The 57,671-nt window shown below is 53.3% G+C and carries 44 protein-coding genes and 1 tRNA gene (1 of these 45 running past the window's edge); 24 read left to right on the top strand and 21 right to left on the bottom strand.

Annotated features, from left to right (window positions below):
- Window positions 1-1,010, top strand: the 3' portion of a protein-coding gene (locus IE092_RS16510; protein ID WP_189358415.1) for a branched-chain amino acid ABC transporter substrate-binding protein. The gene continues 136 nt to the left of window position 1, outside the view; the window shows 1,010 of its 1,146 coding nt (coding positions 137-1,146); the start codon falls outside the window, past its left edge; it ends in the stop codon at window positions 1,008-1,010.
- 72 nt (window positions 1,011-1,082) lie between these two features.
- On the opposite strand, the gene IE092_RS16505 is transcribed toward IE092_RS16510, so the two are convergent.
- Window positions 1,083-1,391 (bottom strand): c-type cytochrome, encoded by a 309-nt coding sequence (locus IE092_RS16505; protein WP_189358413.1) that lies wholly within the window; start codon window positions 1,389-1,391, stop codon window positions 1,083-1,085.
- A 183-nt stretch (window positions 1,392-1,574) separates the two neighbouring features.
- Here IE092_RS16505 and IE092_RS16500 point away from each other — a divergent pair, with 183 nt between their 5' ends.
- Genes IE092_RS16500 through lgt form a run of 3 tightly spaced genes read left to right on the top strand, consistent with a single transcriptional unit; the run spans window position 1,575 to window position 3,516 of the window.
- Complete coding sequence (locus IE092_RS16500) at window positions 1,575-1,811, top strand: hypothetical protein (protein ID WP_189358412.1); 237 nt, start codon at window positions 1,575-1,577, stop codon at window positions 1,809-1,811.
- A gap of 8 nt (window positions 1,812-1,819) precedes the next feature.
- Window positions 1,820-2,725: a LysR family transcriptional regulator gene (locus IE092_RS16495; protein WP_189358410.1), complete on the top strand. Its 906-nt coding sequence runs from the start codon at window positions 1,820-1,822 to the stop codon at window positions 2,723-2,725.
- Entirely contained in the window at window positions 2,719-3,516 is a 798-nt protein-coding gene (gene lgt, locus IE092_RS16490) for a prolipoprotein diacylglyceryl transferase (RefSeq protein ID WP_189358408.1), read from the top strand. Before IE092_RS16495 ends, lgt begins: the two co-directional genes overlap by 7 nt.
- A gap of 305 nt (window positions 3,517-3,821) precedes the next feature.
- Here the strand turns inward: lgt and IE092_RS16485 are convergent, their stop codons facing one another.
- Window positions 3,822-5,234 carry an IgA Peptidase M64 gene (locus IE092_RS16485; protein ID WP_189358406.1) on the bottom strand — a complete coding sequence of 471 codons (1,413 nt, stop codon included), beginning with the start codon at window positions 5,232-5,234 and terminating at the stop codon, window positions 3,822-3,824.
- Between the two features lie 313 nt (window positions 5,235-5,547).
- On the opposite strand from IE092_RS16485, the gene IE092_RS16480 reads away from it, so the two are divergent.
- Entirely contained in the window at window positions 5,548-7,614 is a 2,067-nt protein-coding gene (locus IE092_RS16480) for a M13 family metallopeptidase (protein ID WP_189358404.1), read from the top strand.
- Window positions 7,615-7,726: 112 nt separating this feature from the next.
- On the opposite strand, the gene aptA is transcribed toward IE092_RS16480, so the two are convergent.
- Entirely contained in the window at window positions 7,727-9,040 is a 1,314-nt protein-coding gene (aptA, locus tag IE092_RS16475) for an omega-aminotransferase AptA (RefSeq protein WP_229793223.1), read from the bottom strand.
- A gap of 173 nt (window positions 9,041-9,213) precedes the next feature.
- Between aptA and IE092_RS16470 the strand changes: the two genes are divergently transcribed.
- From IE092_RS16470 to tsaD, 3 genes are all read left to right on the top strand, one after another.
- On the top strand, window positions 9,214-10,635 hold the full coding sequence (locus tag IE092_RS16470; RefSeq protein ID WP_189358402.1) for an aminotransferase-like domain-containing protein: 1,422 nt from the start codon (window positions 9,214-9,216) through the stop codon (window positions 10,633-10,635).
- 135 nt (window positions 10,636-10,770) lie between these two features.
- Complete coding sequence (locus tag IE092_RS16465; protein ID WP_189358400.1) at window positions 10,771-14,136, top strand: PAS domain S-box protein; 3,366 nt, start codon at window positions 10,771-10,773, stop codon at window positions 14,134-14,136.
- A gap of 166 nt (window positions 14,137-14,302) precedes the next feature.
- Window positions 14,303-15,337 carry a tRNA (adenosine(37)-N6)-threonylcarbamoyltransferase complex transferase subunit TsaD gene (gene tsaD / locus IE092_RS16460; RefSeq protein WP_189358398.1) on the top strand — a complete coding sequence of 345 codons (1,035 nt, stop codon included), beginning with the start codon at window positions 14,303-14,305 and terminating at the stop codon, window positions 15,335-15,337.
- A gap of 301 nt (window positions 15,338-15,638) precedes the next feature.
- Here the strand turns inward: tsaD and plsY are convergent, their stop codons facing one another.
- Entirely contained in the window at window positions 15,639-16,247 is a 609-nt protein-coding gene (gene plsY, locus IE092_RS16455) for a glycerol-3-phosphate 1-O-acyltransferase PlsY (protein ID WP_189358396.1), read from the bottom strand.
- 127 nt (window positions 16,248-16,374) lie between these two features.
- On the bottom strand, window positions 16,375-16,863 hold the full coding sequence (gene ybaK / locus IE092_RS16450) for a Cys-tRNA(Pro) deacylase (protein ID WP_189358394.1): 489 nt from the start codon (window positions 16,861-16,863) through the stop codon (window positions 16,375-16,377).
- Window positions 16,864-17,180: 317 nt separating this feature from the next.
- Between ybaK and IE092_RS16445 the strand changes: the two genes are divergently transcribed.
- A complete protein-coding gene (locus IE092_RS16445; RefSeq protein ID WP_189358392.1) occupies window positions 17,181-19,907 on the top strand; it encodes a TonB-dependent receptor plug domain-containing protein in 2,727 nt (908 codons plus the stop codon).
- Between the two features lie 68 nt (window positions 19,908-19,975).
- On the opposite strand, the gene IE092_RS16440 is transcribed toward IE092_RS16445, so the two are convergent.
- The 5 genes from IE092_RS16440 to IE092_RS16420 form a co-directional block, all read right to left on the bottom strand.
- The gene (locus IE092_RS16440; protein ID WP_189358390.1) at window positions 19,976-21,961 is read right to left on the bottom strand and encodes a S9 family peptidase; all 1,986 of its coding nucleotides are present in this window, start codon (window positions 21,959-21,961) and stop codon (window positions 19,976-19,978) included.
- 155 nt (window positions 21,962-22,116) lie between these two features.
- Window positions 22,117-24,870, bottom strand: a complete 2,754-nt coding sequence (locus IE092_RS16435) for a TonB-dependent receptor (RefSeq protein WP_189358388.1) — start codon at window positions 24,868-24,870, stop codon at window positions 22,117-22,119.
- A 414-nt stretch (window positions 24,871-25,284) separates the two neighbouring features.
- Window positions 25,285-26,136: a site-specific tyrosine recombinase XerD gene (xerD, locus tag IE092_RS16430; RefSeq protein WP_189358516.1), complete on the bottom strand. Its 852-nt coding sequence runs from the start codon at window positions 26,134-26,136 to the stop codon at window positions 25,285-25,287.
- Window positions 26,137-26,204: 68 nt separating this feature from the next.
- Window positions 26,205-26,687 carry a methylated-DNA--[protein]-cysteine S-methyltransferase gene (locus tag IE092_RS16425; protein ID WP_189358386.1) on the bottom strand — a complete coding sequence of 161 codons (483 nt, stop codon included), beginning with the start codon at window positions 26,685-26,687 and terminating at the stop codon, window positions 26,205-26,207.
- A gap of 304 nt (window positions 26,688-26,991) precedes the next feature.
- Entirely contained in the window at window positions 26,992-28,008 is a 1,017-nt protein-coding gene (locus IE092_RS16420; RefSeq protein ID WP_189358385.1) for a DctP family TRAP transporter solute-binding subunit, read from the bottom strand.
- Window positions 28,009-28,430: 422 nt separating this feature from the next.
- Here IE092_RS16420 and IE092_RS16415 point away from each other — a divergent pair, with 422 nt between their 5' ends.
- The 3 genes from IE092_RS16415 (at window position 28,431) to IE092_RS16405 (ending at window position 31,951) form a co-directional block, all read left to right on the top strand.
- The gene (locus tag IE092_RS16415) at window positions 28,431-30,356 is read left to right on the top strand and encodes a sensor histidine kinase (RefSeq protein ID WP_229793222.1); all 1,926 of its coding nucleotides are present in this window, start codon (window positions 28,431-28,433) and stop codon (window positions 30,354-30,356) included.
- A 39-nt stretch (window positions 30,357-30,395) separates the two neighbouring features.
- Window positions 30,396-30,986, top strand: coding sequence for a response regulator transcription factor (locus tag IE092_RS16410; RefSeq protein ID WP_189358381.1), 591 nt, complete (start codon window positions 30,396-30,398; stop codon window positions 30,984-30,986).
- Window positions 30,987-31,057: 71 nt separating this feature from the next.
- Window positions 31,058-31,951, top strand: coding sequence for an AEC family transporter (locus IE092_RS16405; RefSeq protein WP_189358379.1), 894 nt, complete (start codon window positions 31,058-31,060; stop codon window positions 31,949-31,951).
- Here the strand turns inward: IE092_RS16405 and queG are convergent.
- On the bottom strand, window positions 31,948-33,036 hold the full coding sequence (gene queG / locus IE092_RS16400) for a tRNA epoxyqueuosine(34) reductase QueG (protein WP_189358377.1): 1,089 nt from the start codon (window positions 33,034-33,036) through the stop codon (window positions 31,948-31,950). The two genes, IE092_RS16405 and queG, sit on opposite strands and share 4 nt — an antisense overlap.
- A gap of 80 nt (window positions 33,037-33,116) precedes the next feature.
- Here queG and tsaE point away from each other — a divergent pair, with 80 nt between their 5' ends.
- On the top strand, window positions 33,117-33,602 hold the full coding sequence (gene tsaE, locus IE092_RS16395; protein WP_189358375.1) for a tRNA (adenosine(37)-N6)-threonylcarbamoyltransferase complex ATPase subunit type 1 TsaE: 486 nt from the start codon (window positions 33,117-33,119) through the stop codon (window positions 33,600-33,602).
- A complete protein-coding gene (locus tag IE092_RS16390; RefSeq protein WP_189358373.1) occupies window positions 33,566-34,984 on the top strand; it encodes an N-acetylmuramoyl-L-alanine amidase in 1,419 nt (472 codons plus the stop codon). Before tsaE ends, IE092_RS16390 begins: the two co-directional genes overlap by 37 nt.
- Before the next feature lie 18 nt (window positions 34,985-35,002).
- Here IE092_RS16390 and IE092_RS16385 read toward each other — a convergent pair whose 3' ends face one another.
- Window positions 35,003-35,338 (bottom strand): hypothetical protein, encoded by a 336-nt coding sequence (locus tag IE092_RS16385; RefSeq protein ID WP_189358371.1) that lies wholly within the window; start codon window positions 35,336-35,338, stop codon window positions 35,003-35,005.
- A 1-nt stretch (window position 35,339) separates the two neighbouring features.
- The gene (locus tag IE092_RS16380) at window positions 35,340-35,987 is read right to left on the bottom strand and encodes a VTT domain-containing protein (RefSeq protein ID WP_189358369.1); all 648 of its coding nucleotides are present in this window, start codon (window positions 35,985-35,987) and stop codon (window positions 35,340-35,342) included.
- A gap of 108 nt (window positions 35,988-36,095) precedes the next feature.
- On the opposite strand from IE092_RS16380, the gene mutL reads away from it, so the two are divergent.
- The 5 genes from mutL (at window position 36,096) to IE092_RS16355 (ending at window position 41,288) form a co-directional block, all read left to right on the top strand.
- The gene (gene mutL, locus IE092_RS16375; protein ID WP_189358366.1) at window positions 36,096-37,997 is read left to right on the top strand and encodes a DNA mismatch repair endonuclease MutL; all 1,902 of its coding nucleotides are present in this window, start codon (window positions 36,096-36,098) and stop codon (window positions 37,995-37,997) included.
- Window positions 37,998-38,053: 56 nt separating this feature from the next.
- On the top strand, window positions 38,054-39,031 hold the full coding sequence (gene miaA / locus IE092_RS16370; RefSeq protein ID WP_189358364.1) for a tRNA (adenosine(37)-N6)-dimethylallyltransferase MiaA: 978 nt from the start codon (window positions 38,054-38,056) through the stop codon (window positions 39,029-39,031).
- A 4-nt stretch (window positions 39,032-39,035) separates the two neighbouring features.
- Window positions 39,036-39,845 (top strand): DUF6671 family protein, encoded by an 810-nt coding sequence (locus tag IE092_RS16365; RefSeq protein ID WP_189358362.1) that lies wholly within the window; start codon window positions 39,036-39,038, stop codon window positions 39,843-39,845.
- An 89-nt stretch (window positions 39,846-39,934) separates the two neighbouring features.
- Window positions 39,935-40,011 (top strand) — tRNA-Met (locus IE092_RS16360).
- Between the two features lie 584 nt (window positions 40,012-40,595).
- Window positions 40,596-41,288, top strand: coding sequence for a DUF3334 family protein (locus IE092_RS16355; protein WP_189358360.1), 693 nt, complete (start codon window positions 40,596-40,598; stop codon window positions 41,286-41,288).
- Window positions 41,289-41,406: 118 nt separating this feature from the next.
- Here the strand turns inward: IE092_RS16355 and IE092_RS16350 are convergent, their stop codons facing one another.
- The 4 genes from IE092_RS16350 to IE092_RS16335 form a co-directional block, all read right to left on the bottom strand.
- Window positions 41,407-43,092 carry a lactate permease LctP family transporter gene (locus IE092_RS16350; protein ID WP_189358358.1) on the bottom strand — a complete coding sequence of 562 codons (1,686 nt, stop codon included), beginning with the start codon at window positions 43,090-43,092 and terminating at the stop codon, window positions 41,407-41,409.
- A gap of 88 nt (window positions 43,093-43,180) precedes the next feature.
- A complete protein-coding gene (locus tag IE092_RS16345) occupies window positions 43,181-44,626 on the bottom strand; it encodes a LutB/LldF family L-lactate oxidation iron-sulfur protein (RefSeq protein ID WP_189358356.1) in 1,446 nt (481 codons plus the stop codon).
- A complete protein-coding gene (locus IE092_RS16340; RefSeq protein ID WP_189358354.1) occupies window positions 44,623-45,354 on the bottom strand; it encodes a LutC/YkgG family protein in 732 nt (243 codons plus the stop codon). Before IE092_RS16340 ends, IE092_RS16345 begins: the two co-directional genes overlap by 4 nt.
- A gap of 3 nt (window positions 45,355-45,357) precedes the next feature.
- Window positions 45,358-46,146 (bottom strand): (Fe-S)-binding protein, encoded by a 789-nt coding sequence (locus IE092_RS16335; RefSeq protein ID WP_189358514.1) that lies wholly within the window; start codon window positions 46,144-46,146, stop codon window positions 45,358-45,360.
- 120 nt (window positions 46,147-46,266) lie between these two features.
- Between IE092_RS16335 and IE092_RS16330 the strand changes: the two genes are divergently transcribed.
- Both IE092_RS16330 and IE092_RS16325 read left to right on the top strand, forming a co-directional pair.
- Window positions 46,267-46,989, top strand: coding sequence for a FadR/GntR family transcriptional regulator (locus tag IE092_RS16330; protein ID WP_229793221.1), 723 nt, complete (start codon window positions 46,267-46,269; stop codon window positions 46,987-46,989).
- 772 nt (window positions 46,990-47,761) lie between these two features.
- The gene (locus tag IE092_RS16325) at window positions 47,762-48,349 is read left to right on the top strand and encodes a TetR/AcrR family transcriptional regulator (RefSeq protein WP_189358352.1); all 588 of its coding nucleotides are present in this window, start codon (window positions 47,762-47,764) and stop codon (window positions 48,347-48,349) included.
- 115 nt (window positions 48,350-48,464) lie between these two features.
- Here the strand turns inward: IE092_RS16325 and IE092_RS16320 are convergent, their stop codons facing one another.
- Window positions 48,465-48,881, bottom strand: a complete 417-nt coding sequence (locus IE092_RS16320; protein WP_189358350.1) for a rhodanese-like domain-containing protein — start codon at window positions 48,879-48,881, stop codon at window positions 48,465-48,467.
- Window positions 48,882-48,981: 100 nt separating this feature from the next.
- On the opposite strand from IE092_RS16320, the gene ftrA reads away from it, so the two are divergent.
- Window positions 48,982-49,962, top strand: coding sequence for a transcriptional regulator FtrA (gene ftrA, locus IE092_RS16315; RefSeq protein WP_189358348.1), 981 nt, complete (start codon window positions 48,982-48,984; stop codon window positions 49,960-49,962).
- Between the two features lie 78 nt (window positions 49,963-50,040).
- The gene (locus IE092_RS16310; RefSeq protein ID WP_189358347.1) at window positions 50,041-50,700 is read left to right on the top strand and encodes an energy-coupling factor ABC transporter permease; all 660 of its coding nucleotides are present in this window, start codon (window positions 50,041-50,043) and stop codon (window positions 50,698-50,700) included.
- Between the two features lie 22 nt (window positions 50,701-50,722).
- Here the strand turns inward: IE092_RS16310 and IE092_RS16305 are convergent, their stop codons facing one another.
- From IE092_RS16305 to IE092_RS16295, 3 genes are read right to left on the bottom strand one after another with little or no spacing between them, the layout of a single operon-like run.
- Window positions 50,723-51,628: an alpha/beta hydrolase gene (locus IE092_RS16305; RefSeq protein ID WP_189358345.1), complete on the bottom strand. Its 906-nt coding sequence runs from the start codon at window positions 51,626-51,628 to the stop codon at window positions 50,723-50,725.
- 21 nt (window positions 51,629-51,649) lie between these two features.
- Entirely contained in the window at window positions 51,650-53,278 is a 1,629-nt protein-coding gene (locus IE092_RS16300) for an alpha-glucosidase family protein (RefSeq protein ID WP_189358343.1), read from the bottom strand.
- Window positions 53,279-53,303: 25 nt separating this feature from the next.
- Window positions 53,304-54,329 carry a glucokinase gene (locus IE092_RS16295; protein ID WP_229793220.1) on the bottom strand — a complete coding sequence of 342 codons (1,026 nt, stop codon included), beginning with the start codon at window positions 54,327-54,329 and terminating at the stop codon, window positions 53,304-53,306.
- 214 nt (window positions 54,330-54,543) lie between these two features.
- On the opposite strand from IE092_RS16295, the gene IE092_RS16290 reads away from it, so the two are divergent.
- Complete coding sequence (locus tag IE092_RS16290) at window positions 54,544-57,279, top strand: alpha-1,6-glucosidase domain-containing protein (protein WP_189358338.1); 2,736 nt, start codon at window positions 54,544-54,546, stop codon at window positions 57,277-57,279.
- Window positions 57,280-57,671: the final 392 nt, after the last annotated feature.

Genomic DNA, 57,671 nt, shown 5'->3' with positions numbered 1-57,671 from the left:
AAGACAACGAACTCGGCGCTAAAATGGCGATCGAAGATCTGAATGCCAAAGGCGTGACCATCGGTGGTAAAAAAGTAAAATTCGAACTGCTGGCTGAAGATGACGGCGGTGATCCGAAACAAGGTACAACCGTTGCGCAAAAACTGGTGGACGCGAAAGTTAACGGCGTTATCGGCCATCTGAACTCCGGCACAACCATCCCTGCTTCCAAAATTTACAACGATGCAGGTATTCCACAGATTTCCCCTTCCGCAACTGCTGTTCCTTACACCAATCAGGGCTTTAAAGGCGCATTCCGCGTTGTAGCGAATGACGGTCAGCTGGGCGGTACACTGGGTCGCTTTGCTGTGCAAATCTCCAAAGCGAAGAAAATTGCTGTGATCGACGACAAAACAGCATACGGTGAAGGCGTTGCCAAAGAATTTATCAAGGGCGCAAAAGGTAAAGGCGCAGAAGTTGTTGCAACTGAGCATACAACTGACAAGTCCAATGACTTCGCAGCGATTCTGACGACCATCAAAGCAAAACAACCAGACCTGATTTTCTTCGGCGGTATGGATGCAGTTGCCGGTCCTATGCTGAAGCAAATGAAAGCACTGGGCATCAATGCTAAGTTCATGGGTGGTGACGGTATCTGTACCGCTGACTTGCCTAAACTGGCTGGTGACGGCATCGGCGAAGGCCAGGTAGTTTGTGCTGAAGCAGGCGGTGTTCTGGAAGCACAGAAGAAAATCAGCGATGACTGGAAAGCCGCATTCAAGAAAAAATATGGTGTTCAGGTTCAGATCTACGCACCGTATGTTTATGACTCCGTCATGGTCATGGTTGAAGCGATGAAACAAGCCGGTTCCGCAGAACCAGCGAAATACCTGCCAGTACTGAAGAAAATTAAATACCGTGGTGTTACCGGTGACATCGCATTCGATGACAAAGGCGACATCAAAGACGGTACTCTGACTCTGTACACCTACAAAGGTGGTCAGCGTGAAATCCTGAGCGTGACAAAATAATCGTCCGCATCCGGTAAAACAAAAAGCCCTGCAGTTGCAGGGCTTTTTTTATGGCTTCATGTGCTGAACAGATTATTTCAGCGACAGTACCCATTTCACCAGTGTTTTGGCTTCTGCTTCAGATACTTGCGGATTAGCCGGCATAGGAACCGGACCCCATGTTCCGCTGCCGCCCTTCATAACTTTCTGTACCAGCATTGCTTCGGCTTTTTTATCTGCCGCATATTTCTTTGCGACTTCTTTATATGCAGGGCCAACGACTTTGGCATCCACAGAGTGGCATGTCATGCAGTTTTTCGCTTTAGCGAGGTCTGCATTTGCAAAAGCAGAACCGGAAGCCAGTGCAGCCATCATCGCTGCCAGCATCAGTTTGTATTTCATTACATTCTCCTGGTTAAGATAAAGCGCAATCATTTTAGCGCGATTGTGAGTGTGCGGCAGATACGGGGTTTGCTGATTGACCTGCTGCAAATTCCGCTTTAATCTCTGCTGTCTTGTTTTGCAATTTTTTGCTAATTACTGCGGTGAAAATACGAGAACTCACTGCTTCATTCCGGGACGGATATGATTCTGATTATTCCTTTGGTGTTGTTTCTGATACTCAAACTGGCCGGCATCTGGATTTTTGCAGAAGCTTCGTGGTGGTGGCTGATCGGCGGCGCAGTATTTGCGTTTATCTGGTTTGAATTTCTGGAGCGTCTGTTTGGTCTGGATGCAAAAAAACAGGATCTGCACTACGACACCATCCGCAAAGAACGGGTTAAGCGTGCGTTCAATCAAAAGAATGAACGCAAACGCTGATTGTCCTTATGCGTGAACCTCATCTCCCCGAGCTGCGGCAGTTAAAGCAATTCATTGCGGTTGCAGAAGAATTGCATTTCGGCCGTGCGGCGCAGAGGCTGAACATGACACAGCCGCCGCTGTCGCAATCGGTGCAGAACCTGGAAGCCACGCTCGGTGTTGCCCTGTTTGTCCGTACCACGCGCCAGATTGCGCTGACCGAAGCCGGACAAGCCTTGTTGCCGGAAGCGCGCCGCATTCTGGCACAAGCCGAAAATTTAGCGCCGATGCTGCAGGAGGTTGTTGCAGGAACCGCCGGTACGCTGCGGCTCGCATTCATTTCGATTGCGGACTACAGCATCCTGCCGCGTACCCTGAAAGCCTACCGCGAAGCCTTTCCCGGCATCCGCATCGAATTGCACGAAGCTACCACGGACCGCCAGCTCAGTATGCTGCAGGAAGGTGAAATTGATGCAGGTTTGCTGATTCCGCCGGTTCCCGCCCATCTGCAATCCATGATCTCGTATCAGACGGTACGCACGGAACCGCTGATCGTGGCGGCACCCGATAGTATGACCTTGCCAGCCGGCGGCGTCAGTCTGCAGGACATTGCCGGCGCACCGCTGATTCTGTTTCCGCGTAAAATTGCCGCCGCGCTGCATGACACCATACTCTCGTTCTACCGCGAACACGGGCTGACACCAGTGATTGCGCAGGAAGCGATACAGATGCAAACCATTATCGGACTGGTAGCTGCCGGTATGGGCGTGGCACTGGTTCCGCAAGCAGTGGCGAACTTACAGCGGCCCGGCGTTGTCTACCACCGGCTGCGTATTGCCGCACCGCTGGTGGAAACCGGCGTTGCGTGGCGCAAGGATATGCCTGCACCGGCGCTGCAACACTTTTTACCGTTTTTACTGTCTTCCTCATGCTGATACACCCGAATCCTGATCCGGTTGCTTTCCGGATCTTTGACTGGCCAGTGCACTGGTACGGTCTGATGTACCTCGTCGCCTTTACGCAGTTCGTGCTGCTGGGTCGCTTACGACTGCGTTTGCCACACATTGCTGCCAAAGGCTGGAATGCAGAACACATCGACGACATGCTGTTTTACGGCGTGCTCGGCGTGGTGCTTGGCGGCCGTCTTGGTGAAGTGTTTTTCTACGGGTTTTCTTATTACATGAGCCACCCTGCGGAAATTTTCATGGTCTGGAAAGGCGGCATGTCTTTCCACGGCGGCTTTATCGGTGTGGTGATTGCGATGGCGTTGTGGGCGCGGAAAGCAAAGATGCATCTGGCCGATGTGTATGACTTCATCGCGCCGCTGGTACCGCTGGGGTATGCGGCCGGACGTATCGGTAACTTTATCAACCATGAATTACCGGGCCGCGTGGCGTCTGCGGATTTGCCGTGGGCAATGATGTGGCCGGGACAGGCAACACCGGTGCATCCTTCGCCGATTTATCAGGCGCTGGTAGATGGGGTGCTGGTGTTTATCATTCTGTGGTGGTTTGCGCGCAAACCGCGTCCGCGACTGGCGGTGGCATCGCTGTACGCCCTGCTGTACGGCTGCGCCCGCTTCCTGACCGAATATTTCCGTACACCGGACTACATGGTCGATTTCGCCGGCATCAGCATTTCTGCCGGTCAGATGTTGTCGGTGCCGATGGTGCTGATTGGCGGCGGCTTACTGATCTGGTCTTACCGCTCAGCGAAATCTGCCTGATCCGCGACACAGCAACACCCGCTGCAAGCCCGTTCTCCTTTACCGGAAACGGGCTTTTTGCTGGCCTGCATACGCCTTCATTGTGCAAAGATCGTCATCAGCCAATTCCAAAGGCCCGGACTTTCTGCCGACGACCGCCGGGGTGCTGTGCAGAACACCGCATTTAAGGCATTTTCAGCCAGAAAACGGCTCCCGGACTGGCCAGCCAGCCGGCTCAGACCCGACTCATCCCGTTATAGCGAACGACGTAAAAAAAACCGCCTCCGGTGACGAAGGCGGTTTTCTGTGAGTGCAAATGACAACAATCAGCGCGAATACAAATCGATGATGTTGATGATTGCATCGTGGCAGACGTGGCAGAACTTCTCGCTGCGGTCGAACATAATGCACTGCATTTCGGGACGGAAGTAACCGGTGGATTCATAGTTCGCACCTTCAAACGCACCGACATCATGGCGATGTTTGGCGCTGTTCAGTAAGGCCGTAGAGCGCGCCAGATCTTTCGTGAACAGTTCATTCATTTCAGATTCGGGGCGATTCTGCGCACGCAGCTCTGCGCGTTTCTTCTGATAAGCACGGGATGCATCGTCGTACACTTGCTTAGGCCAAGGCGTTGGCAGTGGCGTGGACGCATTCACATACTTTTTCCATTTCAGTCTGGACGGATCTTTCAGCGCCGTCGCATTCGGTTCCCACGGCTCTTTGAATTCGCCTGTGCTCTGATAAGCCACCGGTGAGGTGTAATACTCGTCGGCCAAACCAGCGAAGTGATGGCCGAACTCATGCACAAACAGATAATTCGACCAGTCGCTGCCAGCTGCTGCGGTACTGAATTGTCCGAAAATACCGCCGCCGCCATAGGTTTTATTATTGACCAGAATCTCAATAAACTCATACGGTGCATTCTGCGCAATGCCACGCAGCGCCGCATTATCCAGCGTCAGCACATAACGTTCGCTGCCGAAAATATCGTAGCTGCTGCCCAGCGCCGAAGCGTGATACACGCCGGTGGATGGGCGCGAAATACCGGATTCCGGTGTCGGCACCGCCAGCGCCCACACGTTGAAATCATTCGCACGTTGTTTAAACGGCGCTACCGAGAATAAGTGTTCCGTCAGGCGTTTTGCATCCGCTTCAAATTTTTGCATTTCTGCGGCAGTGTAACCATCGCCCAGAATCAGCAAATCCACCTTCTCTTCGGAAGGCCCGGAATAATGCACTTTGATCGGTTTCAGACCGCTATCCGGCTGCTTGCGGATTACGCCCTGCGCATCGGTATCGACCTGCACACTCCAGACCGGTACAAAACGGTTTTCCGCATCACGTTTCAGCACGCTGACTTTGACCGGTTTTTCCGGCTTTGGAAAACGCAGGCTTTCCTGAAAGCTGCGGTCTAACTGCGCCGCTTCATCGGTACTCTGCCATTCTGCAAAGACGGTTGAAAAACCGCGCGAATACAGCAAGGCTCCGGTGGCAGCGTCGCGCACTTCAAACTTATTATTGCCGCGATCCGTGTCATCAATCGCTTTTTTCGGATTGCCCGGCCATGGCAAAGGCTCAATCACCACGCGCTCCATTGCATAGTGTTCGGATTTGGCATTGCCGCCGTGCTGGTAATCCAGCCTGACCGTAGCGCTGGCAGCCATCGCCAGACCACTGCACATGCCCAGCGCAGCCAGCATGGCAGCGACTATACGGCGTCCTGTAATTTTGATCATGATTTCTGTCCTTGATACGCATTGAGATTCAGTCTGAGCATTGTAATCGCGCCATCCCCGACAGTATGCCGCTCTCTGCATCGTCATCACGGGTTTTGCAGGCCACTGAATTTTGCAAAATATCTTTTTTGATAAGATTTTTTCGATACTGATGCCACAGTATTTCCATACCGCAAACGAAAATTCGTTTTTTACCGCCTTACATGAACTTTCATAGGCTTTCATCGTCCAAGTCTGCGTGATGCGGATATGCAACGTCGAAGAGAAAAACAACCGCATTCCATCCAACAACTGATCTGAACGAGGAAATCTTATGCGTCATTCTATGATTGCACTTGCGCTGCTGGCGGCATTTGGCAGCATGACACAAGCAAGTATCGCAGCACCTGCGACTAAAACTCCCGCTGCTGCTTCCACGGCTGCCACTTCTCAGAAATCCGGCGTTGATCTGCAATGGATCGATCAGAGCGTGCGTCCGCAGGATGATTTTTACCGCTTTGTTTCCGGCAAATGGCTGAACAGCGCTGAAATTCCGGCCGACCGTTCGCGCTTCGGCTCGTTTGATGAATTGCGTGATCTGTCTGAAAAGCGTTCATTTGAAATCATTGAAGGCCTGGCGAAGGAAAAGCACTTAAAAGCAGGCAGCAACGAACAGAAGATCGCTGATCTGTACAACAGCTTCATGGATGAAGCGACGATTGAGAAAAAAGACATTCAGCCTTTGCTGCCCGTCTTCAAAAAAATCGAAGCCCTGAAAGACAAACAGCATCTGGCTGGCCTGATGGCAAATCTGGCGAAACTGGGTGTCGGCCTGCCGGTACAGATGGGGATTGGTCAGGATGGTAAAGATTCCACCAAATACGCGGTGTACCTGAGTCAGGGCGGTCTGGGTCTGCCGGACCGTGATTACTATCTGGACGATAAATACAAAGATTCACGCGACGCCTATGTCAGCCATATCACCAATATGCTGACCATGCGCGGCGATAAAAAAGCGGCAGAACACGCTCAAGCAATCTTTGCACTGGAAACCGAAATCGCCCGCGTGCAGTGGGATAAGGTCGCCAACCGTAATCCGGTAAAAACGTATAACAAAACCGAGATGAGCAAACTGGCAGAAGTCATGCCTGGCTTTGACTGGAAAGCGTTTTTCACCGAAAACGGCGTTGGCAATAAAGTCGATTACGTGATCATCCGTCAGCCGGACTTCCTGACAAAATTGTCCGGCGTGATTGCCGCCACACCGGAAGAAACGCTGAAATCCTATCTGGAATGGCGCGTTCTGAGTGCATATGCACCGCTGCTGTCCAAACGATTTGTGGATGAGGACTTCCAGTTCTACGGCGCGAAACTGCGCGGCGTACCGGAAAATCAGCCACGCTGGAAACGTGGTGTAGGCCGTGTGGAAGAAAGCCTGTCGGAAGCGGTTGGCAAACTGTACGTGGAAAAACACTTCCCGCCGGAATACAAAGCCCGTATGGAAAAACTGGTTGGCAACCTGATTACAGCGTATAAAGAAAGTATTGAGACGCTGGACTGGATGAGCCCGGAAACCAAAAAAGAAGCGCTGACCAAGCTGTCTAAATTCACACCAAAAATCGGCTATCCGGAAGTCTGGCGTGACTACAGCAAACTGGAGATCAAAAAAGGCGACCTGATCGGCAACGTACTGCGTGGTCGTGAAGCCGGTTATCAGCGTCAGCTGGCAAAACTCGGCAAGCCGATTGATCGTAAAGAATGGGGCATGAGCCCGCAAACCGTGAATGCGTATTACAACTCGCGCATGAATGAAATCGTGTTCCCAGCAGCCATTCTGCAGGCACCGTTCTTCAATCCGGATGCGGACGACGCAGTCAACTACGGTGGTATCGGCGCGGTCATCGGCCATGAAATCAGCCACGGTTTCGATGATTCCGGCAGCCAGTCTGACGGCGACGGCAATCTGCGTGACTGGTGGACTGCCAAAGATAAAGAAAACTTTGGTCGCCTGACTTCTGCGCTGGTTGCACAGTACGAAGGCTACAGCCCGCTGCCTGGCTACAATGTTAACGGCAAGCTGACACTGGGTGAAAACATTGCTGACAACAGTGGTTTGTCGATTGCGTATAAAGCGTATAAATTGTCGCTGGGTGGAAAACCATCCACCACCATCGACGGTTTCAGCGGTGAACAGCGTGTGTTTATCGGCTGGGCGCAGGTATGGCGCGGTAAAGCACGGGACAAAGAAACGATCCGTCTGCTGGCAACCGATCCGCACTCTCCGGCAGCAGTACGCGGCAATGCGCCACTGACCAACATTCAGGGCTTCTACGATGCGTTCGGCGTCAAAGAAAGCGACAAAATGTTTGTGGCACCGGAAAAACGCATCAAGATCTGGTAAGCCGTTACGGCGATCCCGCCGGTCTGTTCTTACATGCAGGCGGGATCTGCAGGAAACGCAAAAAAGAAAAACTGCCGGCGCTGTCAGCGACCGGCAGTTTTTTTATGCCCGTTCAGAATGCTTCCGGATGCGCCAGAATATCGTGCAGCTTGGCGAACAAGACATCAATATGCGATTTGTCCAGAATCAGCGGTGGCGACAAGGCAATGATGTCACCGGTCGTGCGGATAAGCACGCCTTCCGCAAAGGCTTTTTTGTAGACAGCCATCGCCCGCGCTCCCGGCTTGCCCGGCACCGTTTCCAGTTCAATCGCGCCGATCAGTCCCAGATTGCGGATATCCGCCACATGCGGCAATCCTTTCAGCGAATGCAGCGCTGTCTCCCAGTAAGCCGCCATACCCGCTGCGTGGTGCAGAATACCTTCTTCTTTAAATACCCGCAGTGTCGCCAGACCGGCGGCGCAGGCCAGCGGGTGGCCGGAATAGGTATAGCCGTGGAAAAATTCTATGCCTGCAGGGCTGTCTGCCAGCGTCTGATAGATTTTCGGATGACTGAACACAGCACCCATCGGCACCACGCCATTGGTTAAGCCTTTGGCGGTGGTCATCAGATCCGGCGTTACCCCGAAATAGTCACTGGCAAATGGTGTGGTTAATCGTCCGAATCCGGTAATCACCTCGTCAAAAATTAATAAGATGCCGTGCTGATCACACAACTGGCGCAATCGCTGCAGATAACCGGCGGGTGGCAGTATCACGCCGGCGGAACCGGAAACCGGTTCCACAATCACGGCGGCAATCGTCGACACATCGTGCAGCTGAATCAGGCGTTCCAGATCGTCCGCCAGTTCCGCGCCGTGTTGCGGTAAGCCTTTGCTGAAACGGTTTTCCGGCAAGGCAGTGTGACGCAGATAATCCACGCCCTGCAGCAAAGGGCCGAATTGTTTACGGTTGGCCGGTAAGCCGCCGACCGACATTCCGCCGAAACCGACACCGTGGTAAGCGCGCTCACGACCGATGAAACGGGTACGCTGCGCTTCGCCGCGCGCACGGTGATACGCCAGCACCATTTTCATCGCCGTATCCACAGCTTCGGAACCGGAGTTGGTGTAAAACACTTGCCCGAATTTGTGACCACTGTACTCAATCAGTTGTTCTGCAAATTCAAAAGCAGCCGGATGTCCCATCTGAAACGCTGGCGCGTAATCCAGCGTGGCGATTGCCTGTTGCACCGCTTCCACAATTTTCGGATGCGAGTGTCCGGCGGGAACACACCACAAGCCGGCAGTACCGTCCAGAATCGCACGTCCCTGCTCATCGTAGTAATACATGCCTTTGGCCGATGCCACGATGCGGGGTGCCTGTTTGTAATCGCGGTTTGCCGTGAATGGCATCCAGTAAGCCTGCATTTGCGCTGAAGTCGGCATAGTCTCTCCTTTAACCCGGTTGGCGGCGTTGCGTTTGCATACCTGTATCCGGTCTATGCTAACCGCCGCTGCCAGTGATCCACATATACACTGCACTGTACTGCCAACAACTGTGCAGACAAGCCGACCAGTACAGTTTATATTGTGATGGTCTTCACGTATTTTCCACTGCCATGAATGTTCAGTCTCCCCTGCCCGGCATTCCCGAACTGACGCTGCAACGCCACAGCGATATCAGTCTGGTCGATCAGATTGTGCAAGCGATACAACAGCAGATTCAAAACCGCTTACTGAAGCCGGGGGCGCGTCTGCTGTCGGTCAGGCAATTTGCTGCGCAATATCAGGTCAGTACGTTCACGGTGGTGGAAGCCTACGAAAGACTGATTAATCTGGGACTGACCGAAGCGCGGCGCGGTGCGGGTTATTTTGTAAAGAAACGTGCTGCGACCGATCTGCAGGCCAGCGTACGCGAGCCGGCGTTTGATGCGCTGAGTCCGGACTGGTACAGCGGCGTCAGCGCCTCGCTACTGACCGGTTCCGGCTGGCTGCCACCGGAATGGTATGGCGCCGATACCCTGCCCGATGCGGTACGGCAAGCGATGCGGATTCCGGCGCAGCGACTGCGTGGTTACGGCCATCCGGCCGGATTTCCGGCACTGCGCCAGCATCTGGCACAAACGCTGTCGCAGGATTTGTTCACGGTGTCGGCTGATCAGATTTTGCTGACCCACGGTGCAACCCATGCATTTGATCTGATTCTGCGCTGCCAGTGCAAACCGGGCGATACGGTCATGATAGAAACGCCGGGCTACAGCAATCTGATGGCGCTGGTTCGTGCCCACGGTTGCCAGCTGATCGGCATTCCGCGCACGGCAGACGGGCTGGATCTGCAAGCATTGCAAAGTCTGGCGGCAGAACACAAGCCGCGCCTGATGTTTGTTAACACAGTACTTCAGAATCCTATCGGCACCAGTCTCAGCCAGCCGCAGGCGCACCGCTTGCTGGCACTGGCAGAACAGCATCAGTTTTATCTGGTGGAAGATGATATCTACCGCGAACTGAGTGTGCGCAATGCACCGTCGCTGGCAGCGCTGGACGGCTTACAACGGGTTTTCCGTATCGGCAGCTACTCAAAAACCCTGTCACCGAGTCTGCGGGTAGGTTCCGTCTGCGTACCGGGAGACCTGATGCCGCAACTGCTGCAAATGAAAATGCTGAGCGGCCTGACGACATCTGAAATCAATGAGCGCGCGGTGTTACATGCGATTCAGTCCGGCCAGTACCGGCGCATGCTGGAACGTCTGCGCCGTCATCTGGATCTGGCGCAGCAGGAAGTGCAGGAACAATTTGCCACAATGGGATTGCAGTTACTGGCCAAACCGGAGGGTGGCATGTTTCTGAGTGCCGGTTTGCCCGACAGCAGGCTGGATGCGCGCGAAGTCGCTGACCGTGCCCGTGGCGACGGCATATTGCTGGCACCATCTGCCTTTTTCGAAACCGGTACCAGCCATGCATGCTGGTGGCGGTTTAATGTGGCACACGCCAATGATGCGCGGCTGTTTCAGTTTTTCCGCCAGTTGCTGCAATCGCTCTGAAATTAAGGCGCTGATCAGCCAGCGCCATATTTTCTGATGGCACACAACGCATCGCCGCTGCGCCGGAGAGTATGCAGAAAACCTGATCGCATATGCTATCCTGCTGGCATTCTCCGATACTCCTGACTCAGCACTATGCGCGTTCCGGCTATCCCTGCCAATGAAGCTCTGCGACTGAAAACTCTGCACGAGAGTGGCTTGCTGGATACGCCGCCGGAAGAACGTTTCGACCGGCTGACGCGGCTGGCACAAGCCCTGTTTCAGGTGCCGGTAGCGCTGGTGTCTCTGGTGGACAGTAACCGCCAGTGGTTTAAATCCTGCCAGGGATTAGACGCCCTTGAAACGCCGCGTGATATTTCCTTTTGCGGACATGCCATTCTGGGCGATCAGATTCTCTGCATTCCCGATGCCTTACTGGATGAGCGCTTCGCCGATAATCCGCTGGTGACCGGAGAACCGCATATCCGTTTCTATGCCGGCGCACCGCTGCGTGCACGCAACGGCGCCAAAATCGGTACGCTGTGCGTGATCGGGCGTGAAGCAATGCAGCCCACACAGCAACAACTGGCAGGTTTACGCGATCTGGCCGATTGCGTGGAAGCCGAAGTCCGCGGCATGCTGGCACAGCGCCAGCACGGTGCTTTACTGACGCTGACCCGTATTACCGCACTGTCATCGGAAGACAACCTGATGTTGCTGCGCGATATGCTGGCACTCGGTTGCGAGTATCTGCAAATGGAGCGCGCCGTGATTTCCAGAATTCAGGGCGATCAGATTGATTTACTCGCGCACTATCCGGAACAGGACCCCTTACTGAATGTGTTTCCGGTACCGCGCGGCGCATCCTATTCCGATTTACTGAACCATACCCATCAGGTTCTGTGTATTGAGCACATGGCGCTCAGCCCGTATGCCAGCCATCCCAGCTATCAGCGTTTCGGCCAGGAATGCTATGCAGGCGCACCGGTCTTTGTGAATCAGGTGCGCTACGGCACGCTGGGATTTTCATCGCGTCAGCCACGGCAGCAAGCTTTCACAGATCCAGAAATTGAATTCATCACGATTCTTTCCGACTGGATCAGCGCAACCCTGCGCCGGCTGGAACTGGACCGTTCGCTGCATCAGCAGCAGCAAATTAATGAAGCGATTGCAAAAGCGCAGAGTTATTTCATCAGCGGCGACGATTTAAATCCCGGTTTTGAATTACTGCTGGACCGCGTGACGCAACTGACCGACAGTGAATTCGGTTTTATCGGCGAAGTGCTGTACGAACACGGTCAGCCGTATCTGAAATTGTTTGCGGTGACCAACATCGCCTGGGATCAGCACAGCCACGAACATTATCGTTTAAGTAAAACCAAGGGCATCGAATTCCGCAATCTGAATTCGCTGTTCGGCAAAGTCATGACATCGCGGGAAATCGTGATTTCGAATGATCCGGCACAGGATCCGCGTTCCGGCGGCACACCGGAAGGTCATCCACCGCTGAAAGCGTTTATGGGCTTGCCTGTGCATCATCAGGGACAAATGCTGGCAGTGGTTGGTCTGGGAAACCGGGCCGGTGGCTATGAAGCCGGCAATGCGGAAATCCTGCATCCGGTGCTGATCGCGATCGGGCAACTGGTGTCTGCGTGGCGCTACCGCAAGCAGCATCAGGAAAGTGAACGCCGGCTGGCGAATATCATTGAAGGTACGCAGATCGGCACCTGGGAATGCCATATCCCAACCGGTAATACCGTGTTTAACGAACGCTGGGCGCAAATGCTGGGTTACACGCTGGAAGAATTGCAGCCGACATCTGCCGCTACCTGGCTGGATATTCTGCATCCCGACGATAAACCCGCAGTCACGGCGATGGTGGAGCGGCACTTCCGCGGCGAAATCCCGTTTTTTGATCTGGTCACCCGGCTGCGCCACAAAAACGGCCACTGGGTCTGGATACGCGACCGTGGCTGCGTCGTCAGTTGGGACAATGACGGCAATCCGCTGGTCATGTCCGGCAGTCATCAGGACATCACGCAGGAAAGGCTGGCAGAAGAAAAACTGGCACATGCCTATGCCCTGCTGGAACAGTCGAATGCCGCCGCAAGAATCGGTACTTGGGAATACGACATCGGCAGCGGCCAGTTCTTCTGGAGCCGCGTGACACGTGAAATCCATGAGGCGGGTGACAAGGAAGTCAGCTCAGCAGAACAGGTACTGGCATTTTACAAAGCCGGAAAACACCGAGACCGGCTGGCAGGCTTACTCAACAGCGCCGTGCATGAAGGCATAGGATTTGATCAGGAATTTAAATTAATCACGCCGCTGCTGAATCTGCGCTGGGTACGGGTGATTGCTGTTCCTCAGTTAAAAGATCAGCAATTATCCAGTGTCTACGGCATCGTACAGGATATCACCGCACAAAAAGAACAGGCGCAAACGCTGCAGGAACATGCCGCCCATATTCAGGCGATTCTGGATAATGTGTCGGAAGGCATCGTCACCATCAGCCATCAGGGTTTGCTGGATGCGATCAATCCGGCTGCAGCCCGCCTGTTCGGTTACGAGAAAGAAGATTTAATCGGTCAGCATGTGCGCTGCCTGTTTGCGAATCAGGATGAACAATGGAATGTGCTGTCAGAAATCCGCGCCATGTTGCCGGGGAATTTGCCAGCCGCACCGCGTGAACTGGAAGCGCGTTGTCAGGACGGCCATGTCATCACGGTGGATGTGTCGGTGTCGGTGGTGCGTCGCCAGAGCAAACCTTTATACATTGCCCTGCTGCGCGACATCACCGAGCGCAAACGTCTGGAAAACATTAAGTCGGAATTTATTTCTACGGTCAGCCATGAATTACGCACGCCGCTGACTTCGATCTCCGGCGCGCTGAGTCTGATACTCGGCGGCGCTACCGGTGACTTACCGCCATCGCTGGCACCGCTGCTGAATATCGCGGCACAAAACAGTCAGCGCCTGACCAGCCTGATCAATGATTTGCTGGATATGGAAAAATTGTCTGCAGGTCAGCTGGCACTGCATATACAGACACTGGCGCTGGAACCACTGCTGCAACAGGGAATCGACAGCAATCAGACCTTCGGCGCAAGACGCGCTGTCCGGCTGGCATTACAGGGTGATGTACCTGCAGTCAGTGTAGAAGTGGATAACCTGCGCTTTATGCAGGTGCTGTCGAATTTATTGTCCAATGCTGTGAAATATTCGCCGTCCGGCGAAACCGTTTCGGTACGGGCCAGCATGGCGGGCGAACGGGTGCGGGTGGAAGTCTGCGATCAGGGCAGCGGCATTCCGCCGGAATTCCGTCCGCGCATTTTCCAGAAATTCGCGCAGGCGGATTCTTCCGATACCCGTGAACGCGGCGGAACCGGGCTGGGGCTGGCGATTACCCGCGAACTGGTGGAACGCATGGGCGGACAAATCGGCTTTGACTCTGAACCGGGACAAGGTACCTGCTTTTACGTGGAGCTGCCGTGCAGCCCGCTGCCCGCTGAGCAGGTATAATGCCGGGTTCGCGCTGACGATGGCACAGACAGGCAGTTGCCACTCCGGCACGCGCGGCGCACATGCTGTCAGGCTGTATTGCTGACACTGCGCTTTCCATTTTCGATGTTCACCCTGCACAGATTGCACACGCAATCGCAACAGCTTTTTCAGGAATCCGACCACCATGATCGTACTCGGCGTTGAATCCTCTTGTGATGAGACAGGTCTTGCTCTTTATGACACCCAAAAGGGTTTGCTGGCGCATGCCCTGCATTCACAAATCGCCATGCATCAGGAGTACGGTGGCGTGGTGCCGGAACTGGCATCGCGCGATCACATTCGCCGCACTCTGCCCTTACTGGAGCAAGTGTTTGCGGAATCCGGTGTACAGCGTGAAGCGATTGATGCGATTGCTTTTACACAAGGGCCGGGTCTGGCCGGCGCTTTGCTGGTTGGCGCATCGTTTGCCAACGGTCTGGCGATGGCGCTGAACAAACCGGTGATCGGCGTTCACCATCTGGAAGGCCATTTACTTTCGCCGCTGCTGGCGAGCAATCCGCCGTCTTTCCCGTTTGTGGCCTTGCTGGTATCCGGCGGTCATACCCAGCTGATGCGGGTTGATGGCGTCGGTCAGTACACGCTGCTCGGCGAAACGCTGGATGATGCGGCCGGCGAAGCGTTCGACAAATCCGCCAAACTGCTGGGCTTGCCGTATCCGGGTGGTCCGGCAATTTCACAACTGGCGGAACAGGGTAATCCGGACAGCTTCCAGTTTCCGCGTCCGATGATGCATTCCAAAGATTTCCAGTTCAGTTTTTCCGGCCTGAAAACCGCCGTGCTGACCGCAGTCAAAGCCCAGCCTGAACCTTTATCCGATACCGTCAAAGCCGATATCGCACGCGGCTTTGTCGATGCGATTGTGGAAGTGCTGGTGCATAAATGCATGAAAGCGCTGAAAGAAACCGGCCTGCAGCGTCTGGTGATTGCCGGTGGTGTCGGTGCTAACCGCCAGCTGCGCAATGCGCTGAACACGGCGGCCGCCCGACGCAAATATCAGGTGTTTTATCCGGAGCTGGAATTCTGTACCGATAACGGCGCGATGATTGCGTTTGCCGGTGCGATGCGCCTGCAGTCCGATCCCACACTCGCGCGCAGTGAATACGGCTTCAACGTCAATCCGCGCTGGGCTTTACAAGGTCTGAATACCGCGCAGGGCTGATCCCTGCGCTGCTCCGCCGCCTGCCCTTCCTCAGTACGCAGATAGTCGCCCACTTGCTGTCTGCGAATAGCAAGAGAACGCCCCGGCAAGCTTCCGGGTGCCTGAAGAGCCCCGGAAACAGCCCAAATGCGGACTTTCGCACAGCGATCCGTCGGTCGTCGGCAGAAAGTCCGGCTCTCCGGAAATGCCTGATGCGGAGTTCTGCACAATCACTCACCACTTTGCAGATGCTGCAGCCATAAAAAAACGCGCTGTTCAGTAACACAGCGCGTTTCGTTTTCTTCAGCTGACAGGGTTAGCGTCAGGCTTTTTTCTTACTGCCGATTTTGCTTTCCTTGCCACTCATCAGATTCGCAATATTCTGATGGTGACGGTAAATCAGTAAGCCGCTCATGATGAAAATCGCCAGCAATACGGCATCAGAACCAAACACCATGCCGTAGATCATCGGCGCAGAAGCTGCGGCGATCAGTGCGGCCAGCGAGGAGTAACGGGTGGCAAACGCCACCAGCAGCCAGACTGCCAGCACGCCCAGCCCCAGTTCCCAGCGAATCCCGATCAGCACACCGGCAGCGGTAGCGACACCTTTACCGCCGATAAAGCGGAAAAATACGGGCCACAAATGGCCGATAAATGCCGCCAGCCCGACCAGCGCGATACCGGCTTCCGACAAATCAGCGGCATGGGCGTAACGCTGCGCCAGCCATACCGCCAGCCAACCTTTGACCGCATCGCCCAGTAAAGTCAGAATGGCCGCCGCCTTATTGCCGCTACGCAACACATTGGTCGCGCCGGGATTTTTGGAGCCATAGGTGCGCGGATCGGACAAGCCCATCAGCTTACTGACCACTACCGCAAACGATACCGAACCCAACAGATACGCCAGTACAACCGCAATCAGAGTATTCATAAACTTCCTGAAAATCGGGGAATCACGCAGATTCTCCCTTCAAAATGAGATAAAAACGCTATTTTACCGGAAGCAGACCGGATTTCCCTACTGCCGGTGTGGTAAGCCTGTGGTGTTGCCGCGATGCTTAATCGATTGCCACATCCACTGCTGTAACCGGCAATAAAGATGGTAACTGTGACGGATCAATCGACACCAGAAAACCGCGGCGGCCGCCATTGATATAAATCCGCTCCAGCGCCAGCACCGAACGTTCCACATACACCGGCATCGCTTTACGTGTACCGAACGGCGATGTGCCGCCCACCAGATAACCGGAATGGCGTTGCGCCACTTCCGGCTTGCACGGCTCTACCGATTTACAACCGGCCTGACGTGCCAGATTTTTGGTCGATACTTTTTTATCGCCGTGCATCAGCACAATCAGCGGCTGCGCTTTTTCATCCTGCATCACCAGCGTTTTAATCACCACATGCTCGTCCACACCCAGTTCACGCGATGACACCGCAGTGCCGCCGTGCTCTTCATACGGATAAGGATGCTCACCAAACGCAACCTTGCGCTGCTTCAGCCACTGGGTTGCCGGTGTCTCTGATACGTGTTCTTTCTTGGCCAATGCCTGCTCCTGTTGCACTTATGTTGAGTTTGCCATTTTACGATACGGTGGCGGCCCGAATCATATCCTTGTCATTGTAGTGTTTTGACATCAACGCCACTGTTTAATATTCACCAAAACTCATATTTTTCAAAATTTTTGCAATAGCTAAAAGAAATTCCAAGAAAACTGATTTAATGCACTGCCTTTAAATATATTTACAGCATATTTCATTGCTATAATTTCTTATTTGCAATAGCCAACCTTTTTTCTTCAGAGAGAAGGCGCAACCTTCCCTCGCTCAATATCCGGTCTTACCGGACACTTCAGGAGTATGTATGTTCACAACAAAAACTAGTGTTGCTTTGGTTCGCATGGCACTGGCCAGTCTGGCGGGCGTTGCGATTCTGCCCGCTGTTGCGCAGGAAAAAAGTACCGCCGAACCAAAGGTGCAGCGTGTTGAAATTACCGGTTCCAATATTAAACGCCTCGATAAAGAAGGCGTTTCACCGGTAACGACCATCACCAAAGAGCAAATCGCCCGCTCGGGTGCTACCTCAGTCATGGATCTGATGCGTGATCTGGCAGCAATTGGCAATAACGGCGGAGAGTACGCAGGATCAAATTCATTCCGTAATGGTGCAACCGAAGCCAGCCTGCGTGGCTTACCAACTTTGGTACTGCTGAACGGTTACCGTTTGCCGATGTCCGGTTCTGACGGCTATTCCGGCGGTACATCAGTTGACCTGAATACCCTGCCACTGGCCGCGATTGAACGCGTTGAAGTGTTAAAAGACGGTGCTTCAGCGATTTACGGCACTGATGCAGTCGGCGGCGTGATTAACTTCATTACCAAACAGTCATCGACCGGTGTCACCGTTGATGCAAGTATCGGCAGAACGACCTGGAATGACGGCGGCGTAGGTAAAGCCTCTGTTTCCGGCGGTTTCGGTGACCGCGGTCAGGATAACTTCAACCTGACTTATGCACTGTCCGCTGAAAAAACGCAGGCTATCCGCGGCAAAGACCGTGACTGGGCCAATAAAACCGACTTCACTTCCATGGGCGGTCTGTACCAGGGTTCAGTATATGGCGCAAAAGGGACTGATCCGGGCACCTTATCCTTGGGAGGTTCGCAACGTATGCCCGATCCGGCATGCGATGCCGCACACACAAAACCATATCCCGATGCACCTGAGTGGTTTGCCGCACCAAACCGCAATGCCTGTATGTACTCAACGGCCGAAGGCATAGACTTGCGCTCCCCGATGAATCGCTACAGCCTGACATCGGTACTGAATTACGACGTCAGTGAAAACACCTCACTGTTCGCACAGTTGTTCATGAATCACTACGACACCAAAATGACTGCGCCACCTTCGTGGATCCAAAATGCAGACCGTTCAGGGGCAATGCGTGTCGCAGCCAACAATCCATTCAATACCTACGGAGTTCCGGTTGTCATTCGTCGCCTGTTCCCTGCCGCTGAGGGTGGTGCAAAGTCTGATGTGAACTCTGTCTGGATGGTGGCAGGAGCAAAAACGACTCTGAAAGACTGGGAACTGTCATTCAGCGCAGGGCACAGCGAAGAGCGCGGTGATATCCGCGTGCTGGGTTCTTATATGCACGACAAAATGCAGGATTATCTGAATACCGGCAAATTCAATCCTTTTGGCGGCAACAATAACTCTGCGCAGATCATCAATGAGCTGACTGCGGATCAGTTTGTCAAAACCAAAGCCAAAACAGACTTTGTAAAACTGCTGGCTTCCACCGAACTGAGCAAGCTGCCGGGCGGTGCGATCGGACTGGCGCTGGGAACAGAAGCGAAACGTGAATCGATCAGCTATACCCCGTCCTCTGCATGGCAAAATGGTGAAATCGCGAACTACACCATTCTGCGTGGCATTAATGGCTCAGAAAACCTGAAAGCACTGTTTGGTGAAGTCAGCCTGCCATTACTGAAATCACTCGAAGTCCAGGCTGCAGTACGCTATGACAATTACCAGTATGCTGGCAGCACGACGAACCCTAAGCTGGGCATACGCTGGAAAGCAATGGATCAGCTGATGGTTCGTACCAGCTACAGTACCGGATTCCGCGCACCATCGTTGTCTCAGCGTTTCAGTGAAGGTCGCGGTGGTTTTGGTATGACCCGCGATCCGAAACGCTGCCTGACCGGCAACGTCTACTTTGAACAGTCTTGCAGTGGCAGCGTTCTGTCGCTGGTGTCCGGTACAAAAGACCTGCAACCGGAAAAATCATCACAGTTCAATCTCGGCTTTATTTTTGAACCGACCCAGAATCTGAGTTTGGGTCTGACTTACTGGAATATCCGATGGACGAACCGTATCGACTCGCTCGATAACGATATCGTCCTGGCCGGCGAAGACGGTGCATACAAAAATAATGTTACCCGTTTGCCGGTATCACAGGATGATCTGGATGCATACAATGCGCTCACTCCGGCACAACGTACCGCAATGGGTCCATTGGTTGGCCGTCTGAAGCAATTAACTGTTGGTTTTATCAACCGCAGTAAAGTCACCACCAGCGGTTTTGATCTGGACGCAAGTTACACGATCAAAACACCGGAAGCCGGTAAATTCCGCATTTACGGTGATTCAACTTATACCGTTAAATATGACACTTCTTTGCTGGAAGGCGATCCGCTGATTAATTGCCACGGCACGATGGGCTGCGAAAGCGGACAGTATCGCAATCCTTCATTTATCGGCAATCTGGGGGTTGCATGGGAAAAAGGTGCCTGGGCAACGAACACCAGCCTGAAATACACTTCGGCTTATCATGTTCCGAGAAATCCGGATGATACGATTAACCGCTATTACGACATGTACGAGCGTGGTTTCATGGTCGGTGCATCCACAGTTGTAAACGCATCCGTTACCTATACAGGTTTCAAAAATACCACTTTGCGCGTTGGTGTTAATAATCTGTTTAACCGTGATCCGTCATTCGATGTTTCCTCGTCGATCGGTTACGATCGCGAATTCGGAGACCCGCGCGGACGTTATGTCTATGTTTCCGGCAGCTATCGTTTCTAAATTCTTGTAAGTTTAGCGACAATAAAAAGCCAGTCAGAAATCTGACTGGCTTTTTTACATCAAACACCTTATTGCTTACTGGCAGGTGCCAGATGCTTCGCGAGGAATTTTTCCACTTTTTCACCCCAGGCAATCCGGTTGGCTTCGCGATACCAGTTATGTTCTTCACCGGTCATCACCACCCATTCCACTTCATTGCCTTGCGCGCGCAGCTTGTCACGCATTTTTTCACCATGAATCAGCGGAACGCGGATATCTTCACTGCCGTAACCCATCAGTACAGGGGCTTTGATACGGGCAGCGTTGCCGATAGCGGATACTTTTTCAAAGTAAGCGCCGTCTTTGTCCGGATCACCGTGCATCAGACGACCCAGATTATCCATGTAAGGACCGGACATATCTGACCACGTTACGGTGAACAGCATTTTCACGTCGGTCACACCTACCCAGTTCACACCGCAGCGATACAGATCCGGATCTTTGGCAAGGCCGTACATGGTCGCGTAACCGCCATAGCTGGCACCGATAATGCAGACGCGGGATGGATCAACCACACCCTGACTGATCAGGTTTTTCACGCCATCCGTCACGTCATCCTGCATCGCCAGACCCCATTGTTTCCAGCCTGCTGTGTGATGCTTCCAGCCAAAGCCGGTGGACATACGGAATTGCGGTTGCAACACAGCGTAACCACGTGAAGCCAGCATTTGCACCATGCCATCGTAACCGTAGCTGTCACGCGCATGTGGCCCACCGTGAACAAAGGCGATCAGCGGCAGTTTTTCTGCTTTCTTTCCTTCCGGCAGTGTCAGATACGCAGGGACAGGCAAGCCGTCACGGGCGTTGTACTGAATGACTTTGGTTTCAGACAACTTCTTGCCTTCCAGTTCCGGCTTCATCACATACAACGGTTCCAGCTTGCGCTTAGCGACATCGTAAAAATAGACTGAACCCGGATTAGCTGCACTGTAGGTATACACCACAACGCTGTCACCGCTCCACTGGAAGAAATATTCTTGTCCGGGGAAGCTGGCGCGGAAAGTCGCATCCAGACGTGCGTAATCTTCATCAAAATACACGTACTCCGGTTTCATTGCTGCTACCGGTGCGCCGACAATCTTTTTACGGCTACTGTCAAAGCGAACGTTTTCCACATCAGCCTGCGGATGATCTGCCAGCATTTCGCCGACCGTATTTTTGGCAAAATCCCACAAATAAACCGCTTTCTTATCACGGCCATTAAAGCGACCGGCGACCAGCATGGTTTTATTATCGAAGTCAAAACCGGCGATTTCCATCTCACGGCCTTCATCAATGAATGCCTGATAAATCGCTTTCCACGGTGCATTTTCTCCATCGCGGTAATACACCGTCTGGCGAATGCGTTTGCTACCCGGCTCCACATCCAGTGCAGAGCCTGCGCGCACAACACGGGCATGATCCAGTGTCCATTCGCTGACTTTGCCGGGGTTATTAAAGGTGAGCAGGGTTGCCTTGCCGGTCAGTGTGTCCAGACGGAAAACATCCGATGCACCGAGGGCAGCATCACGGCCACGCTCGTTATTTACCACAATCAGATCGGTGGAATCGTCACCGGCACGCGCCAGCACCTGATACGGCTTGTACGGAATATTGTTACCCATCGCTTCTTTCAGCGTCGGGGTCAGCTTACGGAAACGGCTGCCATCGGTATTCACCGCAAACAAGCCACCACCGCGCTGGTCTTCATAGACAGCATCTTTGCCTTTACTGAGGCTGAACACCAGACGCTCGTTATTCACCCAGATCGGATTGGCAATATCCCAGTCAGGATCGGAAGCAATCACTCTTGGTGTGCGGGAATCGAGACGTATCACCGCCAGTACATTGCGGCCATTGCGCGGCGTCAGGACCGCGAGCGTTTTACCATCCGGTGACAGGGAAGGAATACCGGAATACTGTGATGCTTTAAAAAAATCCGCGACCGGAATGGATGCATCTGCCATTGCCGGCATAGTCATGAACGGTGCTGCGAGCAATGCACCGGCCAGTATCAGACGACGTAAAGAATTCATGCCTGAGCCTTTGAAAAGTAAATCGGGAAATCTGGCATTGTCTGCGAAAGCAGATGGTCACTCGTGACCGCATTCACTGATGCAGACAAGCAATTCAGCATATACAGGTAAAAAAAATGCCGGAATCTTGCGATTCCGGCATTTCCGGACTGTGATTACTTAAATTTGTAATCAGCAGTCAGCATGAAATAACGACCAACAGTGCTGTGCAGTGAAGATGCAGCCACTGCCTGAGCGGATGTCGCGCTCGGTGCAAATGGTGGCATGGTGTCGAACAGATTGCGAATCGCAAAACTGAGCTTCAGGTTTTTCATCAGGCCACTGTAGCTGCCACCCAGATTGACCGTGGTGAACGAACCGATGTCACCACACAGGTTTGCATAGCCTTGTTGTTCAAAAGTACATGGCTGAGTGAAGTCATCTTTCGCAGACATTTTGCCAACGTAGTTCACGTCAGCAGACAAACGCCATGCTGCTTTTTCCCATGCCAGACCCATGGTTGCCATCACGCGTGGCTGACCACGGCTGCCTGCATACTCAATCGGTTCACTTTCCGGTGCCGGTGCAGCTTTGTAAGAATGATTGTAAGTTACATTCAGGCTAGGATTAAAACGACCGTACTCACCGCCATTGAAGTGACCATTCAGTGTCAGATCAGCGCCGCGTACACGTGTTTGCGCCAGATTGGTCAGCAACAGACGAACATTAGTGATTTCACCGGCTGTTGCACCTGCAGCAGCATCTGCAGCAGACAAAGGATCACGGGTGATCACTGCTGCTGAGTTACCTGCATAACGACCAGGATTGGACAGAACGGTAGCCAGATCGAAGGTTGTAATCTCGTCTTTCCGTTTGATCTGCCAGAAGTCCAGCGTTGCATCGAACCATTTTGTCGGTTCCCAGACCAGACCCAGTGTGAAGCTGTCTGCAGTTTCCGGTTTCAGACCAGGGTTAGAGCCGCTTTCGTACGCACTGCTCCACTGGCAGCCAGCGGTGAACTTATCGTTACAACGGGCAGGGTCACGGTAGGACAGGAAAGCTTTTTTGATCTGGGTGGAGTTTTCCACCAGAGTCGGTGCACGGAAGCCGGTTGCATACGTACCACGGATCAGCAGTGTCGGATCAGCATTCCATTTCAGACCCAGTTTTGGTGTAGTCGAGCTGCCGTAGTCAGAGTAATTGTCGTAACGCACAGCAACGGACGCTTCCAGATTTTTCAACAGTGGTGCGTTCATTTCTGTGTAGAACGAGCCAATGTTACGGCCGCGGCGGTATCCCGGCTCAGCCTGTGCCCAGTGGTACAGTTCACCAGCCACTGCCAGATCAGCAGGCGTGACTTCCAGTGTTTCACGACGTGCTTCCACACCAAACGCAGCAGACAACGGACCTGCCGGCAATTGCAGCAGATCGCCGCTCAGTTTGCCATCCCACAGATACATGCCAGATTTGAAGTTGCTGGCCGCATCTGTCACGATTTTGCTCAGCAGTGCTGCGTTGTTTGCAGACTGACCAAACAGGAAAGTGCCATTTTTGTATGCGTCGATGAATGGTGTCTTCAGAATACCGGAAGTCGCTTTGGAATCAACTTTACTGGTGTTGACCATGAATGCGGTTTCCCAGTCCCAGCTCTTAAAGCTGCCCTTGACGCCAGCCAGATAACGGGAGAACAAGGTAGTGTTGGTCAGACCCTGGCCAGGGAAGTCACTCAGCGATGCGCGTACACGTACGGTGCCATTGCCGCCTGCCAGCGTTTTACCTGTGACCGGATCAATCAGGTCTTTCGGATATTGCGGATGCGTAATTGGCAGTGCCGGTGTATCCAGACCATTCTGACCAGCAAACCAGTGCGGCACACCAGAAATCTGCGCCTTATTCTGGTTAATCATCACTTCAGCAAATGCTTCTGTGTCAGCATTGATTTGCCATGTACCACGGCTAGTCAGACCAACACGCTCAGTGTCACCGGCAGAATTGTATTTACTGTCTTTCAGATCGTCATAAACGCAGACACTGCCGATCGAATTTGCACCGAATACGGTCGATGCCGGCACCAGATTGTTCGCCGGGCAGTTTGCATCCAGCGTACGGGTGACGAATTTACCGGTCGCCTTGTCAGTCCAGTACAGGTTACCCGGGTAAGTATAAATAGAACGATTATCTTTATAGCCCCACGGACGCAGATCTTCGGTGCTCAGATAGCCATCACGTTTGTTGATGTACATCGGTTTTACCTGACGCACATCCAGTGTCGCATAGACGTTGTAGTGGTCTTCAACCAGACTACCAAAACCATAGCTCGCGCTGGCACGGTATTGCTCACCGTCGTTACGTTGTGAGCGGCCTACCGAACCGGTTACTGCTGCGCCCTGATAGTTGTTACGCAGGATGATGTTAACAACACCCGCCATAGCTTCAGAGCCGTAGATCGCAGATGCGCCGTCTTTCAGAATTTCGATGCGCTCTACCGCACCGATCGGGACAGAGTTCAGATCAACGAAAGTCGTCTGGTATTCCGGCTGCGCATAGGCTGCCAGGCGGCGGCCATTAATCAGTACCAGTGTTGCCTGGCTACCGATACCACGCAGATTCAGGCCGGCTGCACCAGCGGTAAAACCATTCGTACGGTTTTCATCAATACCACCGATGTTGGCAGATACGCCGCGCAAAACATCATTCAGGGATGTCGCACCACCACGTACCAGCTCTTCTTTAGAGATGACCTGTACCGGCGATGCGGTTTCGATGTTCACACGTTTGATGTTGGAACCGGTGATTTCAACACGCTGCACCGGCGCGTTGTCATTCTTTTTAGACTCCTCCTTTGCTTTTACTTCCTGAGCAAAAGCAGTCGTAGTCATCGTGCAGAATCCTATGCCTGCCAGCGCAAGCGTCAGACGACTCAGTTTCATGGATAACCTTTCTTATCGTTATATACACATTCTTTATGGCTGACAGGCGTACTATCTCCATCACCCGTGCCTGTATTCCGGCACAGCGACTGCCTGGTTTTCAGTCGCGACCGTACCGGAAAAATGATTATCTAACGTTACAGTTTGTTACCCGCCAATTTTTTTTCGAGCACAATCAGAATTGCCCGCAAGAAAGTTGGTTAAAACTGAGTTTTATTTTGAAAAGAAGAATAAAATTCCGTCAAAAAGCTTAATATATTTAACTAAGCCTGAATTTTTGCCATGTTTATGCACATTTATGCAATTAAATTGATGCGCAGAAATATGTTGTATTTACACATAAATAAGCATATCTTTTTTCTAACTAATTATAAAAATGCATAATTTTTTTGCAAGATTTGAGTCTAATCAGGTTTAACCACGCGGATGATGTTCTGCATGCAACTGCTTCAGACGCTCTCTGGCGACGTGGGTGTAGATCTGCGTAGTGGTGATATCTGCATGACCGAGCAGCAACTGCACCACACGTAAATCTGCCCCGTGATTCAATAAATGTGTGGCAAATGCGTGACGCATCGTATGGGGGGACAAATGCTGTTCAATACCTGCTTTCAGGGCATGCTTTTTAATCAGTACCCAGAACATCTGGCGTGTCATCGGTCCGCCGCGCTGCGTTACAAATAAGGCATCAGACACCTGCCCCTGCAGGATCGCTGAGCGGCTGTCGCTAAGATAGCGCTCCAGCCAGCTGCCGGCATGTTCACCAAACGGTATCAGGCGCGTTTTTCCGCCCTTGCCAGTTACACGCAGGACGTTTTCTTTCAGACTGATTTCTGTTGTCTTCAATTGCACCAGCTCACTGACACGCAAACCGCTCGCATACATCAGCTCCAGCATGGTGCGATCCCTGACACCAAGCGGCGATTCGTCAGGCGCATTCAGTAAAGCTTCAACCACATCTTCACTCATGGTCTTGGGAATGCGTAATCCCTGACGCGCAGATTTCAGGCGCAGACAGGGGTCATCCTGAATTTGCTGTTCCCGCAGCAGCCACTGATAAAGACGTTTGACAGAACTCAGCCTGCGATTTGCCGAGCTGGGCTTGGCCTCAGCATTCCTTTCCTGCAGGTACCCGCTGATCTGATCGGATGTTGCTTGTGTCAGCGATACTGCCTCGTGCTGCTGCAACCAGGATGCAAACTGAAATAAGTCCGTACGGTAAGCATCGATGGAATTTTTTGCCAGACCTTCTTCCAACAGCAACATGTCGCAAAACGCGTCCAGGGTTTGTTGCCAGTTATCTGGCAATACAACGCTGTTCTCGGGATAACGACTCACCAGCTTGCTCCTTCATGCTGCAATAGCCAGCGCTTAACGCCGACATGGAATCCGGCATCCAGATCGCTGCCGGCAAATCCGCCAATGCCGCTGGCACTGATGACACGGTGGCAGGGAATAATCAATGGAAACCAGTTTGCACCGCAAGCCTGACCAACCGCTCTGGGAGCAGAGCGTAATTGCTTCGCGACGGCACCGTAAGTCAGCACTTCACCACGGGGAATGGCGGCAATCGCCTGCCACACCTTTTGCTGAAAGCCAGTACCAACACTTGCCAGCGGTAAGTTGAACCGGAAATCCGGATCAGCAAGATAACGTTGCACCTGTATCGCAACCTGCTCAGTAAGCGCATCCGCAGGCGATTTTTCCCGGTACGATGGTGGCAGGTAGCACAGCTCCAGCACTTCGCCCGCTGCTGTTCTAACGCCGACACCTCCAAATGGTGCAGCAATCACAGCCTGAAACAGCGAGTCATTCAATTCGGCTCTCCAAAAGAAAAAAGGCGCATCCCAGGATGCGCCTTTAAATTATATGCGTACTTCCGAGCCATTTTTATGCTGGCTTTCTGAAAGCACGTGTCTCCTCTGTGTACGGTATGAATACCGTTTTCTCGCACTACCGCCTTGTAAATCTGTACAGCAAATTACGAACCTGCGCAAATATAGCACGGCATCAAATCAGAAACAAAAAAAACTACGGGTTACTACGGATCCCCGGCACAAGTTGTTGTGGAATTGTAAAAACAACCCTGAATTCAGGAATTTATGTTATGCGAATCTGATCTCATTTAACGCCTTTGTCTTCCCGCGCTTTTTGCGTTTCGCGGTTGATATCACGCAGCAAATCGCTGCCAACCCGTAACTCCATTTCACGCTGCACAGGCATCAGCGCGCGCTGCCATTCTGCCCGCTCAGACTTGCCCGGGTAATACACCTGCAATCCAGGCATAGCCTTCAGTGTATCCAGTGCCTGATCGTTTTCCTGCTGAGCAATATCGTTGGCATAGCGGGTGGCTGCCTTCATCGCCGCTTCCAGCTCAAAACGGATATCCGCAGGCAAACTCTCCCAGAATTTTTTATTGACGATGACGGCATAACCCAGGTATCCGTGGTTAGTTACCGTAATATGTTTTTGCACTTCAAACATCCGCTGTGTCAGCAGATTACTGGGTGGATTTTCGGTTGCATCGGCAGCACCGGTTTTTAATGCCTGATAAACCTCTGCAAAATTTGTTACCTGCGGGCTGGCGCCAAGTGCGCGTGTCTGGGCATCAAGTACCTTTGATGCCTGAATACGAAACTTCAATCCCCGTAAATCTGCCGGTGTTTTTATCTGGCGATTGGCTGAAATGACTTTAAATCCGTTATCCCAGTAGGCAAGACCGATAATGCCTTTAGGTTCCAGTTTTCGTAACAGGCTACGGCCTGTTCTGCCCTCTGTAACGGCATGCAAGGACTGCTTATCAGGAAAAAGAAAAGGGATGTCGAAGGCTTCAAATTCTTTGATGCCAAGCGGACCGAATTTTGCGAGTGATGGCGCGAGCATTTGCACAGCACCAAGCTGTAATGCCTCCAGCTCTTCACGGTCTTTATACAGCTTACTGTCAGGATAAATATCAACCCTGACCTTACCGCGGGTCGCTTTTTCTGCGAGTTGCTTAAAGCGTTCAGCCGCCATACCCTTTGGCGTATCCGCTGCAACAACATGGCTGAACTTGATCACAATCGGCGTTTGCGCATACACGGCAGGCGACAGCATCATTGCAGCCAGAATCAGGCGGCGCATCCGTTTGCCCTGCATGACATTCCCCTTTTTAGATTGATTCACTGAATGCGATAAGAAAAAACTGACGCTGGTCTGAAGGGCGTGCTGAACTCTGTTCGGGCCCGGCATAAGGCGCTATTTTCGCATGCGGATGAGACTTTAACGGCGGGAAAAAGTTCGCAGCATTATTGGCTGCTCGCTGCGACTAACGCAAGTGTGGAAATCCACTAGGAACGGCATTTCACTGCACAGAAATAAATACGCGCACTCTGAAAAACCACATACAGCGCGTGCCGTTGGCATACTTCAGCTGTTGCCCTTACACCATGCCCTCAGGAACCTGCGTACGAAGATGAAGCCAATCAGGGTAAGATGCTGGCATTCATACAATTTGTCTTTGCTCTGTTCCGATGCTGACTAAATACGCCAACTGGCCTGCTCAAAAATGGCGCTGGATAATGCCTATCCTGCTGCTGTCTTTGTTTCTGGCCACACTGATCTGGTTGCCGTGGCAGGCACAGCGTATGGAGGCTAACGAGCGGCAGGAACAGCTAATTGCCGATACTTTATGGGTTGAACAAACCATCATGTTCCAACTCAACCGGAATGACGAAGTCGTACGTCAGATAGGGGCAGATATCGTCAATCTCGGTATCAGTCCTGAACAAGTCCTGGAACGCTTTCGCCAGATTCTGAGTAATAACCGTGAAGTCTCCCGCCTGAGCTGGCTGGACCCGAATGAGCAAATTCTGGTGACAACCGAAAAAGGTGCAGAAGGTCTGATGCGTCGTCCGAAACCGGCCATCATTACATCCAGCCTGTTTGAAATCGACAGAAAAACCCGCTGCTTTCAGCCAGCGCTGGATACGGAACAGCAAATGAACAGCTATCTGATCAGTTGCCAGATTCCCTTGTACCGCCAGAACCGGCATTACGGCAGTGTTGTGATCAGTTATTTTGCAAACGGGCTGCTGGACGAGTTGATTCCCTGGTGGTTTGCGCAGGAAAATCAGGTTTCCATCGTTGATAACGATGAGACTGTTTACGCAACACGTACTGCCGGTGGTATCGGTAAAAACATCTACAGTCATAATCGCGCACTCGAACTCCCCGGACTGAGTCTGATACTGCGCACAAACAGCATTAAAGCAGAACCAAAAATTCTGTCGAATATGCTGGTCGTCACCGTCATTCTGTTATCGGTGGGACTGATATGGAGCCTGCTTGCGTTATGGCGGGATATCAACCGCCGGCTGGCGGCGGAGGGCGCTTTGCGTCAGCAATTGATTTTCCGCAGTGCCATGGAAAACTCGCTGGTAACAGGCTTAAGAGCCCGTGACATGCAGGGCCGCCTGACCTATGTCAATCCGGCATTTTGCAAAATGATCGGCATTCCGGCCGAAGAATTAATCGGACGTATTCCCCCGCTACCATACTGGGCGCCGGAAGCCTACGAAGAATATGAAGAGCGTTACCGCCAGCTGCTAAGCGGAACAGTGCCCGCCGAGGGATTTGAAACGGTCTACCAGCATGCAGACGGCACCCGCATTCCTGTACTGATTTATGAATCACCCCTGATTGATGAAACCGGGCAGCAAGCCGGGTGGATGAGTTCGATTCTGGATATTTCCGAATTGCGCCACGCGCAGGAACTGACCCGTCAGCAAGAAGAAAAATTGCATGTCAGTGCAAAGCTGGCGACCATGGGTGAACTTGCATCGATGCTGGCACACGAGCTGAATCAGCCTCTGGCGGCGATTTCCAGCTATACCACCGCAACTTCCAATATGCTGGAAGCCGGGGAAGATGACCGCAGTCTGTTGCGCAGTGCACTGGAAAAAATCAATGCGCAGGCACAGCGTGCCGGACAAATCATACGCAGCGTGTACGATGTCGTAAAAAAACGCGAACCGGCCCGGCAACTGATTTCAGTTCAGCAGATCATACAAAATGCCATGCCGCTGATTGAGCTGCAGGCGCAGGCGCTGCGCATTCCGGTTCATTACGACATTGCATCTGATCTGCCCTCCATCATGGCTGATCCGGTGTTGCTGGAGCAGGTATTACTGAATCTCAGCCGCAATGCGGTTGAGGCCATGCATGGCACAACACCCGCCCGGCGACTATTGCAGATTCAGGCTGACTTTCAGCCTGACAGTCATGAAGTGATTATTCAGATAAGAGACCGTGGTCACGGCATTTCAGAAGAAGTTGCCGCCCGCTTGTTTTCACCATTCTTCACGACCAAAAGTGCTGGCATGGGTATGGGGCTCAACATATGCCGGACTGCGATAGAATTCCATGGCGGACGACTGACGCACGGCGCAAATCCCGATGGCGGTACGGTATTCCGCATCAGTCTGCCGGTACCTCAGGAATCCTGATGCAGCAAAAAACCGCACAACGAAAGAACTGGAGCATGCATGTTACACATCATTGATGATGAAGAAGTCATCCGCGATTCCCTTTCCTGGCTCGCCCGCTCGCGCAAAATACCTGCAACCGGCTATGCCAGCAGCGAACAATTCCTGAGCACGCTGGAAAACCAGTTCAGTTTTGATCGTGACGGCGACTGTATTTTGCTGGATGTCCGTATGCCGGGACTCTCAGGTATCAGCCTGTTTGATGCACTGTCCGCTAAAAAACTGACACGCCGTCTGCCGGTCATTTTTCTGACTGGCCACGGTGATGTACCGATGGCAGTCGATAGTCTGAAGCGTGGTGCCTTCGATTTTTTTGAAAAGCCATTCAACGATAACAAACTGATGGACCGCGTTCTGGAAGCACTTGCCTCTTCTCGGGAAGCGGGTGTCACGGCGCAGATTCATGACCGGCTGGCCAGTTTATCGAGCCGTGAACGTGAAGTGCTGGACCTGATCCTGCAAGGGAAGATGAACAAAGTGATCGCCGATGAGCTGGGTATCAGTATGCGCACTGTTGAAGTTCACCGCGCCCATATTTTCGACAAAATGCAAGTAAAAACTGCTGTTGAGCTTGCAGGCATGCTCAAATAAATACCGCAAGCTTTCCCGTCTAGCTCCGACCCGCAGTCATTGCGGTTGCCGCCGTTTTTTGATTAATTTTCATGTCCGTCTTCCATTTACTGGTTCCCGATTTCAGCCTGATCATGCTCGGTTTCTTGCTGAGCCGTTACGGCAACTTCGGAGGCCACTTCTGGAGTGGCGTGGAAAAACTGGTGTATTTCATTTTATTTCCGGCTTTACTGTTTTACACCACAGCAAAAACACAATTTGATTTTCATGCCACGGGCAAACTGCTGATCACCGGTGTGCTGACGACTTTCGCGGCAATCGTGCTTGGCACCTTATGCCGGTTTATTTTTTTCAATCCCGGCAAAACTTTTGTATCCGGCGTACAGACTGCGTTCCGGTTCAACTCTTATATTGCACTTGCCGTTGCGTCGCGAATTGCCGGTGAGCAGGGAACAGCACTGATGGCATTGCTGATTGGTTTTCTGGTGCCGGTTTGCAATATTGCGGCCGTTTTTGCGCTGGCTCGTAACAGCGGACGCTTACTGAAAGAAATCGCCAGCAACCCGTTGGTGGTTGGCACAGCCTCTGGCGTCGCCTGCAGTCTTGCCGGCATTTCCTTGCCTGACGATCTGAGTGCGACGCTGTCACGCCTTGGCAATGCCTCGATTGCCATGGGCTTACTGGCTGTCGGTGCGGGCCTTCGTCTTTCGGCCTTACATGAAGCTCGCGGACTGGCAGCTGGTTTTCTGGCGATTAAATTACTGATTGCTCCCGCGATTGGCATGCTGCTTGGCACCTTACTGCAATTACCTTTACTTCAATTGCAAATCGCTGTGTTGTTTTGCGCATTGCCAACCGCATCCAGCGCTTATGTACTGGCAGCCCGGATGGGTGGCAACGGCCCTTACGTGGCGTTTTTGATTTCTGCCAGCACTCTGTTATCCGCGCTGACTCTGCCTCTGTGGCTGCATCTGGTACAACCTTAACCCGGCTGCAAATGCTGATCCAAAGCCCATTGCACATGCTCCCTGACCAGTTCGGACGGGTGCTCCATACGCGCCTGTAACGCTGCCACCATGCGAGGATCGCCACGCATAGAAACAGCGGCGTTGCCAAGCCCCACTGCCAGATTGCGTAACCAGCTTTCATACCCGATACGGCGTACGGGACTGCCTTCAAAATGGCGCAGAAATTGTTCCTCACTCCAGCCAAACAAATCGGTCAGCGTGACATTGTCCAGACTGTGGCGCACGTCGAAATCACTGACCACCGCCTTTTGCGCAAATTTATTCCACGGACATGCCAGCTGACAGTCGTCGCATCCGTAGATGCGGTTACCCATCAGCGGTCTTAAATCTTCCGGAATAGCCGCGCGCGACTCTATCGTCAGATAGGAAATGCAGCGCCGTGCATCCACCTGATACGGTGCGACAATCGCCCCTGTCGGACAGGCATCAATGCAGGCGTGGCACTGACCGCAATGCGAAGTACCGCTGTCATCGACCGGTAAGGCTAAATCCGTAAATATTTCGCCCAGAAAAAACATCGAACCCGCATCCCGGTTCAGCAGCAGCGTATGCTTCCCGCGCCAGCCAAGACCGGAACGTGCTGCCAGCGCTACTTCCATCACCGGTGCAGAATCGGTAAACACACGATGTCCGAATGGCCCCGTCACACTGGCTATCTTGTCTGCCAGTTGTTGCAATCGCTGACGCAATACTTTGTGATAATCCCTGCCGCGTGCATAAACAGAAATCACCGCCTGTGACACATCATTCTGCCGCGCCCTTTCACGCTCGCGCCAGCCCTGATCTGCAGGCAGATAATCCATACGCAGACTGAGTACGCGTATCGTCCCCGGCACCAGTTCCGCCGGACGTGCGCGCTTCATGCCGTGACTTTCCATATAATGCATATCGCCGTGATACCCGGCATCCAGCCATGCCTGCAATCCAGCTTCGTGAATGCTGAGATCGGTATCACTGACCGCCACACCGGAAAAACCGAGCTCACTGCTCCACTGCCGGATTTGCAGCATCAGTGCCTGCAATTGCTCCGCGCTCATTGTCATGCAATGCCTCCGGATTTCCACACGATCTGGTGGCGATATGCTAAGGTTAAAAACATCATTCAGAATACATACAGCAGCAAATGTCACATTATAAGACCACATTACCGGACGAAGCCGCGACGCAGGCACTCGGCAAGCAACTGGCCCGTGTATTACAACCGGGAATGAGTATTTTTCTGCACGGCGACCTCGGCGCAGGAAAAACCTGCCTGACCCGCGCCCTGATTCATGCTGCCGGTTACAGCGGCCACGTCAAAAGTCCGACGTATACGCTGGCAGAGCCGTATCAGGTAACGCTGCAAAGTAAGCCTGCTAGCATCATGCATTTTGATCTTTACCGGATGGGCAGTCCCGAAGAATTTCTGGACGCGGGTTTCCGCGAAGAATTCCGCGCCGATCAGTTATGCATCGTTGAATGGCCGGAAAAGGCCGAAGGCGTCTTACCGGAACCGGATATTGAACTGTTTCTGTGCATCGCAGCACACGGCCGTGAGGTAGAATTGCGGGCGTTGTCTGATAAAGGGTTTGCATGTCTCGCTTCACTCCAGTTCGCCCCGGTACTGTGACCCCGGCCCTGGCCGCTCCGCAGTCACCTTCACGCCGCCGTACTTTCTTACAAGCCGGCGGCACTTTGCTGCTATCCGTTTTATTACCGCAAACTGCGCATGCTGCGCGGATTCTGGCGGTACGGGTATGGCCTGCCGAAGACTATACCCGTGTCACACTGGAAAATGACAGCGAACTGAAAACCACCCACTTTATGGTCAAAAATCCGGATCGTCTGGTGGTCGACATTGAAGGTCTGGAACTGAATGCGACACTGAAAGAACTGGTCGCCAAGATTCAGTCGAATGATCCGTACATCCGTCAGGTTCGGGTCGGTCAGAATAAACCGACTGTCGTGCGACTGGTGTTTGATCTGAAGGAAGAAGTCAATCCTCAGGTTTTCACACTGCAACCGGTGGGCAACTATAAACACCGCCTGGTGTTTGATTTGTATCCGGTCAATCCGCCAGACCCGCTGGCAGCGCTGATTGAAAAATCGTCGCAGGACAAACCAGCAGCGATTGCCTCTTTACCTCCGGCCTCAAATCCAGCGTCAGGCACAAGCTCTGCGCCTTCCTCAACACCTGCGGAAAAGCCAGAAATTAAAGCACCTGTGAAGACTGAGGAAAAAGTCAGGGTTGCAGAAAAATCTGATACACCTGCCGAAAAGTCTAAGGATAAATTCGCCCACGGGCGCACGATTACCATTGCCATTGATCCGGGGCACGGCGGTGAAGATCCCGGCGCGCTGGGTAAGAATGGTAGTCGCGAAAAAGATGTGGTTCTGGCGATTGCCAAACGGCTCAAGAAAAAATTCGAGCAAATCGATAACGTGCGTGTGATGCTGACGCGTGATGCAGATTATTTTGTACCGCTGAATGTCCGCGTTGAAAAAGCCCGCGCCGTGCAGGCTGATTTATTCATGTCCGTGCATGCGGATGCCTTTGTCAACAGTGCAGCACGCGGTTCATCGGTGTTTGCGCTGTCTGAGAAAGGCGCCAGCTCCACTGCCGCACGCTGGCTGGCCGATAAAGAGAATGCTGCCGATCTGATCGGTGGCATCAATATCAAGAATCACGATAAACAACTGGCCAGTGTGTTGCTGGATTTATCGACCACAGCGCAAATCAATGACAGTCTGAAACTCGGCAAAATCGTGCTGAATGAACTGGGCGGCATCAATACACTGCACAAGCAAGCGGTTGAGCAAGCAGGTTTTGCGGTACTGAAAGCGCCGGATATTCCGAGCATTCTGATTGAAACCGCGTTTATCTCCAATCCGGAAGAAGAAGCCCGTCTGAATGACGGTGCTTATCAGGATCAGATTGCAGAATCCGTAGTGCGCGGCGTGAAGAAATATTTTGCCAAAAATCCGCCACTGGCGAAAAACCGTTTCGCCTGATTCTACTGATTCTGCTGGTCAGACTAATTCCGCCTCAGAATCACACGCCGTGCCCGCTGCAATCCAGCGGCGCACGCGGCGACTGAACCAGCCCGACGCAATATGCGGCAACCAGAACAGATAAGCATCTGGCTGAAGCAGCATGCCGCAACGGTACAAGCCTGCTTCCGCATCCCATTCCAACGCACGGCAACGGCCTTTTCTTTGCCATAAAAACAAAAACGCCACCGGGCAAGGCTCGGCGGCGCAACACAGGCCACAACCGTTACACGGTGCGCCTGTTGCTGGTTTAGCGGGTGCAGCAGGATGCAGCCACAGAATCTGCTGCTCTGACTGATCCCGCTGCAGCGTCATATCAGCTGCGCTGAACAACCCGGCGCAGCATTTTCCACGCTGCACCAAGCAGAATAGGAATGATCGCAGCACCAACACCAATCAGCACAATGGTATTCAGATTTTTCTGGATGAACGGAATATTGCCGAAGAAATAACCACTGAGTACCAGACTCAGAATCCACAGCAATGCACCCAGCACATTAAAGAACTGGAAAGTACGGTGCGTCATATCAGAAATACCGGCCACAAACGGTGCGAAGGTACGGACAATCGGAACAAAACGTGCAATCACCACGGTTTTGCCACCATGTTTTTCATAAAAATCATGGGTTTTGCGAATCGCGTCGCGATCTATCCAGCGGTAATCTTTTTCCAGCACTTTATGACCGATCATACTGCCGATCCAGTAATTGATGGTATTGCCGGAAATGGAGGCAATCAACAGCAGAATAATCAGCAGCCACGGATTCATTGCACCGGTTGCGCAGAACGCACCGGCAATAAACAGTAAGGAATCTCCCGGTAAAAACGGGAAAATCACAAATGCGGTTTCGCAGAACACAATTGCGAACAACACGAAATACACCAGCGTTCCGTATTGTTCAATAACGGTTCCCAGCATCTTGTCGACATGCAGAACCATGTCCAGTATTTGCATTAAATCCATGTGGCGCCCTGTAGTGAAAAATCCGCCGCCATCATACACGATGAAAGCAGTGCCGCAAGCATTCCCGCAGAGCGATGCAGGGAATGCGCGCAAAGGTATAATCCGGCTATGACTTCAAGATTAGCGCCTGACCGCCCGATTCTGGCTTTGCCGGATCATTTAATTTCCCAGATCGCCGCTGGCGAGGTGATCGAACGCCCTTCTGCCGTAGTAAAAGAATTGCTGGAAAACGCACTGGATGCGGGTGCCACGCAGGTTCAGTTACGGATAGAAGAAGGCGGCGTCAAACGTATTGCGATTACCGACAACGGTAAAGGCATCCCGCCGGATCAATTGCCGCTGGCACTGGCCCGGCATGCAACGTCCAAAATCCGCTCGCTGGAAGAACTGGAAACCGTTGGCACACTGGGTTTCCGTGGCGAAGCGCTGGCGTCGATTGCATCGGTTGCCGTGCTGACACTCACCACCCGCACCGCCGACGCGCCGCACGCATGGCAGATTCAGAACGGCACCGTCAGTCCGGCCTCCGGCGCTCAGGGCACCACGGTTGACGTGCAGGATTTGTATTACAACACGCCTGCACGCCGTAAGTTTCTGAAATCCGAACAAACTGAATTCGGCCATTGTGCGGAAGTCGTGCGAAGGATTGCACTGGCGCGGCCGGATGTCAGCTTCAGCCTCAGTCATAACGGCAAAACCGTCGATCACTGGAATGTCAGTCAGCATGACAAACGCAGCGCACAGATTCTGGGCGATGGCTTTGCCGGTGCCCGTTTGTCACTGGATGAAAGTGCCGGCCCTTTACGCATATATGGTTTTGTCGGTTTGCCAACGGCCTCCAAAGCCCGCGCTGATGCACAGTATTTTTATGTAAATGGCCGTTTTGTACGCGATAAGTTGCTGACCCATGCAGTACGCGCTGCCTATCAGGATGTATTGCACGGTGATCGTTATCCGTCGTACGTGTTATCGCTGGAGCTTGATCCTGCGCTGGTGGATGTGAATGTGCATCCGTCTAAAATTGAAGTCCGTTTCCGCGACAGCCGTGCGGTACATCAGTTTGTTTTCCATGCCGTGCAGCGCGCACTGGCACAAACTTCTGCGACAGCACAAGGTCATGTCCCGGCGCCAGCCATGTCCGGCAACGGTGGCGCAGGGAATGGCTTGCAGGGAAATTCACTGCCGTGGATAGGTGCAAAACAAGCGAGCTTCGGTTCCGAATTAATGCCGGTGGCGCGCCCTGCTGCCGGTGCTTATGGCAGTATGCAGCAGCAATTGCGGCCGGGCGGCGTGGCGCAAAGTCTGGAAAATTACGGCTCCCTGTTCCGCGCACCGGAACAATCGCAGGCAGTAACATCACCGAACACGCTGATACAGCCACTGCCCATACAAGCCACTCAGCCCGCAGAAACTTCCGAGGACGACGGCGCGCCGCTGGGTTTTGCGCTGGCGCAGTTGCATGGTGTGTACATCCTTGCGCAAAACCGGCACGGACTGGTACTGGTGGATATGCATGCAGCGCATGAACGCATTCTGTATGAACAACTGAAAGATGCATTAACGGAAGAAGCAATGTCCGTACAAGCGCTGCTGATTCCGGTCACGTTCTATGCTGACGGCGTGGAGGTCGGTACGGTGGAAGAGCATCAGGAAACCCTGCGCAAGCTGGGCTTCGACATGAATGCAATGTCTCCGACCACCATTGCTGTGCGCGCAGTGCCGACTCTGCTGAAAAATGCTGATGTGCAGTCACTGGCGCGTGATGTGCTGCGCGATATCCGCGAATTCGGCGGTTCACGTGTGCTGATAGAACGGCGCAATGAATTGCTCGGCACGCTGGCCTGCCATACCGCTGTGCGCGCCAACCGTTCGCTGACCGTGCCGGAAATGAATGCGCTGTTGCGACGCATGGAAGAAACCGAACGCTCCGATCAGTGTAATCACGGTCGCCCGACCTGGGTGCAACTGGCGATGAACGATCTGGATAAACTGTTTTTACGCGGCCAGTAAGACCGCTTTGCTGATAATGATCGGATACTGATCTGTCAGCCAACTTATTAATCTGTATGAATGCTGTTTCTGATGTAGTCAACAATTCTCCGGTTGCCCGTGCTGTGGCGCTGATGGGCCCGACCGCTTCCGGCAAAACGGCGGCGGCGCTGGCAATTGCACGCGCCCTACCCTGCGAAATTATTTCCGTCGATTCCGCACTGGTCTACCGTGAAATGGATATCGGCACCGCGAAACCGAATGCCGAAGAATTGGCCAGCGCGCCGCATCACCTGATCGATATTATTGATCCGCGTGACGCTTACTCCGTGGCGCAATTCCGCAAGGATGCAGCACGGCTGGTGCAGGAAATTCATGCGCGCGGCAGGCTGCCTTTGCTGGTTGGCGGCACCATGATGTATTTCAATGCCCTGCGTAACGGTTTAGATGATTTGCCCGGCGCTGATCCGGCTTTACGTCAGCAACTGGATGAGGAAGCGGCTCGCATCGGCGTACCGGGCTTGCATGCACGGCTGGCCAGCGTCGATCCGGTCACGGCGGAACGCCTGGCGCCGAACGATAGCCAGCGTATACAACGTGCGCTGGAAATCTGGCATTTAACCGGCAAACCAATGTCAGCCCTGCTGGCGCAACAAGGCCCGCGTGAACCGGATTTTCCTATGCTGGCGATTTCGCTGGAACCGGAAGACCGCGCTGCACTGCATGCGCGGATTGCGCTGCGTTTTGATCAGATGCTGGCGCAAGGATTTATTGAAGAAGTGGAAAAACTGCGCGCGCGCGGCGACCTGCATCTGGATTTACCATCGATACGCTGCGTCGGTTACCGTCAGGCATGGGAGTATCTGGACGGTGCATACAACTACGAAACCATGCGTGAGCGCGGCATTATCGCAACCCGCCAGTTAGCCAAACGCCAGATTACCTGGCTGCGCTCTATGCCGGACAGGCAAGTGGTCGATGGTTTGCAGGCTGGTGCGCAGGAAACCATCCTGAAACTGACCATGCAGTATCTGCAATCTCAGCAGGCAGATTAAAGCGATGGAAACCGTCTATTTTCTGACGCAGCATGAAAAAGCCGTGATTGTCACACCGGTGCTGGCATCGCTGGGCTTTGACATCAAAGAAACCCGTTTTCTGAATACGGACAGCCTCGGCACCTTCACCGGCGATGTAAAGCGCTTTGATACGCAGGTGAATACCGCCATTGAGAAAGCACGGCTGGCGGCGCAGCATCATGGCGCACGTTTTGGTCTGGGCAGTGAAGGCAGTTTCGGGCCGGACCCGTATATGGGCGTCAGTCCTTGGAATACCGAAGTGCTGGCATTGTGGGACGCAGAAAAAAATTACGCAGTCCATGCCGCAGCGCAGGGCCCGCTGACGAATTACGCTCAGCTGGAAGCCGATGCTTCCGAACAGGCATGGCAGTTTGTGCAGCGTGCCGGTTTTCCGGAACACGGCATCATCGTCGGCCGCGCTGAAGAACCGTGGTTTGACAAAGAAATCCGCGATCCCGCCATTCTGAAAGCGACCATCGACGCCATCATCGCGGAAACCGGCGCTGTCTGGCTGGAAACCGATATGCGGGCGCATCGCAATCCTTCCCGCCACGTGATGATACGGCAAGCGGCTGAAGCGCTGGCGCAGCGGCTGGCGTCCGCTTGCCCTGCCTGTCAGGCAGCGGGCTTTGGCGCCGTCGCACTGGTTCCCGGCGCATTGTGCGAAGAGTGCGGAACCGCAACACAGGCTGCCCGTGCCCGCCGTATGGCTTGCCCTCTGTGCGGTCACAGCGAGGAGCAGGTCATTCGCAGCCACGTACCGGCATCGCAATGCGAGGATTGCAATCCTTGAAACAAAAAACAGCTTATCCGGTGCACTGAAGGTTTTTTCAGGCGAAGGCTTGACACTCGCGGCTCAAATCGTCATAATCTTGGTCTCTCGGTGATATAGCTCAGTTGGTTAGAGCACAGCACTCATAATGCTGGGGTCGGTGGTTCAAGTCCACCTATCACCACCAGATTCAAACCGCTAAGTGCGCAAGCCTTAGCGGTTTTTTGGCTTTTAACGGTCTGAATTTACTGTCCGCCCTGCAAGCTGCTTCCGACGCTGTGCAGCACAATCCCTTCCAATGCATTGCACCGGAATCGACAGCACTGATTACGTGCGCCTTACCCCCTTGCCTGCATGCTTTTCCACTAAACCCGTCAGCGGTCAGATTTATCGCGTTTTCCGCCTGAAAATGCCTGAAATGCGGTGTTCTGCACAGCACCCCGGCGGTCGTCGGCGAATTTCCTGCTTGTCCGGAATTCACGGATGACGATTTCTGCGTAATCCGGCCCACTCAGCAAGCAGTGGCCGGCACGCCGTTCATGATGCAGGACTGCATGGACTGAAGCGAATTTGCGGTATTTTTTTCATGAATCGCAAGCTTTCTGGCTTATTCAGCGCAAACTGATAGACAGCGGCGCGTGGCTTACATATCCTTGCAATATTCCGCAGGGCAATTAACCTGCATTTATCGGGGTTGCCATCCGGCCCGCCTTCCGGCGTTCTGATCAGGTTCCCAACCCCGGTCTTGTTTTGTTATCAACGGAGTATTTCATGACCCCTGAAGAACGCGGTGTCGTTTATGGCACGGAAGATGTGCTGACCAGTCTGTGCAACTCGGTAGTCCGTGTACTGAATGTCGCAACACAGAGCAAACTGCACTTTTCCGCGATGGTGCAGCGTATTACCAAAATCGGCCTGAAACCGGATATCGGTTGTTTCGTGTTGTTTGACGGCGGCTTTTCCGGCCTCGTGGTGCTGAACTTTGACGGCGATACAGCGCTGGAAATTTACGAAAAATACATGCTGAACATGGGTATGCCACGTTCTGAACTGGCAACCTCATTCACATCGGATGAAGTATCGAACATCCTCGGCGAACTGATGAACCAGATCGTCGGTGACTTCACCGGCAAAGTGCGCCGCGAACTGCAAACCAATATCACGCAAAACCAGCCGAAAATGCTGGTACTGAATAAACAGGTCACGCTGAGCGTGGACACAGCACTGGACAAACCGGAATTCCGCCGCGTTTCCTTCTTCACAGAAAAGAACAATATCTTTTATCTGGAACTGGCAATCGACCACACTGAATTCATTAAGCTGCGCGAATTCGATGCGAATGAAGTGCTGGATCCGGATGCGCTGCTGGAGCAACAGCAGCAACAGCAACCGGCAGCATCTGAACCGGTATCCGATGCACTGGATGTCGATTCTGACGAATTACTGCGCTCGCTCGGGATGTAATCCGCTACAGCGCAAGCAACAAACAAAACGGCAGCTGCGGCTGCCGTTTTTACATTTCAGCGGATAAAAAAACGCCCGGTGAGGAGACACCGGGCGCAAACCACCTTGATATTGCTGATCAGCCCGGAATCATGCCGGTCAGCCAGTAAGCCTGAATCAGCGTGATGATACCGACCACCACCGCAAAGAACAGACTGTGACGCAGCGTGAAGCGGAACAGTTCGGATTCACGGTTCACCAGACCTGTCGCGGCGCAGGCAACGGCAATCGACTGCGGAGAAATCATCTTACCGGTCACACCACCCGTAGTATTGGCGGCGACCAGCAGCGTATCGGACACGCCGATCTGATGCGCTGTCGTGTTTTGCAGCGAGCAGAACAAGGCATTCGACGACGTATCAGAACCCGTCAGGAATACGCCCAGCCAGCCAAGGAAAGGCGAGAAGAACGGGAATGCTGCGCCTGTACCTGCCAGCAACAGCGCCAGCGTGGACGACATACCGGAGTAATTGGCGACGAAAGCAAATGCCAGCACCAGACCGATCGACAATACCGGACGCTTCAGTTCAACGACGGTTTCAACGAAAGCTTTGATCGCTTCTGCCGGCTTCAGCTTCAGCAGAATCGCTGACAGAATCGCGGTAATCAGAATCGCAGTACCGACGGCAGACAACAGATCCAGTTTCAGTACGGCTTCGTACGGTTTCGGACTGGTCACAATCGGCGCGGTCTTCAGTACCAGTTTATCCAGACCGGCAACCGGGAATTTCAGTACCGTCCACGCCAGTGCGCCTTTGGCTGCAAACAAGTCTTTAAACGGTTTCAGGCTCCAGATCGTCACGATCAGCGTCAGCAGACCAAACGGTGCCCATGCACGTATTGTTTGTGCAGTGGAATACGGAGAAGGTTCACGACGTACTGGCGCACCGCCACCGCCCATGCTCAGCGCGGCTGCACCACCACCTACTGATTGCACCTGACGGGAAGAAGCTGGCTGCCAGACTTTCAGGAAACCGGTCAGACAGACCAGACTGACCAGCGCGGAAGTAATATCCGGCAATTCAGGGCCGATGTAATTCGATGTGAAGTACTGTGTCACGGCGAAGCTGCCACCCACTACCAGCGCTGCTGGCCAGGTTTCTCTGACACCTTTCATGCCATCCATCATCCAGACCAGCCAGAACGGCACAAACAGGGATAACAAAGGTAACTGACGGCCTGCCATCGCACCGATATGGAATGCGTCGATACCCGTCACCTGACCAGCAACGATGATCGGGATACCCATCGCACCGAATGCCACCGGTGCGGTATTCGCAATCAGACACAAACCGGCTGCGTACAGCGGATTGAAGCCAAGGCCAACCAGCAATGCAGAGGTAATCGCCACCGGCGCACCGAAGCCTGCCGCACCTTCGAGGAAGGCACCGAAGGCGAAGCCGATCAGCAGCATTTGCAAACGCTGGTCATCGGTAATCGACAAAACCGAAGCACGAATCACTTCGAACTGACCGGTTTTGACCACGATTTTGTACAGGAAAACAGCGGTAATAATAATCCACGCAATCGGCCACATGCCGTAAGCAAAACCGTATAAACCGGCAGCCAGTACTTGCTGCACCGGCATGCCGTAAGCAGCAATCGCAATCACCATCGCCAGCGCCAGCGTAATGGCGGCTGCGACGTGACCTTTAATACGGAAAACAGCGAGCGCGATAAAAAAGAAAATAATCGGTATCGCTGCCACCAGTGCCGACAGCCATAAGCTGCCGAGCGGTGTGTAAATCTGACTCCAGGCTTGCATTGCGTCTCCTCCTGTTAATTAATCAAATAAGATTATTGCGCCTGACACTTCGTGACGAGTGCTGTTCAGGCGGCGGGTAATACAAAACTTATTCCGGTATGCCCTGCGCTTTCAGAATTTCTGCAAGGCTGCGTGCGGCAGGCCGCAGTGCGGTACGGTGGCGCGTCCAGCCGGCTTGCTGCGCCGGTGTCAGCCAGCGCAAACGGGTTACCAGCCAGCGCATGCTTTGATAGCGCCCCGGCTTCGAGTAAGCGCCGCTCCAGAATTTCCAAGCCCATTTTTCGCTGCGCGAATACAGTGCGCCCTGCCCTTTCAGCGCATGGCTGACTTGCTCATCCGGATGACGGCTGGCTTCATTGCGCAGGCGGATCAGGAGATCAGGAATCGGAATCTTGACCGGACAAACTTCAGCGCAGGCACCGCACAAAGTCGAGGCGGTTGCCAGATCGGCGGTCGCATCCAGCCCCAGCAAATGCGGAGAAATAATTTTGCCAATTGGTCCCGGATACGTGGTGCCGTAAGCATGACCACCGATGCGGGCATAGACCGGACAATGGTTCATGCAGGCACCGCAACGAATACATTGCAGCGTGCTGCGCAGTTGCGCATCGGCATAGGCTTGCGAACGGCCGTTATCCAGCAGGACCAGATGCACTTCCTGCGGGCCATCCTTTTCTCCGGTACGACGTGGTCCTGAAATCAGATTGAAATACGTAGTAATGGCCTGACCGGTGGCAGAACGGGTCAGCAGACTGGCCAGCGGCACAATGTGCGCCAGTTGCGCCACCACTTTTTCCATGCCCATCATGGCAATATGCACACGCGGAATGGTGGTCGATAAACGACCGTTACCTTCGTTTTCCACCAGCCACAAAGTACCGGTATCGGCGGCGGCAAAGTTCACGCCGGACAAACCGATGTCCGCATCCATGAATGCCTGACGCAAAGCGCGGCGGCCGGTCTGAATCAGGGTATCCACATCGGTGGTGTAAGCGGTATCAGGAATATGTTCGCTGAACAACTGACCGATTTCTTCTTTGGTTTTATGAATCGCAGGCATCACAATATGCGAAGGTTTTTCATCGGCCATTTGCACGATGTATTCGCCCATATCGGATTCCAGACAGGATATGCCGTTCTGCGCCAGAAAGTGGTTCAGTTCCACTTCTTCGCTGACCATGGATTTTCCCTTGATCACTTTTTTCGCCGCGGCGCGCTGTGCGATCTGCAGCACCAACTGATTCGCTTCCGCAGCATCACGCGCCCAGTGCACCTGCACGCCGTTGCGTGTCAGATTCTGTTCCAGCTGTTCCAGCAATTGCGGCAGGTTTTGCAGCGCATGCTGACGCACGGCTTCGCCCAGTGTGCGCAGCGCTTCCAGTTCATCCGCGTCCGGAAATTGCGCCGAGCGTTTGCCCTGCAGAAAATCCATCGCGCCACGGAAACTGCGACGCAGTTGAGTATCACTGACCGCTTCGGCAGTGCGGCTGCGGAAATCAGCGCTGGGCACGAAATGCAGTGTTTGTGCGCTCATGCTGCACCTCCCTGCTGCACATTATTCAGATCATCAATCAGCCAGACCTGCAGCCAGCGTGGACCGTGAGCGCCGAAAGCCAGCGTCTGCTGAATATCGGAAGTTTTGGAAGGGCCGGAAATCATCACCAGATTCGATGGCATCGCATCCGCCCATTGCATTGCACGCATGGCCTGATGCATGTCGGCATATAAAGTGCTGGCATATACCAGCGCGATATGCAAAGGCGGCACCAGCGATGCAGTACGCGGTTGCTGCGGCGAAGAGCGCACGATCAGCGTACCGGTCGCAGCAATGCCTGCATCGACCACGGTAAAGCCGGCATCGGTCTGATGAAACAACACATCCTGCCAGCCATCAATGGTGGCCGGATAATGCCGCGTAACAATGCTGTGATCTGCGGTTTGCAAGGCCGCAGACAAAGCACGGCATTCCTCACCTTCATTTGCCAGCAACAGGGATTTCACACCCGCTTGCTGACATTGCTGCGCCAGTTGCTGCGGCCAGTCCTGCACGCTGGCACAAAAGACTTTTGCCTGCAGCAGCTGTAAGGCTTGCTGCATTTGCTGCAACAATTCTGCGTGCGACACTTCCGCACGGCGTGCATCAAAATGCGCATCAATCTGCGCGCACAGTGCGTCAGCTGTATGGTAAGTCACAGCTTGCACAGCACCGGATGGCTGCTGAGTTGCTTTGAGTTTATTCAGAATCGCATCGCGGGCAGACATGGCTTATTCCTTTCCCGTGTTGCCGAACAGACGGCGGCGTAAGAAGCTGGCCATGTGTTCGATGCGGATTGGTTGCTGCTGAAATTCTGCGGTATGACGCAGATTCAGCATGCAGCCGCAATCAGCCGTCACCACGCCATCGCAACCGGTGGCACGAATCGCCGCCAGTTTGTCCTGCACCATCGCACCGGAAATATCCGGATGTTTCAGCGAAAACGTACCACCGAAACCGCAGCATTCCGATTCGCGTACGTGCTCTTTCAGCGCAATACCCGGCAAGCGGTTCAGCACTTCCACGCCATGCAAACGGGTTCCCATTTCACGGCGTGCAGCACAGGATGTATGTAAGGCCAGATGTTCGGACGGGATCGTGTTGTCGGTTTGTGGCTGTGGCAGCGGTTGCTGCAGCACATGCAGATAGAATTCCGTCAGTTCAAAAACACGTTCCGCCAGTGCCAGCGCTTTGGCATGCCATTCCGACTCGTCAGCGAATAAGGCAGGCCAGTGATGACGCATCATGCCCGCGCAGGAACCGGAAGGCACAACAACCGGCCACGGCTGTGCAAACAAATCCAGTTGCGCACGTGCGACTTCTCTGGCTTGTTGCGGATTGCCGCTGCTGTAAGCGGGCTGGCCGCAGCAGCTTTGTTGCTGGGGATAATGCACACGCAAGCCTGCCTGCTGCAGTAAAAATACCGCATCGACACCGGCTTCCGGCACAAACATATCAATCAGACAGGTCCCGAACAGATACACCTGCTCAGGCACCGGCGGATAGGCACGCTGGTCCATATTGATCTCCCCCATATTCTTTTCATCTTTGTTTGCAGGCTCTGGGCGGCTGCGAGTGCGTATAATCGCAAGCGCTGCGCCTGAACGACAAATTGGTTGAACCAGTGACAGGAAAATCCGATGAAACCACATCCTCAAAGCAGCGGACGCGCAGAAGACATCATGCGTTCGCTGGAAACTGCACTGCTGGATGGCACTTATCCGGCCGGCAGCCGCCTGCCTTCTGAACGCCAGCTCGCCGAAGAATTCGGTGTGTCGCGCAATACCGTGCGCGAAGCAATACAGCGACTGGAAGCGCGCAGCCTGTTGCGGGTGAAAGCCGGTGCCGGTGTGTATGCGACCAGCCATTTGCGTGGCGGGCAATCGTCGCCGTGGAATCAGTTATTGTCCGATCATCCGGCATTGCGGCAGGACATTCTGGAATTCCGCCGCGTACTGGAAGGTGCAACGGCTTACTTTGCCGCGCAACGCGCCACCGATGCCGATAAACAAAAACTGCGCGAATTGCTGGCAGAGCTGGAGTCTGCGCGCGAACGCGGTGATATGAATGCGGAAGCCAGTGCCGATGCGCGCCTGCATGAAGCAATCGCGCTGGCCTCGCACAATGTCATGTTTCTGCATCTGCAAACCAGCATGATTTCCATGCTGCGCGAACATATCACGGTGTACGGTCTGGGTTTGCGTCAGCAAAATGATGCCGTGTCAGCGCAACTGTTTTTACAGCACAAAAACGTCTGCGATATGATTTGCGCCGGTCGCAGCGAAGAAGCACGCACCGCCATGCAAGCCCACATCGACTACGCCCGCAGCCGCATGCTGGAACAGGAAGATCACAGCGGCTGAACCACTGGCTCTGCCTTGCAAAACTGGTTGAACCAGTGCTGTCGGAACGCCATTTTTGCGGGTTGATTCAGGTTCGCTGAAGAATTTTTCATGCAAACTGCGCACAACTTTCAGCAATCCTGACCTGCAAACAACACAAGGCCACAAGCTGCCCGCCCCGCCGGCGCAATCCCTGCATTCATGCTAAAGACGCACACCTGTCAGCCAGTACGGTTGTGCAAACTTCGTCATTTCCGTTTTCCGGACGGCCAGACTTTCTGCCGACGACCGCCGGATCGCTGTGCAGAACACCGCATTTGAGGCGATTTCAGGCATTTCCGGCTGCCAGAAAGCCATTTTGCAAAAGATGACGGTTGCCGCGTTTTCGGGACGCAATTTGCCAGCACGACGGGACAGCGTCGTTCGTGCTTTCTGCTGAGCCGGATCGGCGGAATGTGCTGTCGTTTTTTGCTGATACAGCAACACCGATACACAGTTGACATGTAAAAAAACAAAAACTTTTCAGTGCCTGAAAGTATGGGCATAAACTTTGCTACAAATTGCTGGCAGACAATAGTTCTGATCAGGAGTATCCTTCTGTCGGCCCCGGCTTACTGTGAACTCTGTCCGCTGGTCGCTGTCCAAAGCACCGTCCCCGAGCTCCGGGGCAAATTCACTTTCCTTTCCGTTCATCTCACTATGTGCATGCTGACGGCGGCAAAGGAAAACGTTTGCGCAGGATTCGGGGGTCAAGAGTGTGGAGTACTTTTAACTACTGAAATTAATAAAAACAATGACTACCGATAAACGCGTGATCGAGGAGGCGACTCTGGAAAATCTGCGGCGTACGATTTTAAGTATGTTCGCTGAAAATCCGTTTAATGACGTCGGCATCCGGCAAATTTGCCAGGAGGCCCGCGTCAGCCCTCAGACGATTTATAAATACTTTGGCAGCAAAGAAATGATGCTGTTCGCCTGCATCCGCAGCGATATGGAAAAGCTGAACAATGCTGCACTGACGGCAGCACGTAAGTTCAGCAAACCTGCCGAGCAGATTGAAGCAATGCTGCAGGCATGGTGCCGTTTTTACGGCAAGAATCCTGTTGTTGCCCGCATCGTTTTCCTCAATATTCCGGTGTCTTACTGGATCAGTGAGCAGGATTCAGTGCAGATGCAAGTCTGGTCTGCTATCCGCAGTGCGATTGAAAACGGCCAGAAAGCGAAAAAAATTAACCGCGATCTGCCGGCAGATCTGTTACTGGATATGCTGATGGGCAGTCTGCACCGCATCATGGCGCGCTGGCTGACCGAAGGCAAAGGCAGTTTCAGCAAAACCAGTCAGCAAGCGGTTGGCGCTTCTATGCATTTGCTGACCAGCTGATCAGTTCATCAGTTGAACAGCTTATGCACTGCAATTCGGATGATTTGCAGTCACAAAAAAAAGCGATACAGCAGGCCTGTATCGCTTTTTTTGTTTCAGGGCATCTGGCTGCTGATTAGGCAGTCTCTGCACCGGCAGTATGACTTTTCTCCAGCGCGAAGCCTTCATCCAGCCAGCCGGTAATACCGCCCGGCATGGTTTTCACCGGCAAACCCAGTTCGGCCAGCCGGATTGCCGCCCGGATTGCACCATTGCAGTGCGGTCCCGCACAGTAAACGACGAACAGACTGCCTTCCGGAAATTTTTTCATCGTCCCGGCAATAATCTTTTTGTGCGGCAGGCTGATTGCACCCGGCACATGACCCGCGTCATATAAGGCATGACTGCGCACATCCAGCAGCACAAAATCCTGCTGCCCGTTACTGACTGCATCATGCACATCCCAGCAATCAGTTTCCCACTCCAGCATTGCAGAAAAATGCACCAGCGCGCGGTGACTGTCTGCGGCAGCGACTTCGGTGACCAGTGACATGTTTTTCCTTTCCGATGATTGGTGAGCACAGGCACTACTTTGCCGTGAAACCACCACAGGTGCCACTGGCGTAAACGACAATCTGCGTTAAGATAGCGCCATGAAAAATCATCTGGTAGCCGCACTGGCATATGAAGGCTTGTGCACCTTCGAATTCGGCTGTGTTACCGAAGTGTTTGCCCTGCACCGTCCGGAATTACAGACGGACTGGTATCAGTTTGCCGTCTGCAGTATGACACCCGGCAACATGCGGGCTGCCGGCGGTTTGCAGATTCAGTGCGAGCACGATCTGCGTTTACTGGAAAAAGCCGACACCATTCTGATCCCCGGCTGGCAGGGTGTGCAGGTACCCGTACCACAGCAACTGATCGCAGCCCTGCAGGCAGCGGCAGCACGCGGCGCAAGAATCGCCTCGATTTGTTCCGGCGTGTTCGTTCTTGCAGCGGCAGGTTTACTGGATGGAAAAACTGCCACGACGCACTGGCGTTATACCGGCATCCTGCAACAGCGCTTTCCTGAAATACGGGTCAATGAAAATGTGCTGTATGTCGATGAAGGGCAAATCATTTCTTCAGCGGGATCAGCAGCCGGCATTGATATGCTGCTGCATCTGATACGCAAGGATCATGGCGACAGAATCGCCAATCTGGTGGCAAGGCGCATGGTGGTTTCAGGTCACCGTGATGGCGGACAAGCCCAGTATCTGCCGCGTCCTGTGCTGCCGGATGGTGCCGGTGCTTTGCAAACGCTGATGCGCACGATACGTGCAGCGCCGGGCAAGCCTTATACCTTGCGCAGCATGGCAGATCTGGCCGCTGTCAGCGTACGCACGCTGCAACGCCAGTTCACAGACAGTACCGGCATGTCACCGATGGTCTGGCTGACACGGGAACGTATCGCCAGTGCCTGCGAATTGCTGGAGGAAACCACACTGCCGCTGGCACGTATCGCAGAGCACTGCGGCTTCGGCTCGGAGGAAACCATGCGTCATCACTTCCGGCAATCGATACACTGCAGCCCCTCGCGTTACCGCAGGCAATTCGGACAGGCGAACGAAAACGCCGGTCAGCCAATTGTTTGAATAGTTTTAAATCCGTTCTGCGCCACTGCAAATTTCTGTCACCGGGTCTATGCTATAAGCAAGCCGGGAGAAATGATCATGGGAATCTTTTACAGTGCTGTCAGCCCGTTCTGGGCGCTGATGCTTGCCGGTCCGGCAGTGCTCGCGCTGCTGCATGCCTCGCATACGCTGCGCAAAACACAGCTGGAAATACCCACTGTATTTTCAGCATGGTGCGCCAGCATTATTGTGCTGGTGCTGGTCTGGCGCATGCGGGTGCCGGTGCTGCCGGATCTGCATTTGCATTTAAGCGGCGTCGCACTGATCTGTCTGATGTTCGGACGCAGTCTCGCCATCACCGGCATCAGCATTGCCATCGCGCTTTACACTTTTGAATATGACGGCAGCTGGCTGAATCTGGGCGTCAACATACTGCTGATGGCCGTGATACCTTGCTGGTTCAGCGATCTGCTGCTGAAGAAAACCCAGCAGTACCTGCCGCATCATATGTTTATTTATTTATTCGGCAACGGCTTTTTCGGTGCGCTGCTGGTGAATGCCAGTGCCGGTATCAGCACCGTTATTTTGCGCAGCCTGTTATTTCCGGACGCAAATCTGCCAGCGGATGCCGTTGCTTACATGCTGTTGCTGGCATGGGGCGAGGCATTTCTGGTCGGATTTCTGGTCACAATCTTTGCAGTGTACCGACCGGTATGGCTGCAAACTTTCGATGACAATCTGTATCTGCGCGGTAAGTAAGCGGCTTCCGCTTTTTTCAGCTCTATTGTTTGCCGAGCAGAAAACGCAGTGGCACTGCCAGGCGCACCGACCAGTCGGTTTCGGTATGTGCAGCGCCGGGAAAAGCACGACTCAGATAATGCTCGCCGCTGTAGCCCTTTTCTTTTGCCAGCACATCAAAAAACTGCTGATGTACCGGATAAAGTGCATCCAGCGTTTCGGTGCCGTAATCCATGTACAAGCGATGTGATGCAGGATCGGGCAGTTTGCCAGACCAGTACTGAAACAACGCAAGCGGTACGGACGCATTTTGTTCAAACGTACCGGTCCAGTGGGTGGATAAACAGGCGGCAGCGCCGAATACCTGCGGATACTCACTCATCGCATATAAAGAAATCAAGCCGCCCATACTGGAACCCATCAGCATCGTTGAAGCCGCACCTTTACGCACAGGATAGCGTCGCTCAATTTCCGGCTTCAGTTCTTCGACCAGAAACTTCAGATAACGGTCTGCCATCAGTTCCGGCAAAGCGCGTGTCTGCATCAGCGACTGGCGTTTCGCTGCCGGAAGAAACTGCATCGCCTGTTGTGGCAGAAATTCCGCCGCCCGCAATGCGCCCGCATTCCAGATACCGACGATGATTGCCGGTTCTATCTGACCATCCTGTATCAGCTGACCGGCGACACGGTCAATCTGCCAGGCTTGTTTATTCCAGTTGACTGCCGGATCAAACAAAGCCTGACCATCATGCATATAAATCACCGGATACTGCTGGTTGCGGTCAAAACCCGGTGGCAGCCACACATCAATATGACGGGCGCTGACATGTTGTGAACTCAGCGATGCAATTCGCTCAATGCGGCCACTGACCACGGACGGCAGCGGATCTGCTGCCAGCGCTGTCACTGTTATCCATTGCAGAAATAGTGCAGTCAGTACGCGGCGCATCAGCAGTCTCCGTTGCAGTTTTTATGCAGTTTGTCCGAACCAGCCGCCCCAGGCTGGCAGCGTCAGGGTTGTGCCGTCACGCTGTGCTGGCAGATGCACACCGTCCATTGTTTTTGTGGCGGCGATTTCGGGCAAATTCAGGTTCACGCTTTCTGCTGACAAATTGAATGCCGCAAACAAAACTTGCTCACCCAGCGTACGGCGCACTACCAGCACCGGTTCCGGCGCATCGGCAAAGGCAATATCACCGTGCAGCAACACTGCATGCTGCTTACGCCAGCGCAGAATATGACGCACGTAATTCAGCACCGATTCAGGATCGGACTCTTGCTGATCCGCTGCTTTCGGCAAATGTTCAGCGGGTACCGGCAACCACGGTTTGTATTCTGAGAAACCGGCAAACGGCGCAGCAGCCTGCCACGGCATCGGCGTGCGGCAACCGTCACGGCCTTTGAATTCAGGCCAGAAGGTTTTGCCGTAAGGGTCCTGCAAATCCTCAAATGCGATTTCCGCTTCAGTCAGTCCCAGCTCATCGCCCTGATATAAACAAGGCGTACCACGCAACGCCATCTGCAAGGCGTACATCATTTTGGCAAATGCCGGTGTAGCATCAGCACCACCCCAGCGCGACATCACACGCGCAACATCATGATTGCCAACAGACCACGACACCCAGCCACCTTTCACACGCGATTCATACTGCTCCACCTGTTCGCGGATATAGCCCGCAGTAACGGATGGCGTCAGCAGATTAAAGCTGTATGCCATATGCAGTTTGTCATCACCTTCGGTGTATTCCGCCATCACTGCCAGCGAATCGTCGGCACCGACTTCACCGATGGCAATCGCACCGTATTCATTCAGCAGTGCACGAACGCGCTGCAAAAAAGCCAGATTTTCGGGCTGGGTTTTATCGTAAATATGCGCCTGCATGCCGTAAGGATTAGTGTCCTGAACGGTTTTGGTATCACGGTTCGTTGCCGGCGGATTGCTGCGCAATGCGCGGTCGTGGAAATGAAAATTGCAGGCATCGAGACGGAAACCATCAACGCCACGCGCTAACCAGAAGCGCATGGCATCCAGCAATGCCTGCTGAACTTGTGGATTGTGAAAATTCAGATCCGGCTGACTGGTCAGAAAATTATGCAGATAATACTGACGGCGGCGCGCATCCCATTGCCACGACGATCCGCCAAATACCGACAACCAGTTATTCGGCGGCGTACCATCCGGCTGCGGATCGGCCCAGACAAACCAGTCTGCTTTCGGATTGCTGCGATCCTGGCGGCTTTCAACGAACCACGGATGCTGATCTGAGCAATGCGACAGCACCTGATCGATCATAATTTTCAGGCCAAGCTGATGTGCCTTGTCCAGCAGGCGGTCAAAATCTTCCAGCGTGCCAAACAGCGGATCAACATCACAGTAATCGGAAACATCGTATCCGAAATCCGCCATTGGCGATTTGAAGAACGGCGAAATCCAGACGATGTCCACACCCAGCGATGCCACATACGGCAACTTTGCTGTAATGCCCGGCAAGTCACCGATGCCATCGCCGTTACTGTCTGCGAAACTGCGCGGATAAATCTGATAGATTGTGGATTCACGCCACCATGCGGCAGCCTTCTCTGTTGCTTGCTGAGTCATATTGATTTTCTCTTGCTCGGTTTCTTTATGCAGCCTGCGCTTCATTTGCAGATACTGACAATGCATCATCCAGTATCACGGACACGCCCAGGAATGCGGGATATGCAGCCGTGATCAGGAAAGTGGGAATTTGTGCTACAAATCCGGAAAAACGCCCTTTGGCTTCAAAACGCTGACGGAATTGTGACTGATGAAATAAGTCACCCAGTCGCGGTACGATGCCGCCACCGATATAGACGCCACCATTTGCACCCAGTGTCATCGCCAGATTCCCTGCGACCGTACCCAGCATGCCGCAGAAAGTATTCACCGTCTGCACGGCGACTGCACAACTGCCCAGACGCGCGCGTTCCGCGATTTCCGCTGCAGATAATGCAACCCTGACATCCGTACCTGCCATCTCCGACAATACACGGTACAGCAATTCTATGCCCATACCGGAAATCAGGCGTTCCGCTGAGACATGCGGAAAGTCACGCCAGATACGTTCCAGCAAAGCGGTTTCAATATGATCAACCGGTGAATAAGTAACATGACCACCTTCGCTCGCCAGCGGAATCCAGCGCTGTCCCGAAGGAATAATGCCGGAAACACCAAGCCCTGTACCGGGACCGATCAGGCCAATCACTTTTCCGGGCTGCGCTGTTCCGCCGCCGATCTGGACTTTTTCATCTTCACTCAGATGCGGCAACGCCATCGCCAGCGCTGTGAAATCGTTAACGACTTTCAGGGTGTCCAGTTGCAGCGTCTGTTGTAAATCACGGATAGAGAAACTCCAGTGATGATTCGTCATACTGACGATATCGCCGACAACAGGATTTGCAATTGCAATACCCGCATGACGTATGCGTTCTCCCGGTGCTATGTGCGCAGACACCTGCTTCAGATAAGCCTGAACAGCTGCGCCGAGATCGGGGTAGTCGCGACAGGCCAGTACCTGCACAGCATCAAAACAATGCGGGGAAGTTTCCAGTGCAAATCGTGCATTGGTGCCACCGATGTCCGCCAGCAGGCGCGGACCAGCGAAATGTTGAAGGTCGGATTGATGCACTGTTGTCTCACTCCTGTTTTTATACGAAACAAGTTCAGCGAACTTCTTAGAATGTAGCAATACTACATTCATACAAGATTCATGTCTAACCTTTCGCGCTTTTTTCTTGTAGAATTTGTCGTAACTACGGTGCATTCAACGCATACCGGAACAAATTCTCTTAGCAGCACTCGTTTATGTAGTTCAACTACCTGAAAACATGATGCATTTCACAATGAAGAACAACCAAGTCGTTTACCTGTGCTGCACATTGACACTGATGCTGGGGAGTGGCTCCAGCCTCGCCGCCCGGAATGCACCGGACATTCAGCTGTGTAATCTGCCGGAAAACAGCAGCATTGCTCATCCGGTTACCGACCTGCGCACCGATGCGCGTGCTTACTGGTTATCCGCTGACCGCCTGCGCTGGCCCGGTAAGTCTGACAATGGAAGTTTTTTTCTGGTGTCATCTGCCAGCGCCGCCCTGAAACTCAGAACCGGCGACACCATCAGCGGCGCCGATCAGCTTATTCCGCTGACACCCGCCAGCCAGCCATTACAGGACGCGCGCTTCCGTTTCACCGGCAGCGGTGCCGAGCTGCAGACCGCATTGTCCGCAACGGAACTGAAAGCATTGCTGAAAACGCAGTTACTACTGGTAAAAACTGATGCGAACAAGCGCATAGAAGATCTGACATATATTCAGCATCCGGCCGCACTTGATGTGCTGTATGCGACCGCAAGCAGTGCAGTTCTCGGCCCGGTCGTTCAGCAAGACACGCAGTTACAAGTCTGGGCACCGACAGCCCGTAAGCTGTGGGCATGCGTCTATCCTGACCATAAGAAACCGGCATACCGCCTGCAGGAAATGCAGGAAGACAACGCAACCGGCGTCTGGTCCGCGCAACTCAAAGGCAAACTGCGCGGGCAGTATTATCAGTACCTTGCGGAAGTCTTTGTCCCGGGAAAAGGCATCGTCCTGAACCGGGTGACAGACCCTTACTCCGTCAGCCTGAGCGCAGATTCAAAACGCAGCTACATTGCCAATCTCAGCGACAAAGCACTGATTCCCGCCGGATGGGAAAGCCAGCCCCGCCCGGATACTGTGAAAAAACTGCCCGACATGAGCGTTTATGAATTGCATGTGCGGGACTTTTCCATAAACGATGCGAGTGTCCGGCCAGCGTGGCGCGGAAAATTTCTCGCATTCACTGAGCAAAACTCGCTCGGTATGCGCTATCTGAAAACGCTGGCACAAGCCGGAATGACAGACATCCATTTACTACCGGTATTTGACTTCGCGACGGTGCCGGAAAAAGATTGCAAAACACCGCGCATCAGCGCGAGTGGCAGCAGCCCTGCAGCCCGGATCGCACAAGCCAGATCGGCAAATAGCGATTGCTATAACTGGGGCTACGATCCGTTTCACTTTAATAGTCCTGAGGGCAGTTATGCCAGCAATCCGGATGACGGTGCACGCAGGATTATCGAATTCCGCAAATTAGTAATGGCGCTGCACGCCGCTGGTCTGCGGGTCGGCATGGACGTGGTTTACAACCATACCGCTTTCAGTGGTCAGCATCCGCAATCGGTACTGGACCGGATTGTCCCCGGTTATTACCACCGTTTGAATGCCGAGGGCAAAGTGGAGGATTCGACATGCCAGCCCTGCGGCAATACCGCCAGCGAACACATGATGACAGGTAAACTCATTGCCGACTCATTATCGCTATGGACCAATGCCTACAAAATTGATTCTTTCCGCTTTGATCTGATGGGACATCAGCCAAAGGCATTAATGCTCAGTATTCAGGAGCGGCTGAACAGCGAAGCCGGGCGACCAGTACAACTGATCGGAGAAGGCTGGAACTTCGGCGAAGTCGCTGACGGACGCAGATTTACACAAGCCAGTCAGTTATCGCTAAGCGGCTCTGGCATCGGCACTTTCAGTGACCGGGGGCGGGATGCCCTGCGCGGCGGCGGTGCGGGAGATTCAGTTGAAAGTCTGACCGGTTCACGGGGACTGTTAAATCTGACACTGTGCAATAACTGCAATCAGAATCCGCAAGCAAAACAACATCAGCAGCACTTACTGGATCTGACCAAGGCCGGCCTCGCCGGCACACTCAGTCATTACCGCCTACAAACGACAAATGGCGAATGGCGTGATCTGCGCAATCTGGATTACAACGGACAGCCGGCGGGATACGCCACCAATCCGGGCGAAGCGGTGAACTATACAGAGAACCACGACAACCACACCCTGTTCGATATCAACGTGTTAAGACTACCTGCCGAAACAGACATGCAGGAACGTGTGTACCGCCAGATTCTCGGACTCGCAACCACAATATTCAGCCAGGGCGTGGCTTATTTCCACGCAGGCAGCGAATTGCTGCGTTCAAAATCACTGGATGCAAACAGCTATAACTCCGGCGACTGGTTTAACCGGATTGACTGGTCGATGCAGACAAACTACTTCGGTACAGGATTACCGCCGGCAGCGGACAATCAGCGCTTTGACACTATATATAGTAAGCAGCTGGAAAATCCAGCGCTTAAACCGTCAGCCAGCCACATCCGGCAGACCCATGCAGCATTTCTTGATTTACTGAATATCCGCCGGCAAAGCAGGTTATTGCATCTTGAGACAAGTCAGCAGGTACAGCGCCAGGTCAGCTTCCCGCTGAGCACGTCAGAGTACGCTGATCACATCAGCTTGCTGATACAGTCCGACCAGAATAGTCTGGACGAGCCATCATTACTGGTATTCTTTAATTTCAGTAAATCGCCCATTTCGGTGCAGCCAAATGGATTGCCGGCATCCGACTGGTCTTTACACAAGATACATTTAACAACACAACACGGTGACCTGCGAATTCATCAAGAAGCGAAATACCACGCAGATAAAGGTGAATTCAGCCTACCACCCCTGAGCGTTGTTGTTTTTACCAGTCAGCCTCGAAAGTAATACAGGTTTTACTTTGGTAAGTTGAAAATCCTGACGTAATTTTGTGTAAAAATCATGTCAGAAGTCCGCTGCAGCGAGGCAAGTCATCAGTGACGCAAAAACTTGTAGTTATTGAAATGCTTTTACTGATCAGCATGAAAACATTTAGCGCACAATTCTTTCATATTTGAAAAAATTTGACGCTAATAACAAAAAATATGAAAACTTTTGTGGAGGAAGACGAAAATTTTTATTCAACAGCGGTTATTATTAGCGCCTTCGAGTTCTTAGATTGAGGAGACAGTCGGAATGGATTTTTCAAATCGCCAGCAAGAGCCGGGCAAGAAGTTTCTCGGCATAGGGCTGGTCATCGCATTTCACGCGATACTTGTGTACGCGTTACTGAACGGTCT

It is taken from the genome of Cognatundibacterium squillarum (assembly GCF_014652435.1).
Lineage (GTDB): Bacteria > Pseudomonadota > Gammaproteobacteria > Burkholderiales > Burkholderiaceae_D > Undibacterium > Undibacterium squillarum.
This window is presented reverse-complemented; position numbering and strand designations above follow the sequence as displayed.

Bases quoted from the DNA above. Each gene is read 5' to 3' on its own strand.
- IE092_RS16310 (WP_189358347.1), top strand. From the start codon at position 50,041: ATGGGAATCTTTTACAGTGCTGTCAGCCCGTTCTGGGCGCTGATGCTT.
- miaA (WP_189358364.1), top strand. From the start codon at position 38,054: ATGAATGCTGTTTCTGATGTAGTCAACAATTCTCCGGTTGCCCGTGCT.
- IE092_RS16500 (WP_189358412.1), top strand. From the start codon at position 1,575: ATGATTCTGATTATTCCTTTGGTGTTGTTTCTGATACTCAAACTGGCC.
- IE092_RS16480 (WP_189358404.1), top strand. From the start codon at position 5,548: ATGCGTCATTCTATGATTGCACTTGCGCTGCTGGCGGCATTTGGCAGC.
- IE092_RS16320 (WP_189358350.1), bottom strand. From the start codon at position 48,881: ATGTCACTGGTCACCGAAGTCGCTGCCGCAGACAGTCACCGCGCGCTG.
- IE092_RS16445 (WP_189358392.1), top strand. From the start codon at position 17,181: ATGTTCACAACAAAAACTAGTGTTGCTTTGGTTCGCATGGCACTGGCC.
- IE092_RS16405 (WP_189358379.1), top strand. From the start codon at position 31,058: ATGTCCGTCTTCCATTTACTGGTTCCCGATTTCAGCCTGATCATGCTC.
- IE092_RS16505 (WP_189358413.1), bottom strand. From the start codon at position 1,391: ATGAAATACAAACTGATGCTGGCAGCGATGATGGCTGCACTGGCTTCC.
- lgt (WP_189358408.1), top strand. From the start codon at position 2,719: ATGCTGATACACCCGAATCCTGATCCGGTTGCTTTCCGGATCTTTGAC.
- IE092_RS16340 (WP_189358354.1), bottom strand. From the start codon at position 45,354: ATGTCTGCCCGCGATGCGATTCTGAATAAACTCAAAGCAACTCAGCAG.
- xerD (WP_189358516.1), bottom strand. From the start codon at position 26,136: ATGTTGCTGTTGGAAGAAGGTCTGGCAAAAAATTCCATCGATGCTTAC.
- IE092_RS16415 (WP_229793222.1), top strand. From the start codon at position 28,431: ATGCCTATCCTGCTGCTGTCTTTGTTTCTGGCCACACTGATCTGGTTG.
- IE092_RS16440 (WP_189358390.1), bottom strand. From the start codon at position 21,961: ATGAATTCTTTACGTCGTCTGATACTGGCCGGTGCATTGCTCGCAGCA.
- IE092_RS16465 (WP_189358400.1), top strand. From the start codon at position 10,771: ATGCGCGTTCCGGCTATCCCTGCCAATGAAGCTCTGCGACTGAAAACT.
- tsaD (WP_189358398.1), top strand. From the start codon at position 14,303: ATGATCGTACTCGGCGTTGAATCCTCTTGTGATGAGACAGGTCTTGCT.
- plsY (WP_189358396.1), bottom strand. From the start codon at position 16,247: ATGAATACTCTGATTGCGGTTGTACTGGCGTATCTGTTGGGTTCGGTA.
- queG (WP_189358377.1), bottom strand. From the start codon at position 33,036: ATGACAATGAGCGCGGAGCAATTGCAGGCACTGATGCTGCAAATCCGG.
- mutL (WP_189358366.1), top strand. From the start codon at position 36,096: ATGACTTCAAGATTAGCGCCTGACCGCCCGATTCTGGCTTTGCCGGAT.
- IE092_RS16335 (WP_189358514.1), bottom strand. From the start codon at position 46,146: ATGGACCAGCGTGCCTATCCGCCGGTGCCTGAGCAGGTGTATCTGTTC.
- ftrA (WP_189358348.1), top strand. From the start codon at position 48,982: ATGAAAAATCATCTGGTAGCCGCACTGGCATATGAAGGCTTGTGCACC.
- IE092_RS16350 (WP_189358358.1), bottom strand. From the start codon at position 43,092: ATGCAAGCCTGGAGTCAGATTTACACACCGCTCGGCAGCTTATGGCTG.
- IE092_RS16290 (WP_189358338.1), top strand. From the start codon at position 54,544: ATGAAGAACAACCAAGTCGTTTACCTGTGCTGCACATTGACACTGATG.
- IE092_RS16470 (WP_189358402.1), top strand. From the start codon at position 9,214: ATGAATGTTCAGTCTCCCCTGCCCGGCATTCCCGAACTGACGCTGCAA.
- IE092_RS16365 (WP_189358362.1), top strand. From the start codon at position 39,036: ATGGAAACCGTCTATTTTCTGACGCAGCATGAAAAAGCCGTGATTGTC.
- aptA (WP_229793223.1), bottom strand. From the start codon at position 9,040: ATGCCGACTTCAGCGCAAATGCAGGCTTACTGGATGCCATTCACGGCA.
- IE092_RS16330 (WP_229793221.1), top strand. From the start codon at position 46,267: ATGAAACCACATCCTCAAAGCAGCGGACGCGCAGAAGACATCATGCGT.
- IE092_RS16325 (WP_189358352.1), top strand. From the start codon at position 47,762: ATGACTACCGATAAACGCGTGATCGAGGAGGCGACTCTGGAAAATCTG.
- IE092_RS16495 (WP_189358410.1), top strand. From the start codon at position 1,820: ATGCGTGAACCTCATCTCCCCGAGCTGCGGCAGTTAAAGCAATTCATT.
- IE092_RS16390 (WP_189358373.1), top strand. From the start codon at position 33,566: ATGTCTCGCTTCACTCCAGTTCGCCCCGGTACTGTGACCCCGGCCCTG.
- IE092_RS16305 (WP_189358345.1), bottom strand. From the start codon at position 51,628: ATGCGCCGCGTACTGACTGCACTATTTCTGCAATGGATAACAGTGACA.
- IE092_RS16380 (WP_189358369.1), bottom strand. From the start codon at position 35,987: ATGGATTTAATGCAAATACTGGACATGGTTCTGCATGTCGACAAGATG.
- IE092_RS16485 (WP_189358406.1), bottom strand. From the start codon at position 5,234: ATGATCAAAATTACAGGACGCCGTATAGTCGCTGCCATGCTGGCTGCG.
- IE092_RS16410 (WP_189358381.1), top strand. From the start codon at position 30,396: ATGTTACACATCATTGATGATGAAGAAGTCATCCGCGATTCCCTTTCC.
- IE092_RS16345 (WP_189358356.1), bottom strand. From the start codon at position 44,626: ATGAGCGCACAAACACTGCATTTCGTGCCCAGCGCTGATTTCCGCAGC.
- IE092_RS16420 (WP_189358385.1), bottom strand. From the start codon at position 28,008: ATGCAGGGCAAACGGATGCGCCGCCTGATTCTGGCTGCAATGATGCTG.
- IE092_RS16355 (WP_189358360.1), top strand. From the start codon at position 40,596: ATGACCCCTGAAGAACGCGGTGTCGTTTATGGCACGGAAGATGTGCTG.
- IE092_RS16435 (WP_189358388.1), bottom strand. From the start codon at position 24,870: ATGAAACTGAGTCGTCTGACGCTTGCGCTGGCAGGCATAGGATTCTGC.
- tsaE (WP_189358375.1), top strand. From the start codon at position 33,117: ATGTCACATTATAAGACCACATTACCGGACGAAGCCGCGACGCAGGCA.
- IE092_RS16385 (WP_189358371.1), bottom strand. From the start codon at position 35,338: ATGACGCTGCAGCGGGATCAGTCAGAGCAGCAGATTCTGTGGCTGCAT.
- IE092_RS16300 (WP_189358343.1), bottom strand. From the start codon at position 53,278: ATGACTCAGCAAGCAACAGAGAAGGCTGCCGCATGGTGGCGTGAATCC.